The organism is Streptomyces sp. NBC_01283 (genome assembly GCF_041435335.1).
Lineage (GTDB): Bacteria > Actinomycetota > Actinomycetes > Streptomycetales > Streptomycetaceae > Streptomyces.
The window spans coordinates 1-56,559 of record NZ_CP108431.1 but is presented as its reverse complement, the minus strand read 5'-3'; the positions used below and the strand labels follow the sequence as shown (position 1 = coordinate 56,559).

Sequence of the window (56,559 nt, the reverse complement as noted above, 5' to 3'; positions counted from 1 at the left end):
CAGCCCAACGTCACCCCCGGCAAATGACCGCGTCGATCAGGGCCCGGAGCTCGGAGGGCGGGTCCTGGTCCGTCCAGGCTCGCCACCACTTCTTGAGGGTGACGGCGGTGGCGAGCCGGGGACGGATCGCCCGTAAAGCCCTGGGCCAGCAGGGTTGTTGATGCGGGTGGGACGCAGGCGGGCCCCTTTCTGGCCCAGGTGTAATCGATGATCTTCCGTCGCACACCGACAGCCGGGCGCCCACATTGCCGAGCATCGAGGCTTCGCGACCAAGAACGACCTCGCCCGGGCCATCATCTTGCGGGCCCGGTTGGGCCGGGGGGCGTGGTTGGGGCCTGATGCCGCTTCGCTAAGGCACAAACTTTCAACGCGTTCACCGATTCAACGTCGCCTTGCGTCTAGGAAACTCATGGCCTCGCTGCTGTCCTCAATTGGCGCCGGACCTCGACTTTCGATTCGTATGGCAGCCAGCCGCTGGCGCGGAGAGAGAGCCTTGAGCATGGGGATTCTCCGGGAGGAAGGCGCCCGGTTTCGGGAGCTGGCCGACCGGGGATTGACGATTGCCGAGCCGCGGCACCGCACCAGCGGCGTCTTCGGTGGTAAACGGTTGGAGATCGGCGCTCAGAAGGCCCGATCGCGTTCGCCGCGGATGAGAGCCTCCAGGAGCTCGGCCGCTGGCGCCGGTGATGTCGCTGAGGACGGCGGAGAGTTTCATCCCCGTGTCCTTGAGCTCCTTCTCCAGCCGCTGGGCTTCCCAGCCCACTGCCCGCACCAACTCGGTTCGGCGGTGGGTGAGATCACGAAGTTCGCGGATGCCGCGACCGGGACGAGGGAGGCCATCACCATGCCGGAAGCGCCGGCGCGGGCCAGGAAGGCCGCGTCGCTCGGATCGCTCTGGCGGCCCCGGACGCCCTTGAGGTGGGCGGGTTGACCCGCGTGAGGTTCAGGTGCGGCTGCAGCAAGTAGTACATGCTGCGCCAGTAGTCCGAGGCCGCCTCTATGACGACCTTTTCGACTCGATGCTAGAGCAGCCCGGCCAGCAGGTGCCGCACGTCGGCGTGGTGGTGCCGCTCTGTCTTCAACGGCCAGCGGCCGGCCTGTTGCGTGGCGGGAACGCGGACACAGGCCAGCAGGAACCGCTTGCCCAAGTCCACTCCCACGGACCGCAGATGGATGACCTCGTCTTTTGCGCCTGGAGCAGCCGGGCATCGTCTCCTCCCGCGTGGTGCCTCCGTGCTCGGCGGGTGCCGCGGAGGAGCCAAGGGGAGGTGGTGGAATCTGACCCGTGTGCTCCAGGTCGCAGGACCCGGGCGGGGCCCCGTCGCCGACTGTGCCGCAGTCTTTTCCGAACCTGCGCATCTCCCGTGGGGGCCGGGAGTTCACACGCTTGGTCCGGGTCTCTCGGCCTGTACAAGGGAGTGGACGGCAAGCACACAGCGGCAGCGGTGGTGGCGCCGCCACGGGTAGGCCACGCATGCAGGAGCCGCCCCCGGAGTGGCTGGGACTCTGGCGCCACGTCCGAAGGCAGCACGCCTAGCAGAGTAGCCATGGGCGTCACCAGCGACATGAACGGTAGCGGCGGTGGCAAACGGCGCCGTCCGCATCAGGTGGTGATGCTGGCAGGGCCCAAGGTCCATCGGCCTGCGAACCCGCAGGTCGAGGGACCGACTCCCCGAAAGTGCACTTGACTCTGCGTGAGCCGCAGCTCGGTCTCCCCGAACACGTCAGTACCGCCTGCGCGGCCACCGCCACGCCGCTCTGGTCGTCGCCTTGACCGAGCAGATCGCCGCGTTTGGGGAGCAGGCGACTACAGAGAACCCCTCCGGAGGTGACGATTTCGGCAGTTAACAAAGGATCTTGCACGTCAGGCTCCCTCTCCGCTCTCACGCCTTATCCGTGGGCTGTATGTGTTGGACGAGGTAGGGCAGTCAAGCGAAGCGCAACGGGCGGAGGTAAGCGTGTGCGACGGGCGTATACGGGACCTCGGTTCCCACCCCCGGTGTTCCGCGCACACCCCCGGTGAAGCTGCACACCGGGGCACGCGTCTGGCCCAGGGCCGCCTGAGGATCGTCTAGGTGGGGTGAGGGCGGCTCCTCCGTCACGGCTGCTGCAGCCCAAATGAATGGCGTGAACCGCTGATGGCCCTCACCCTGGAACACCGGTCAACTTGACGCGGCCCTTAAGGACCGGGCTTGGAGGTAGCGCCCAACTGGCTGCTGGGTTGGCTCCTCCGTTCAGACACCCCTATGGGGTGGCAGGGACGCGTGACTCACGCCCCGCATTCCACACGGTCTCGCCACGGGTGGCGATGTGTCGGGTAGGCCCGGCGCATTACTGCGCCGGGCCCCCCTCAGAACCGGACGTGCGACTCCCACCGCATCCGGCTCAAGCGGGCCTCTGGCCGCTCAGCGCTGGTGACCTTCTTTATCCCCGGCATGGATCTGCCGGTGGCAATGCGTGTGGATGACCTCCAGGTTACTGAGGTGATCACTACCACCCCTGCTGCGGTAGGTGAGGTGATGCACATGTACTCCCCGATAGTGGGCCGTGAACCACTTCGCCCAATCGTTGACGTCATCGGGGTCGAACCCCGCGCCCTCGATCAGATCCTGTCCGCACCTGGCGCATAGCCCCTTCTGCCGATGGGCCAGGAGGAGGATCTTCTTCGATTCCACCTCCGGCATCCGTTTCCGGGACCTGCTTCTCCAGTAGCTCTCCAACTCCGGGTCATCTGGGGACACGTCCCCTCTGACCATCGTGTGCCGGACGATCTTTGTCCAAGCGAACTTCGACAGGTATTTCTCGCTGGAGCCGAATACCCACTTGTCGCTCCGACCTTTTTCGAACCTCCCCCAATACCGTTCCCGAATCCATCGGGTGGTCTTGTTGGCGTGGCACCTGAGTGCCCACCTCTTCAAGGCCCAGTAAGTGAAGTGGTCGAGCTTGGCGAAGGTTTGGCTGGATACAGCGTGCCGGTAGTAGGTAGACCACCCTCGGACTAACGGTCCGAGGGAAGCCACCAGCCTCTCGGCTGGCTCCCCGCGATGCTCGCGGATGGTGGCCTTGATCTTCTTCTTGACACGTTGTACCGCTTCCTTACTCGGTTTGGTGATCGTCTTGTCGCCGAACCGCTTGATGTTGAATCCGAGGAAATCGAACCCTTCGCTGAGGTGGACGACGCGCGTCTTCTCCTCGTTGAAGGACAGACCTCTCGGATCAAGCCATTCCGCTAGCTTGACCTTCAGATCATGCGCTTCCTGCTCCGTCGCGCAAATGGCCACGAAGTCGTCTGCGTACCGAATAAGTGCCGGGGACGGAGCCTGCCACCTTGCTGTGGGCAAGTTGGCCCCGATCGCGTCCCCCATTCCATGTAGGGCTACGTTGAGCAGTAGTGGGCTGATGACGCCACCTTGCGGTGTTCCCTCTACTGTGTGCGCGTAGGTGCCTCTGTCCATGACTCCGGCCTTGAGCCACCCCTTGATCTGCCCCCGTCCGGGGAACAGTCCAATTGAGTTCATGAGGTGGTCGTGACTGATTCGGTCGAAGGCGGCAGAGAGGTCTGCATCAAGTACCCACAGCCTCTTTGCCCCCTTCTTTGCGGTCACGGTGAAGATGGCATCGTGGCATCCTCGACCTGGCCGGAATCCGTAGCTCCGCCCCTCGAACTGCGCTTCCCATTCCGGCTCTAGGGCGTTCTTTGCCCTGGCCTGGTTGACGCGGTCCCTGATGACAGGGATTCCGAGCGGGCGGGTCTTTCCGTTGGATTTTGGAATGTACACACGCTTGACGGGCTTCGCTGGGATCTCCGGTTCGGCCAGTGTGAGCCTCACCAACCGCCCTCTGTCCTTTGCGGTCAGGGCGACGGCTCCATCAATGCCCGCCGTCTTCTTGCCGGTGCTCTGCTGCGTCACCCGGCGGATACTTGTTACCGCATTCGCCTTCGACTGCAGCATCAGCTTTTGCAGGTTGCGCACCTGCTTGCGGTCACCATTCCTTGCTGCCCTGTAGATCCTCTGGCGCAGTCGCTTTACGGATTCCTCTTCCCCGTACCAGTCGATGCTGGCCCAGAGTTTGGCATCGTCCTCGGTTCCGTTCATCGGGCGGACCGTCGTGTCCGTGGACATGTTTCGTTCCCCCTCTGTCCAACTTGCGCCGAGGTGCAAGTTCCTACCCATCAGTTCTGCATGGCCTACCTGGTCCACGTCAGCGCTCTTTCGAGTCCAGTCATGCGACTGATATCCGCCGGGTTATGACCCGCGGGAGAGAGTTCCCGTTGCCCGGCTTTCCCCTGAGCTTTCGCTCTAGCGGCCTTTGCTTCTTGAACCATCCTGTTCCCGCACGGGAGTTCAGCCTTCGTTGCCTCCGGCTCACCGACACTCGCCGGACCCGTACGGGGTTCCCACGTTCCGCTACTGCCAGTTGCGTCCAGGTAGGGCGCCCTCTATGAGCCGACTCCCACGGTGACCTACGCGGCGGACCCGCAGGCCCATCGCTCCCCCACAAGGGAGCCGCGCCGTGTCGTGCTTCTCTGCACTAGGAGTTTCCACCGCCGGTTGCTCGCCATTGACGCGGTGCAATGCTGACGACCCGTAATCACAAGGGTTCACTCTCGTTCGCCCGATTGGACTTCCCCTTCGCCTGTTGCCCAGTGATGGCCCACCGGACTCTTGGACTTGACCACCTCGGCTCAGCACCCCGGCGTTACCGCCGACGCACCCGAGGCTGGGGACCGACCATTGGCCACTGGTCGGGAAACCACCTTCCTCTCTTTCGTTGGTTTCACTGAAACAGCAGCGACTTCGTGTCGCACTGCGGGAAGCATTCCGGTCGGCGTGGGCAACGACCCCGCACCCCCGGCAGATGAAAAGCCCCTGGTCGACACGGTTGCGCTTGTCGACATGGCCGCACTCGGCGCACGTCTGCGACGTATACGCAGGATCAATGAAGACCAAGGGCACCCCGGCCCGCTTGGCCTTGTAGACGATGAAGTCTCCGAGCTGGGCGAAGGCCCAGGAGTGGAGCGTGACCCGTTGGGGCTTGCGCAGCCGTACCCTCTGCCGGATTCCCTTGAGTTGTTCAAGGCAGAGCCCGGCCGAGGTGCGTTCAGCCTCGGTCACGATCGTCTTCGCGATGATGTGGTTGGTGTTCTTCACGTGCCGCTGTTCACGGCGAGAACGCTCCTTGAGCCTGCGCTTGGCGGACTTGGTGCGCTTCCTCTGGAGCTTGGCCCGCAGGGCAAGCTGACGCTTGCGGTACCGATTCAGGCCGCGCCCGGCAGCCATGTAGCCGGTGGAGGTGGTGGCGATGTTGACGATGCCGAGGTCCACGCCGATGAAGCCGCCCGGCTCGTAGGTCTGCGCTTGGGGAACGTCGCACGTGGCGATCAGATAGAAGTCGCCGTCGCGTTCGATCAGGTCGGACTCACCCTTGCGGTACTCGCGCAGTGTCTTGAACGCGTCGGCGGAGCAGACGAAGCGGACGTTCTTGATGCGTCCGGCGGTGGTCCAAATGCTGACGGTCTGTGCGTCGTACTGCCAAGACAGGCAGCGATCGTCATAGGGCTGCGCGGCAGCGGGACGAAACGTGATCGGCTTCGACTCGGCCCTGGTCCGGCGCTTCGACTTCGGCTTGCCCAGGTTACCGGCGCGAATGCTGGCGTGCAGCGTTGTGTACGCATCGCGCACCTTCTTGATTACGTGCTGTGCTGCCTGCGCCCCCAGCCCTGCGGCCTTCAGGCGCGGGTAGGTGTGCTTGCGCAGCTCGTACTCACGCGGCACACCGTTGGCGAACGCCACCTCGGACACCCAGCACGCCAGCTCATTGACCGTACGCAGCGTGGAGCGCAGCGCGGCGGCCTGGTCGGCCTCCGGCATCAGCTTCACCTGCGTCACGATCTTCATGCACTCACCGTTACTACCGCTGATCTATGTCACCCCGCTGGGAGCCAAACCCCATATTCGCAGGGGTCGTACGGTCGTCTACACCCTCCACGCCCATTTGGTCTTCACGCCCAAGTACCGGCGCGGACCGTTCACCGACGAGATCCTCACGCGCTGCGAAGAGATCATGCGGGCCGTGTGCGCGGACTTCGAAACCGAGTTGGTCGAGTTCAACGGCGAACGCGATCACGTCCACCTGCTGGTGCACTACCCGCCCAAGGCCGCCGTCTCCCCACTGGTCGGCTCCCTCAAGGGCGTCTCTGCCCGCATGCTGCGCCAGGAGTTCCCCGGCCACATTCGCAAGTACCTGTGGGGTGATCACTTCTGGTCCCCGTCCTACTTCGCAGCATCCTGCGGCGGAGCACCGCTGGCGATCATCAAGGAGTACATCGAGAACCAGAAACGTCCCGACTGAGGCCAACAGCGCAGCCCCATGCGCCTGTGCGGGTCACACCTATCTCGAGAAGCGATTCCTCCCGGGCGTCAACGCCCCGGGGCTCCTCGCTAGATCATGCTGAACTGTTGGACGCCGGCACCAGAACTCCGACAACCTTGCCCCTCGCCCCCAGGGGCCCGGTGGAGAGCCACGTTCGTCTCATTCAGCCAACTGGACAGAATGCTCACGCGACTTGGCGGGGAGAAACGTGGGGCGTCGACATACACAGGTCGGGTCTTGGCTGTCAGGACGTCCGACGGGACCCGTGCGCGCACTCACGGTCGCCGGCCCCTCTTTCTGTCCACCACCTACAGGAGTTCTGGGTTCCTCAAACGGTGTACGTATCTCGCCCCGCAGTTGGCAGATTGGTGGCGCTGACCGGTCCCAGATCCAGGGCGCGAAAGGGGAGTTGGTCTGGTCGGTTGCGAGAGGGCCTGGGCGATGTCGTTGCGGTTGGCGAACGACCGTCCGGCGAGGGCGGCCTTGCGGAAGATGCGCCACCAGCCTTCTTGTAGGTTGAGCCGGGCTGGCTCCGACGGGGATGAAGGCGTAGTGGATGCGGGGGTGGTCCTCCAGTCAGGTCCGGGTGGACAGGCTGCAGTGGCTGGAGAGGCTGTCGGTGACGATCCAGATCTCTCCCTGCGGATTGGCGTCCTCGATCTGTTGCAGGAACTGGTGGTAGAAGAGGCTGTTGCGGGAGGATGCGGGCATGGTGATCTGCTGGCCATCCCGGGCGCGTTAGGCTCCGTAGACCTAGATCTTCTCCGGTCCGCGGCTGTAGTCGATTCTCCGCATTGATCCGGTGCCCATCGGGTGACCAGGCGGGTCCGGGCGGGACGGTACGCGGGATCACCGGCCCCAGCTCGTCGGCGCAGACCACCGTCGGGTCGTCGGGTGGGTGGGTGTAGAGGCCGATGGGCCGGGCCCTTTTGAGACGAAGTCTGGATCCTTCGACCGCGTCCAGGAACGGGTACGGCGCCATTGCCCACCCTCGGCGAGCAAGATGCGCCTCACCTGCGAGCAGCCCACCTCGACCCCCGCGGCCCACGCCGCCCGCCCACCGCCCCACGCCCGACGGCGAGTTGACGCGCCCCCTTCAGCGGCGTGCCATGCAGCCACCGGCTCCACACCCAGGCCCCTCGCCAGCCCCGCCCAGGACCACGTCCCCAGCGACCCGTCAGGAGAACGGAATGACCAGCATCCGCTGTCCTCATCCCCGCCCCGCAGCTGGACGCCGTCGTGGTCGGGGCGGGCTTCTCCGGCCTGTACTGCCCGATGGATCATTACCCCACCCGCACGTCGACACCTGGGCTCGGGGGCAGTCCGTCCATCTGCGCAGCAAAGGTCTGCTGCAGACTGGCAGGGCGGTCAAAGCGCTATCTCCCAGCCGGGAGAAGCACCACATCCGGGCGCCAATCCTGATGCACCATCGCGTCCGGGCAACAGTGTGCACTGCTTCCCGTTCGACGCCTACCGTTCCACGTGCATCCCATGGCTGCTGCCGTCCATCACGCCTGATGTACGGGGTGAAGTCACGCACGTGATGGCCTGACGCGCTCCTGACAGAGCCTGTTCCTCCGTGGCAGGCTGCCTCACGCACGTCGATCCGCACCGTTCTCATCCCCACCTGCCCCGGCACCATCCCGGCCGGGCACGGCTGAAGGAGACATGCGTGAGACGCCATCGCACTGCCGCAGGCATTCTGTTGACCCTGGGAGCCCTGCTCACGGGCGGGCTGTCGGCCGCCACCGCGGCCAACGGGGCCGCCCCCGCACCCGTTTCGGCTCACAGCCCCTCGGCCGCCGAGCGGCAGAAGGCTGGCACCTTCTGGACCGCGGACCGGATGCGCGGCGCCACCCCGCTCGATCTGCTGCTCACTCCGAACGCGACAAAGAGCCTCAAGGCCCCGAAGTCCGGCGGGAAGGCTACGACCGTCGCCCCCACCGCGTTCCCGCAGGCCGGTGGCCCCTGGACCAGTGGCGGCGCCGTCGTGAAGACCTCCGGCCGGGTGTTCTTCACCTTCCAGGGCCGTACGGCGTCCTGTTCTGGCAACGCCGTGACCAGCCAGAACTCCAGCACGGTCATCACGGCCGGGCATTGCGTCAAGTACCAGGGCAGCTGGCACACCAACTGGGTCTTCGTGCCCGCGTACGACAACGGCCAGGCACCGTACGGCCGGTGGAGCGCGTCCAAGACGCTCACCACACCGCAGTGGGAGGCGAGCGAGGACATCAACTACGACGTCGGCGCGGCGGTCGTCGCTCCGCTGAACGGCCAGAAGCTGACGTCGGTGACGGGCGGACAGGGCATCCAGTTCAACGGCGGCTACAACAAGCAGATGTATGCCTTCGGCTTCCCGGCGGCGTCGCCGTACGACGGCACGAAGCTGATCTACTGCAGCGGCAACAGTTCGAAGGACTTCCTGTTCTCGAAGGACCACAGCCTGGGCTGCAACATGACGGGTGGTTCCAGTGGCGGTCCCTGGTTCACCGGGTTCAGCGAGACGGCCGGCACCGGCCTGCAGGTCTCGGTGAACAGCTTCGGCTACACCTTCCTACCGAACCGGATGTTCGGCCCCTACTTCGGCGACCAGGCGAAAGCGCTGTACGACAAGGCACAGGTTTCCTGACGGCACAGGCGCACGGCGGCAGGTGTGCCCTGACTCAGGGCACCTTGCTTCCACAGGGCGCGCCACGGGGCCATCGGCCCGCCAGACCTCGTCGAGGCCTTCACCATGTCTCCTTCGTGGAGGCCCCCTCCTTTAGGGCAAGGCCGTGAAGTTAAGGGCTGATCGGGTTGGTCGAGATGTTGATGGTGAGGGTGGCGTGGTAGGTCCGGCGGTCGACTTTCAGGCTTTTGTGTGCGTAGCGGGATAGGGGGCGTTTGACTGCGCGAGGGCTGAGTCGGGGTCGTCGGGTGGGCAGGAGCGCGCTGAGTACGGCGGTACCGATCGCGCCGACCAGGTCGATTACGGTGTCGGCGAGCACGTTGGCGGCCTGGACGACCTGGTCGCGGGCTGCGTGCAGGGCTGTGGTGAAGGCGCATCGGTCCGGGTCGGTCTTGGTGGAGTGGGCGGCGTCTGAGATCGCGATCCGGATCAGTTGATACGTGCTGAGCAGGGCATAGATTTCCTGGGCGATGCCCGGCCAGGAGCGGGAGCGCAATCAAGCGGTGGGGCAGGCATCCACCCGCCCTGTGTAACCCGCAGTTGGCTGCGGGGCCTCTGTGCGAGCCGATGGCTCCCGCGCGGCTACGCCCCGGCGCGGACAACGCGTCGCCACGCCCACCAGGACAGCCGCGGCGCGGTGGCCGCGTTGACGGCCCTGCCGAACGCCTCCATCGCGGCCTCCAAACGCACGCTGTTCTTCCACGTCGGCCAGGCCGCGCAGCAGCTGCTCGGTGGCGACGGCGGCGTCGGAGCAGCGCATGAGCGGGGCGGCCGCGGTGGCGGCCCGAGCGTGCGGCTCCCGCACGGCGGCCGTGCTCTGCTTGCTGGCCGCCCTCTCCCGGCTCAGCTGCCTGACCGAAGTCCACGAGCCCGCTCTGTACATCCATGCCGCCAGCGATCCGGGCCCGGGCGGCGCCGCCCGCGAAGGCGAGCACCGTCAGCAGGAACGTCCGCCCGCGCTCGGCCGGCCCCTCCCACAGCAGACGATTGGTGGCGGCCGCGCCCTGTAGTTCCGCCACCGCCACCGTCATCGCGTCGGCCTGCACATGCAGGGCGCCGATCTCCGACTGCTGCTCTTGATGGTTACGGGCGGACAAAAGTTGATCGTGTCTGGGACTTAAGTACTGCTTCTGCGTGGACACGCCGCTGACAGTTTCTACTCACTCATTCCTTATGTCAGGGTCTCGATCAAGGTCATCCCGGTGCAGGCGGCTTCTTCCCGTTGCTGCCTGCACCGGGGTGACTTCGCTATTGATAGGGGAGGGTTCATGCCTGTTCTTCACCGCACATCTGCCAGTTCCATAGCCGCCGTAGCCGTCGGCGCGCTCATCCTTAGCATCGCGCCCACGGCGGTCGCGGCTGATGAGCAGTCGACGGCCGAACGGACTGCGGCAGCCGTAGAGAGGATTGCCGGCACAAAGGACATCGCCGGCAGCGCCCTGCAGTCGGATGGGAGCCTGAAGTCCGTGACGGCAACCGGAGCCGGGCAGCCCATCACCGTCACCACCCCGGCAACCGCCAGCGGCACGATCAGCGCCACCGCCAACGGCGCGACAGTCGGCATCGGTCTGTCCAATGCCGGGCAGGCCAAGGGGATCAAGTCACCGAACGGCACGGTCGTCTACCCCAACGTGGCCAAGGATGCCGATCTTGCCGTGCAACCGACAGTTGCGGGTGGCGTTCGTGCACTGATCACCGTCAACAACGCCGACGCCGCCAAGGAATACCGTTTCGATCTCGCCCTTCCGGCTGGCGCCGCCACCGAGCAGTTGGAGGACGGCAGGGTTCTTGTCCTGACCGGAACTGACGAGGACGCTGACATCCTCGGCTCGTTCGATGCCCCGTGGGCCAAGGACGCCGACGGCAATGCGGTACCGACCTCCTACCGCGTGCAGGATGGATCTCTCATCCAGAGCATCGACTTCGACAAGAACACCGCTTTCCCCGTTGTTGCCGACCCCTTCTGGAGCAGCGCGTGGAGGTGGACCAAGTGTGCCGCCTCTGTCGTCGTCGCGTTCTTCCCGGCAGCCAAGGCCTACAAGGCGATCAAGGCGCTCGGCGGTGCCAAGGCAACGGCACGGCTCCTGTGGGGAGCGCGCACCAAGGGCGACTTCATCCGGCACGCCAAGAAGGCAGGCAAGAACGGCGCTGTCCAGATCCTCGGCATCGCTGGGGTGCAGAGTTACTGCTTCGGCTGACAAGCAGCCCCGCCAGCAGACCCCACACCGCCTAGATGGGAGTACACCTCGTGGTCAGCAAGAACAAGCCGCCCATTGTTGTCCTGCATGATTTGGAAGATGTCCGATCGGAGATCAATGCCGCGCTGGAGACAGCCGGCGACAACCGGCGGCCCGGACTCCAAGCAGCACTGAACATCCTGAACCGCCATACCACTGCTACCGACGACCAGCGCATCCGACAATGGGTGCGCAGGACCCTCTCCGAAGCCGGCGTGGAACCAGACGAGCATGTGCGCGCCGTGAAGGCCCTGCGCGATGCGGTCCCTGGACTCGGACTCATCGCCGCAAACGACCTGGTGAAGTCGGCGCTCCTACACTGACCCACCACGCGCCCGCGCGGACGAAGGGACCCGATGTGGGCTCGTCGGTGGACCGTTCGGTTGCCTGAGTGCGTGCCTGTTGAGAACGGTCGCGCGACTGCCCCACCCGCTGGCGCGACGCGCGGAATGTCCTGAAGGACTGGCCGCTGTCCCGGAAGCGCATGGAGGGCCCGCACCGCACTTGGTGTGCGGGCCCTCGCCTTCCCTGTGGTCGCCGACCTGCGGATCGTCTTCGGCTGGGGGGCTACCTCAATATGCGCGGTCATGAACTGAAAGCCGCGGCAGCAGCGGTCGGCTTTGGCACCGAAGTCTCCCTCGCCTATCTCTGCGGCAAGCTGAAGCTCCTGATGGGGACGGTCTGCGGCCTGGCCATCGGGGGGAAGATATTGTTCCCTCTGCTCAAGGACTCCAAGAAGTTTGCGACGAAGTCCTGTGAACATTCGGATAGGCACTGCAGCTTTGCCGACCCGTCAGGTGGTCACGAAGGAAACGCTCGGCTGGGAATTTCCAGCCGAGCGCCTGCCAAGAATACTCGCCGCTGACCAACTCTGCCCCGTGCAGCGGCGACTCTTGGAATCCGCGTACAGCGTTTACCTCACAGGAGGATCCGACGGGCTGCTAGCCGGTCCGACGGCAGCGGGCTCAGGTCCTGTTGGCCAGTTGCCGAGCGAAGCCGTCGCGCTGTACCAGAATGCAGCACCTGCCACCGCAGTCACCCAGCCAGCTGCCTTAGCGACAGGCAAGCTGTCGGCGAACTGGGCGCTCGCAAGCAGGAGTAGTGCGAGGAAGAGAAGCCCGTACGTGCCTCGCAGGAACGGGCTCTCGGCTCTTGTGCCTACGACCAGGCTCAGGGCCAGGAGTGCGAACAGGGCCAGGAAAAGGCCCGCCGCGTTTGCTGCGACCTTGCTGTCTATGCTTGTCCAGGCGAACCAGAAGGCGCCCAGGCCCGCGAAGGCCGTGCCGTTGAACGGGGAACCTTCGTGGAACGCCAGAACGCCCGAAACAAAAAGGGCGATGCCACCGACGTAGGTGGCGATAGTGATCGCATCGGCTGCCGTGACGCCGTTGATTACGCGAGTGGTTCCCAGGCCGAAGGCCAACAGAGTGAGTCCAAGTGCGAGATGGCCGAGAGCAGATGTGGTGGTACCCCTCGCCGAGCCGTCGTAGTGCATGGTCGAGTCCCTTCATTCCTATTCGTGGAACATCTCAATTAATCTTTACGTACCCTTTGTTCGCCTTTCGTATCCTTGTTAGGGATTGCGGGCGATCCCGGCGATTCCTGTACCGAGCAGGCGACGTCTTGCGGTCGAGGGCGGAGCTGTCGGAGGCCCCCCTGCGAACCGGGTATTCAGATCGCGGCTTTTCGGACACCCCTCAGGCGAGGGTGGCGCGGCCGCGGTAATGGGGGCGGGGAGGGCGAGTTGGCCGTCGCCGATAAGCGTTCCATGCCTGGCCCTCTGCACGGCCTTCCTCCTCCAGCTCGCTTCCCCGTGGGCTGCTCACTGCCGAGGAGTCCTGCCTCATCCTCCGGGACGGGGCCCAGTAGTCCCGCGCCTTACCCGTGATCTCCTCCTTTTGTTCAATGCCTGCCCGCACGGTTCCCTCGGAGATTGCGCACCATATCGGCACGACATTGCTGCCATCCCAGGCAACGGTGGCAGGCAGCCGCAACCCAAGGTGGATATGGCATAAGCGTCCATACTGGGCATTAGATGACCAAAAACTGACAAGTATACGCAAGGCGTGGCCTTTTCTGTGATCCCCTTCTCCCGTTTCGGTTCCTCAGCTTCTACTCTTGGTATAGGTGCATCCCCTGCCGGTTGCCCTCGCCCCGACGCTGGCGCCGCCGGGAGTCACGAAAGCGGCACTGTCTCAGGGATGCTGACGCGAAAAGTTGAGCCAGTGCTGTCAGGCCGTTCGTGGTGATGGGTTGTCAAACGCTACGCCTGCGCCGATCGACCCGAGCGCATGCTCTACGTCCCCAAGTACCGCGCCAGCCTCGTCGATCCCTACCGCGAGCCCCTGCGCAGAGGCTGAGCTGCGGACGCAACACTGACGCGCTGACGAGCTGGATCGCCCGGGTTCGAGCAGCCGATCTTCCCTATCTGCATGCCTTCACCCGGGGCGTGGACCGAGACATCGGCGGCGCGATCACCGGGATTACGCTTCCGTACCGCAACGGCCCCCACCGAGGGCGTCAACACCAAGACCAAACGGATCGCACGCCAGATGCACGGACGAGCAGGCTTCATGCTCCTTCGGCACCGCACCCTCCTCGGATAGCAGCACGCTCCGCCACCACCGAAAGTGAGACAGGGCCGTCTATGGGAGCCGCCTCGTCGGGGAATCAGGTTGCGAGGCATCGTCATAGGGCGGACGCGATCTAAGAAGGCCGCACCTCCGCCCGGTGAGTGCGCCAGGCGCCGGTCCAGCTCGACATCCAGATCCTGCTGCCCGTCGGCGCTGCACGTGCCCGGCCCAGCTCCACTATCCGGCTTGACCAGCCACGACCACCCCTTATCAGAGGACTTTCCGACATCCCTGCCCGAGGGGGTGCGCGCCGTGGGTGACTTAGAACGGGCCGAGGAAATCGACCGGTAAGCAGGAACACAACTGCTCCTCCTGGCTCACCGCTCCCAGTGCTCATGGAATCGAGCCCGGCTGATTGCGAGGTTAGACAATGACGAGTACCAACGAGAACAGCAGCGCAGGCGAAGTGGTGGGACAGGAAGCTGGTCCTGACACGTACCCGCCGACCGTCACCTGCCCGTCCGACGACTGCTACCAGTCCATCACCGACCCCGCCATGGCCGGGTCCATCGCGTTCGACGGGAAAGGCAATGCCTACGTCAGCACCTTCGACGGGAACTTGTTCAAGCTGGACCTGGCGCTTGGCAGGCGGGAGAACGAGCCGCCTGAGCCGCCCGAGCTGATCGCCTCCGGCCTGAATGGCGACAGTCAGCACACCTGCATGGGTCTGGCGTTGGACGGGAAGGGCAACGCCTACGTCGTAAATGGCGCCCGGCAGTTGTGGCGGGTGCCGCTGGACGAGCAGCCCCCGGAGCTGATGGCCACCGGCCTTGATGCGCAGGGCAGCCCGTCAGACGTGGCGGTGGACTGGGCAGGCGAGTACGCCTACGTCATCACCCGCGACGGTGTGCTGTGGCGGGTGCCCCTGCACGACGGGGGACAGAGGAAGCCGGTGGCCACCAGCCTCGGCACTGCGGACGGTGTGGTGCTGGACGGGGACGGTCGCAACGCCTACGTCGTGAACCGGGCCGGTGTGCTGTGGCGGGTGCCCCTACCCGCCCTGGACAGTGATCAACTGGCGGTGCCGGAGCAGGTGGGCACGAAGATTCCCGGAGGCGGCCTGGGTGTGACGCTGGACTGGGCCGGCCAGAACGCCTACGTCGTAGGTCGCGGTGGCGCGTTGATCCGGGTGCCGTTGGACGGTGGGCCCCAGCAGCAGGCGGCCACCGGTCTCGGCCATCATTTCCGACCGTGGCGTTGGACCAGAAGGGCAACGCCTACGTCGTCCGAAGTGACCAGCGAGCCATCGCTCTTGCATGTGGCGGATTGACGGTGTCGCGTTGGCGGCGCCGGTACCATCGTTGTCGACACCGGCGCCGGGTGCGCATACGGGGCAGACCGTGAAGTTCAGCGGTTATGCCCCGGGAGCCACCGGGATCCTCGTGCAGGACCTCCACGGCACTCCCGTGGGTTCCCAGACCGTGCGCGCAGACACCGGCTACTGGGCCTGGGCCCTGGGCGAGAACCTCCTGAACGTCGATCTGGCCGGAGGCAGGTCGGACCGGTCTCCCGCCGGGGCCTGCCCTGGGATCCGGGCGCGCACACCCTCCAGTTCGTGGCCATCAACGACATCGGCGTCACCGCCCCGACCGCGATCACCTTCATCGTCCGATAACTGAACCGGCGGATTCCATCGGTGATTGCGAGTCACCTGGTCAATGGGCTTGTGAGGCATTTTCGCTTGGCCTCGGATGGGGTCCTGTCGCCAAGGACGAGGCGAGGGCGCTGGTTGAGCTGACGGGCGATTTCGCGAAGGTCGTGTGCGGAGTGGGCAGACAGGTCGGTGCCCTTGGGAAGGTACTGCCGCAGCAGGCCGTTCATGTGCTCGTTGGTGCCGCGCTGCCAGGGCGGGTGGGACTCGCAGAAGTAGATCCGGAAGCCTGTCAGCGCCTCGATGTCCTCGTGCAGGATCAGTTCGCGGCCTTGGCCCCAGGTGAGGGTCTTCTTCAGCTGGGGCGGAATGTGCGCGGTCTGCGTGATGAGCGCGTTGCGGACCTGCGGGGCCTTCCAGCCATGGGGCAGGTGGATCAGGTGAACGTAGCGGGTGGTGCGCTCGATGAGAGTGCCGATCGCCGAGCCCTGTCCACGGCCGATGATGAGTTCGCCCCCCAATGCCCGTCAATTGTGCGGGTGTTGACATCGCCCGGACGGTCGTGGATGAGCGTCATGTTCTTGATCTTGTTGAGGGTGGGGCAGCGCGGCGCTGCTTCTTGCGGCGGGTGCGTCCGGTGCGGAGTTTGGCGTCGCGGCGGCCCAGGAGGCCGAGTTCGCGCACGGCCACATACGGCCCCGCGAAACCGATACCCGCGCTCACCACCGCGCCGGCGACCACCACACCGGTCCGCACCCGCTGCATCCTGCGGGCCCTATGGCCAGGCCCCGATTCACATGCGGACGGCGGAGTGGCTGTCGTGCAGGGCGAGGGCATCCGGCGGGGGCCACACCTATACCAGGACACGACGGGAGGTTGGAGGGACCAATCGGTGAAGGAGAGCGCTGCTGAGCCACCATTCTTCCCCCTTCCTCACCGGGTGAGGGCTTCACGGCGGTCTGTGCCGGCCCATGCACCGGGCGGGAGCGGCCCGATGATGCCTTGCACCATTTCTGACCGGAAGGAACAGCGCCATGACCACCTACGATGCGGCATTCTCCGCGCCGGCAGTCCAGTCCCCTTGGGACAGCGGAGGCCCTTACCCGGCCAGCCTGTACTGCATCTCCGGTAACTCCTACGACCGCTACTCCTGGACCGGCACCAACCGTCCCTGGTTCGGCGACGCGCCCGACAGTCCCAGAGGAATGCTCCTGGGGAATGTAACCGGTAACCAGACCACGAACGGCCTGTTGGGCCACTGGAACCCCTGGACCTCCGTCGACGCCGCCCTCTGCGTGGACGTGAACAACGTCTTCCTGTTCAAAGGAAACGAATGCATCATCCTGCCCCTCAACCAAGCAGGCAACTACAAAGACACCGACCCCACGCCTGAAACACACACCGCCGTCACCGACCCCGTCCCCATCGCCACACAGTTCGGATACACGGGAACACAGGACACGGCAACCTTCCCCCTCACCAAAGTCGATGCAGCCTTCCTCACCGCAGGCGGCACCAACATCTGGTTCTTCGGCGGCGACCAGTGCTACTGCATCGACGCCCTCACCCACACCCCCGAAGACCACTTCAGCAGCGGTGGAGCCCCCATCACCCTCCCCATCCGCCAACAATGGCAAAACCTCCCCGACGACCTCAAAAACGGCCTCAACTGGGCCGCACCCACCCTCAACAGCGACGGTGTCGTCCAAGACAGCGCATGGCTCGTCAACAACAACGACAGCGTCACCAACTGGTGCAACGTCATTCCCAGCAAATTCACCAGCGCCCCTGTATCCGGCGGCAGCCAGTGCAGCCAACCCGGCGACCCCACCTTCACCGTCCCCTCCGGCGTCACACAGGTCACTGTCGAACTCTGGGGGCCCGGCGGCAGCGGCGGTGGGAATGGGGACTACGGCGGCAAGGGCGGCCAGGGGGGTGCTGGCGCCTACCTCAAGGATGTCATGACGGGGAACATTCCAAGCCAACTCACCTTCCACATTGGTGCCCCAAATGACCATACCCGCAACGCCGCTACGGTCAGCGCCGCCAACCTCATCGCCGCCGGAGGCGGCCACGGAGGTGGCGGCGGCCGCAGCATTGACGGCGGCCGTGGAGGCGCCGGCGCTGGGTACGCCGGCGCTGGGTACGCTGACGACCCACACCTGCGCGGTGGCGCCCCCGGCGATGCGGGTCAGGGGGCTGGGGGCTCAGGCGGAGGCGGCGGCGACGGCATCACCGGTGGGGCTGGAGGCATGGCGTACCAAAGCACTGCCGCACCGGGCGGCAACGGCTGGGGGAGCAGTGGCACTAGCCCCAGCTCCGGTGGTGGCGGCGGCAGCGGCCCCGGAGCCGGAAGCGGCGCCGACGGCCAGTTCGCCGGTGGCGGAGGCGGGGCGCGAGGTGGAATCGGTCACGGCGACGGCAGGGGAGGGGGAGGCAACGGCGGAGGTAGTACAGGAGGCAGCACCAACGACACCGGCGGAGGTGGTGGAGCCGGAGGCAACGGCTGGGGTGGAAACGGCGCCGGTGGCGGCGGTGGTGGTGGTGCCGGTGGTGGTGGTGGCAGTCAAGGCTGGAGCTACCTACGAGACCCCGACAACACCCACTACGACGGAGGTAATGGCACCAAACCTGCTGGAAACCCTCCCGGCGAAGGGACATCTGTCGGTGGACAGAGCGGAGGCCCTGGGGGCAACGGCGCCGCTCGCATCACCTGGTAACCCTTGCAGGGCCGAGGGTCGCCCAGACTGCAAGCCTACAGGCCGGAAGGTCTCCTCCCCGGACGGCCAGGGGCACTGTTCCTCCGGTGGCGTTTGCGGGCCCACGGCCAGCGGCACCGCCGCACGACCCCGTCGATCTTCACGGAGACATCCTTGGACGGGTCCTTGCGGACGGTCGGGGCGGCCCCGTTTCCAGGCGTCCGTATGTCAGTTCACTCTCCTCCGTGTCGGCAATCCGGGAGCCCCGTTGCGGGACTACGAAAACGGTAATTGTGATAGTTCAACTGCGGCCCGGGTTGGGCTGCTGCCAGGCTCGGCGTTGGCGTTCCGGCATGACCCGCATGGTAATTGGCGGCTCGTCAGAGCCTGCCGTTCCCCCGAGATGTCTGCCGGACGTCGGCGTCGGCCTGGCCCACCTCGTTGGCTTGATCAGCAGCTTGTCCGCCATTTCGACGTGACTCATCACAGTTATGCCGCGCGGTGACTCCACCCAGGCCGGCGCCGACCACGATCGTCCAGCCGCAAGGAGAACAACCGCATGACCATGCTTGCAGAACGAGTCGACGGCGTCATCGGCGTCGACACTCACCGAGACACCCTGGCCGCTGCGGTCGTCAGCCCCATCGGCGCTGTCCTGGCCACCACGGATTCGCCTGCCAACGCCCGCGGCTACCGCCGCTTGCTGGACTTTGCACGCCAGCACATCCCCGGCCGCCGGTGCTGGGCGCTGGAAGGCGTCGGCAGCTTCGGCGCCGGCCTGGCCACATTTCTGGACCAGGCCGGGGAACAGGTCGTCGAAGTCCTGCGCCCGAAACGGGCCCCTGACCGGGGCGGACGCAAGACCGACATGATCGACGCCATTCGCGCGGCGAAGGACGCGCTCGCCGCCGAACACCTCATCCAGCCTCGAGTGCGAGGCGAACGCGAGGCCCTGCGCGTGCTGTTGGTGACCCGCCAGGGGGCAGTCCTGGCTTCCACCGCCGCGATCAACCAGCTGAAGAACCTCATCGTGTCCGCGCCCGATGACCTCCGTGCTGAACTGCGCAAACTCAAGCGTCCGGCCCAGATCAGCCGTTGTGCTCAACTCCGGGATCGCCCGGCGCAGTGCATCGAGCGGCGCATGACGGTCCGGGCCCTGCGCTCTACCGCCCAGCGGATCAAGGCTCTCCAGGCCGAGGCCAAAGAGCTTGAAGGCGAGATCCTCGGCATCGTGCAGCAGTTGGCCCCCGAACTGCTTGCTCTGCTGGGAGTCGGGCCCATCACAGCTGCTCAGATCCTGGTCAGCTGGTCGCACTCCGGACGTTTCCGCTCCGAAGCCGCATTCGCTGCCTTCGCCGGTGTCGCACCGATCCCTGCGTCGTCCGGACTGACCAACCGGCACCGGATCAACCGCAGCGGCGACCGGCAGCTGAATCGCGCACTACACACCATCACGCTGATCAGGATGCGACTGGACCCTGCGACCAAGACCTACGTCACCCGCCGCTCGGCCGAGGGCAAGACCTCCCGAGACGCACAGCGGTGCCTCAAGCGGACCATCTGCCGTCAGATCTTCAAGCTCCTCGAACACTCGCACCGGAAGACCTCCACAGGCTTAGAGATCTCCCCTCAACAGCTTGACGCGATATAGCAGCCTCTGTGACGTTGTTCAGCGGCCCCGGCGGGACGGTTCTGAGCGACCCCATTTGGTGGGTCGCTCGGGTGCATTGAGGGGTGGTGGGGTGACCGGCGCAGTGGCTCCACCCCGCCACGGGCTCTTGCGGTGAGACGTTTCCTGTGGCTACCGGCAGGGGCGGTGCTGTGGGTGTCTTTGTCCGGGCAAGAGCCGCCTGGTCCGCGACCGGCGAGGGATCGGACCCATGGCTATTTCCTGCTGTCGGTGTTGGACCGCTCGGCACTTGAGGGGCCGCTCCGGTATCCGAAGTCGGGGCGGCGGTCTTCATGAGCGCTTCTTGCCCAGATTGTGCGCAAACGATGGCGGCGGGCGGCTGGGTGCTTGGGGGCTGTTGTGCTGGAGGCATGAACAGCACGCACAAGTCCCGTTCCCGTTCTCCTCACCGCCCGGCCCGCTATGCCCTGAGCGCGGTTGCCGCAGTCGCCGCGCTCGGCCTCACCCTGGTCGGCTGCGGCGGGAAGGGCTCCGGCGCCACGGACGAGGGGAAGAACCAGACGCCGAAGAGCATCGGCACGAAGGTCCTCTGGCTGGGCGATTCCATCGCGGGTGCCGAGGCTCCCGCCCTGGGCGCGGCCCTGAAGGCCAGTGGTGTGGAGTTCAAGGATTCCTCTTCGGACGGTGGGGGCACGATCGTCGACGGCGGTGAGGAGATCACGCGGATGATCTCCGGCGACACCTGGAAGCAACTGACCAAGGACATCGAGGCGTTCCGTCCCACCGTGGTCGCCTACCAAGTCACGACATACGACTGGGGAAGCCAGGACCAGCAGCGGGCTGCCTACAGGAAGGTCGTCGACACGGCCAAGGGCGCCGGAGCCAAGGTGGTGTTCGTTTCGTCCCCGCCCATCAAGATCGACGGGTTCTACAAGCAGCACGAGGCGCAGTTGCGTACCGCTTCCAAGGTGGCCTCGGAAGTCGCCGGGAGGAGCGGTGGCACGGCGGCGTTCTTCGATGCCTCCCAGGTGTGGGGCACTGATGCCTCGGCGGGGAAGGCGCAGCGCGCCGCGGACGGGGTACACAACTGCCAGCAGGGGGCCGCCGCCTTCGCCAAGTGGTTCGCCGGGAAACTCGGCGCGCAGGAGCGCTTCAAACCAGCGTCGGTGGACACCTGGGCCCAGAAGTCCTGGACCGGCAACGAGCGCTACAGCAAGCTCCGCTGTGCCGCGTGACGAAGCGGCCGACTTGATGCCTCCGCATCTCCCGTCACCTGTGCCTGTGCCTGTGCCTGTGGCTGCGCCTGCGCGCGGCCCGACGCCGGCCCGGCACCGCGAGGCGCGCCCCGGCGGCGTGAGCCGTGCGCATATAGCCGCCCTCGACGGGCTGCGCGGGTTCGCGGTCGCGGCCGTGCTGCTCTTCCACGCCGGGCATCTGCCCGGCGGGTTTCTCGGGGTCGACCTGTTCTTCGCGCTCTCCGGGTTCCTGATCACCGGGCTGCTGCTCGGCGAGGCGACTGCGCGCGGCCAGATCGCCCTGGCCGCGTTCTGGAGCCGCCGTGCCCGCCGCCTGCTGCCCGCTCTCAGCTGTGTGGTGGTCGTGACCGTGGTGGCCACGTGGGCGTGGGGGAGCACGGAGCAACTGCGTTTCGCGCTCGACGACATGCCCTGGGTCGGGACGCAGACGGTCAACTGGCATTACATCACCGAGCAGATCGGCTACTGGAACGCCTCCGATACCCGCGTCTTCGCCCACCTGTGGAGCATCGGCGTGGAGTGGCAGTTCTACCTGGCCTGGCCACTGGTGGTGGCGGTGGCCGCCCGGTGGCGGTGCGGTGAGCGGATCGTGGCCTCACTGGCCGGGGTGGGTGCCCTCATTTCCCTCGCCCTGACCGTCTCGCTCGGTGCCGCGGTGGACACCACTCGCGCCTACGAGGGCACTGATACCCGGTGTGCCGCCCTGCTGCTCGGGGCGCTCGTGGCCACCGCGCCGGTGCGCAACCTCGTACGCCGGGTGCCGCGCCGCGCCGCCGACCTGGTGTGCCTTGCCCTGGGCTGTGGGCTGGCGGTGGCGTGGGCGGTGACTGAGGGTGAGAAGGCGCCGCTGCTCTTCCAGGGCGGGCTCTTCCTGCACTCTGCGACCGCGGCCGCGTTGATCGTCCTGATGGCCCAGGTGCCGGACACCTGGGCGGCACGGGTTGCGGGCAGCCGCCTGCCGCGTGGCCTGGGGATACTGTCATACAGCCTGTATCTGTGGCACTGGCCGGTGTACCTGCTGTTGTTGCCGCGACTGTCGGTGCTCGGGGACTGGGGCGGGACCGTCCTCGCGATCGGGGTTTCACTGGCCGCCGCCGCGATGACGAAGCGGTTCGTCGAGGATCCGGTGCGGTGCCGGGCGGGGTGGGCGCGTGGCAGGCGCGGTGTGATCGCGGTAATCGCGGTAGCCCTGGCGGGAGCCGTCCTGTGGGCGGCGGTGCCCGAGCCGGTGCCGGGGGCAGGCACGGTCGATGTCAACCAGTTGAGGTGACCCCAGAACACGCCGTGCACGCCACACCCCCGCGCGCCCGTAAAGTGGGCAATCCATCTCATAGCTCACATAATGCAGGAATAACATGCGCACCGTGGAAAGGGCCCTTACATGCCCCGTGTCTTGCTGATCGAGGACGATCCGGCCGTGCGCCGCGGTGTCGTCTTGGGCTTATCCCGCAACGGGCACGAGGCCGAGGCGGTCGGCACCGGCGAGGACGGTCTTGAGGCCCTGGTCGCCATCAAGCCCGACCTCGTACTCCTCGATCTGATGCTCCCCGGCATGAGCGGCCTGGAAGTATGCGGCCGCATCCGCGAGACCAGCCGGGTTCCCATCGTGATCCTGTCCGCGCGCGGCGACGACCTCGACGTCGTGATCGGCCTTGAGGCGGGCGCCGACGACTACGTCGTCAAACCCGCAGGCGCCGCGGTCATCGAGGCCCGGCTGCGGGCGGTGCTGCGCCGCGTGGCCCCCGCCCAGGCTGCCACAGGCGCCGGGCAGACCCAGGTGGGCGATCTGGAGATCGACCGCGGAGCACTCATCGTCCGCAAGCGCGGCCAGGAACTCCCTCTCGCCCCTTCCGAGTTGAAGCTGCTGCTCTTTCTCAGCGCCGCACCGGGGCGGACCTTCAGCCGCCAGCAGTTACTCGAGGACGTCTGGGAACACAGCTACTACGGGGACGCCCGCCTGGTCGACGCCTGCGTGATGAGGCTGCGCGCCAGGATCGAAGAGGACCCGCGCCGCCCGGTGTACGTCCAGACCGTACGCGGCTTCGGCTACCGCTTCGGCCCACTGCCCGCATGAAGCTCGCACCGCGCCGCGGCCTGAGCCCGCGCCTGGTCTTCGCCTTCGTCCTGGTCGCCGCGCTCAGCGCGCTGATCACCGCCGCGCTGACCTTCCGGCAGGCCCGCAGCGCGATCTTGGACCGCACCCAGAACGGCGCCGTCCACGATCTGCGCCTCCAGATCGACTCGCTCGCTCCCAACCTTCCTGCCGACCCCACCGAAACGGACCTGCGCGCCTTCGCGCGCCAGCTGGACCGTGCCTCGGGCTCGCACGGCTGGCACACGGCCGTCTCCCGCGATGGCGGCCCGCTCATCGGCACCGCGCGTCACGTCAGCAGGTCCCTGCGCGACGCGACAAAGAGCGGCGACACCACCTTCTACGAGCGTGCGGAGCACACCGCCGGCCCCCGACTGCTGATCGGCATGCCGATCAGCTACACCGACCGGCGCAAAGAAGCGGAAGAACCGTCGGGTCTTGCCGCCTTCGCCGTTCTGTCGCTGGACGGCGAACGGGCCGACATCTCCGCCCTGATCACCGCGGCCTGGGCAGGCGCCGTCCCCGTGCTCGCCTTCGCCGTCGTGCCCGCCTTGTTCGCGGCCCGCCGGGTGCTGCGGCCCGTACGGCAGCTGCGTACGGCCGCCGAGAAGATCACCTCAGGCGCCCTGGACACCCGCCTGGACGTCGTCGGCAAGGACGAACTCGCCGCGCTGACCGGCACGTTCAACACCATGGTGGCCGCCCTGGAGCGCAACGACGCCGAGCTGCGGCACATGGAGGCCAACGCCCGCCGGTTCGCCGCAGACGTCTCGCACGAACTGCGGACCCCTCTCGCCGCGATGGCCGCCGTCACCGACGCCCTCGACGAGGACGCCCGCTCCGGCACGCTGCCTCCGGACACAGCCGACGCGGTCCTCCTCATCAGCGACGAGACCCGCAAGCTGACCGGCATGGTCGAGGAGTTGATAGAGATCTCCCGCTTCGACGCGGGAGCGGCGGTGTTGCACCTGGACGACGTGAGTCTGCGCACCATCATCCACAAAACGCTTCACCTGCGCGGCTGGCGCGAGCCGGACGAGGTGATCACCGAGCTTGCCGAGGACGACCTGCGCATCCGGGTCGACGCGCGGCGCGTCGACGTCGTCCTCGCCAACCTGATCGGCAACGCCCTGCGCCATGGCGCCGCCCCCGTCACGGTCCGGGCGAGGGCCACGCAGGAGTCCCTGGTGATCGATGTCGCCGACGACGGCCCCGGCATCCCCGACGAGGCCCTGCCGCATATCTTCGACCGCTTCTACAAGGCGGACGCCGCGCGGGCCCGCTCCGCAGGCAGCGGCCTCGGACTTGCCATCGCGATGGCGAACGTACGACTGCACCACGGCACCCTCACCGCTGCCAACGCCCCCGATGGCGGCGCGGTGTTCACCATCACGCTCCCGCGCACACTCCGGCTGGAGGACCAGTCATGAAGCGCCAGATCACCCTCGTAGCCGTGCTGGGTGTACTTTCGGCAGGCTGCAGCATTGGTTCCACTGGCCCAGTCCGAGCCGGTGTCCCGGCGTCCGGCCTTCGCGAGCCGGGATCCGCGACCCACCATGCCCAGCTTTACTTCGTCAGCCCGCACGGCATCCAAGCCGTCACCCGCGAGGTCGATACATCCGCAACCCCCCAACAGGCACTCGACCTGCTCCTCGAAGGCCCCGACGCCGCCGAACGCGCCCGTGGCCTGATCACCGAGGTGCCCCCGATACACGGGCGGCTGGTCGCGCAGACCACCGACGATGCCGTGGATCTGCACCTTCCGACGGGGGTGGCACACATGACCGACGGCAGCCTCGGGCTCAGCCAGATCATCTGCACCGCAGCCTCCGCCCAGGCAACTCACGGCACACAACTCCCCGACGTAGACGTACGGGTCTACGAGCAGGGCTACGGGACGCCGTGGACCGTTCGCTGCAACGCGGCGGGAAACGTCGTTCCCGTGCCCGAACCTGACCTGAACCGGCTCTGACCCGAGTTCCGGACTCTAACTCGAAAATGAAGGATGAGCTCAGGTCAGCGAGTGGCTGGCGGTGGGGTTTCATGCGGCCGCGATGGGTTCGAAGCGGACGGTGAGGCCGAGTCGGTTGGCTTTTTTGGTCATCCGGCGCATGGCGCGTTCGGGGTCGCGGCGGGTGAAGTAGGCGGTGCTGAGGTCTTGGTAGCGGGTCTTGTTGCGCAGGATGTGCCAGATGGCGACGGCGAGGTTGTGCATCACCGCGACCAGGGCCCGCTGCCTGCCGCGGCGGGCAGCGATCCGCCGGTAGTAGGCGCTGAGGTAGCCGTCCTTGCTGCGGCTCACCGACACCGCGGCGATGCCCAGCAGCGGTTTGAGGTTGCTGTTGCCGGGGCGGGTGTGGCCGGACTTGGTCACGGCCGGCGGATTCGTGGTGGCCGGGGCAGACCCCGATCCAGGAGGCAAGGTGCCAGGCGGTGGCGAACTGGGCCATGTTCCCGCCGGTCTCGGCGATGATGATCTGAGCGGCTGCGGGGCCGATGCCCGGGATGGAGTCGAGGTTCTCCACATCCGTGTTCCGTTCCAGGCGGGCCAGCAGCGTGGTGATCCGCGCATCCAACTGGCCGACCGCGGTGGTGAGGTGGTCGAGCGCGCGAGAGGCGCGTGCATGGCGAAGGAGACCAGCAAGTCAGTAGGGGACGTACTGGAAGGTCAGGAGGCTGTCGCCGGTGAACACCGACGAACTTGACTCCGTTCCGTTCGGAGCGGAGCGCAGGGTACTGAAGATCCAGACCAAGCTGCACTGTTGGGCCCGTGATGACCCTCGCAGGTTCGGTGATCTGTTCAACCTCGTCGCCGATCCCGCGTTCCTTCTGGTCGCGTGGGACCGGGTGCGGGACAACAAGGGAGCCCGCACGGCCGGAGTGGACGGGCGCACGGCCCTGCTCGGTCGCGGTGAAGTCGCGGCCGATCAGGTCCGGGGCTTTCGTGGCGGCCGGGTCGGCGATGGTGGTGCGGTGCCGGCGCCGCAGGCGGACTCCTTCGAGGCCGATGGTCCGCATGATCCTCGCGATGCGCTTGTGGTTGACCGCCTGGCCGTCCTCGTCACGGAGCTCGGCGGTGATCCTCGGGACGCCGTAGGTGCCGTCAGACTCCTTGTGTGCCTTGCGTATCCGGGCCGCGAGCCGGTCGTCAGCGGCCTGGCGGGCCAGGCGGGCGGGGGCGGTGCGGCGCCAGTAGTAGAAGCTTGAGCGGGCGATGCCCAGGATGTCGCAGAGCCGCTTCACGCCGTATGGGCGCTGGTGATCCTCAACGAACTGGCAGCGGTTCACCAGCGCGTCTCCGTCGCGAAATACCGGGCCGCCTTGTGGAGGATGTCGCGTTCTCCTCCAGCTCGCGGATCCTTTTGCGTGCGGCGGCCAGCTCCGCCTGAACCGCGTCACCGCCAGGCTGGGGCGCGGCCGCCGGGGTCGCCGAGTGGGCGCCCGGACGCCGCCCGTCGGCGGCCCTGATCCAGTTCCGCAGCGTCTCGGTATTCACTCCGAGGTCGGCGGCAACCGACTTGATCGTCGCTCCCGGACGCGACCGGTACAACGCGACCGCATCCGCCTTGAACTCGGCGGGGTAGTGCTTCATCCCCACAGGGACTCCGTTCTCTTGGACCATCAAGATCCAAGTCTCTCCGGCGTCCAAACTCTAGGATCAGGCCCCCCGTTCGACGCGGTCGATGCCGTGCGCGGTGAAGAAGGCGTTGGCCCGGCGGAGGAATCCGGCGCAGGTGGCGGCCTTCTCATCGCCGTGGATCTCGCTGTAGGCGAGGCGGGTGTGGTCGTCGACGGCGGAGTGGATGTAGTCGAATCCCATGCCACTGCGGGTGGCTCGGCCGGCTTGTCGGCCCAGGACCTTGTGGTCGGCGCCGTTGGGGATGCGGCCGAGTTTCTTGACGTCAACGTGGATGAGTTCGCCGGGCCTCTCGCGTTCGTAGCGGCGGATGACCTGCCCGGTGGGCCGGTCCAGGAAGGCCAGGCGGTTGAGGCCGTGCCGGGTCAGGATCCGGTGGGTGGTCGAGGCGGGCAGGCCCAGGATCGGGCCGAGACGTGCGGGCCCGAGCTTGCGGTCCTGGCGCAGGCGGCACACCCGGGCCTCGGTCGCTGCCGGGCTGCGGTGCGGCGTGGTGCGGGGACGGCTGGAGCGGTCGTACAGCCCTGGCTCGCCTTCGGCCCTCCAGCGGCGAACCCACTTGTGGGCTGTGACGCGCGAGATTCCCATCTCGGCTGCGACGTGCGCGACCCTCGGTCCGCCACGTGACCATTTTGTGGCCGTCGAACTTGGGCTCGTACCACCAGCCAGCTCCTCTGGGCAGCTTGGCCACGGGCGCGGCGAGGGCGACGTCGACGGGATACTCCACGGCACAAGCCTCCGGCCGCTCGCGAGGGTGCGCGCGGCGGACTGCTCGGGGGGTGCGCCGCGCGCTGCGCCTGCCGGTCGGTAGCCGACTGCTGCGCACCCGAACCAACCCACGGGTGCTACCACCCTGCTACCTTTTGAGTATGACTTCCGCGAAGAGGCAGACGCAGGTGCGGCTGGAGCCCGACGTGCTCGCCGCCGGCAAGGACGCCGCGGCCGCCCGCGGCCTGGACTTCAACAGGTACGTCGAGCGCCTCATCATCGAGGACACCACCGGCGCCCGCGCCGCCGGCATGGCCGCCGCACAGTCCTTCATCGACCACCACGGCGCCTACCTCGACGACCTCGAGCAACAACTCGACGCACCAGATGAACGGCTGCAGCCGGGCGCCGCGGCGTGATCCTGCACATCGACGAGTCCTGGATCCTCGAAGTCGCCGAGCGAGCCGGCAGCCGCGACCCGGGTGTGGACGACTACGGGGTGCCCGTCGCCGCCGTCGCCCGGCACCGCGGCGAGCTCCTGGACCACCCCGTCTACGACGGCCCGTACGCCCGAGCAGCTGCCCTGGTCCACACCCTGGGCCGCTGCCGGTGGCTGGAACGCTCCAACCTGACCGTCGCCTGCGCGACCGCCGTCATGTACCTGGGAGCCAGCAACATCCCCGTCAACCCCACGCGCGAACAGCTCACCGCGCTCGCCCACGAACTGAGCAACTCACGCTGCACCACCGCGCGGATCGCCGCCTTCCTACGCACCTGGAAGCCCTGATCCGCCCGTCTCTCAATCTGCGGACAGACCGGGGCTGAACTTGATGTCGCGTGGGCGATCCGGCAAAGGGTCTGGCCTGGCAGCAGATCCGCTCCCATCAGGATGTTCCCCTCGGACAGGCAATCGAAGATGCGCCGGCGCTCATCTTTCATCGCTTGCGTGTCACGGCGTTCCGGGACGGGCTGCGGCGGGCAGGGCGTGCGCGGCGGCCTCCTTCGCGGCGATCAGTGCTGTGGTGTCGTGTCGGTGAAGGCCACGCCACCAGACCAATGCCCGGTGGCAGCGGCCGGAGTTCTGCTGCTCGCTCGGGGTCATTCTCGTGCGCAGCGTGTTCTTGGCCGGGCGCGCGCAACGGTTGTGCGGCCGGGGGATTGTCAGTCGCGACGATCATGATGGCCCGTATGGCGATCACGATGACGAATTCGCACTGACGTGGACCGACCCAGAGGGCAAGCGGCACGGGTCAGCCGTCGGCTACGACGAGGCGAGCGCGCAGGACGAGCAGCAGCGCCTCAAGGCGGTTGGCTGCACCGACATCTTCGGGTGCCGAGTTTGCGCAGGTAGAGCACGGTGGCCAGGACTCTATCGGCCGTGGTCAGCTTGTCCTTGGCACCTGCGCCGCGAGCCCGGACGCGCTCGCCTCCTCGCTGCTGTCGCCGCCCTTGCTCACGTAGCTCGTCCAGTTCCCGGTCGAGTTGGTTGACGAGTTCGGCCAGCTCCGATTCGGGCTCCCCGGTCAGCTCCGGGTTGCGCAGGAACCCGGAGCAGGACTGCGGGGACAGGCCGCCGACTGATTGCGGGGTCTTGGCTGTGGCGGTGTCTCGACGTGAGGGGTGAAGGATGTAGTTCCAGTCGCCGTGGAAGCGGTGCCGGTGCATGGACAGGGCACCGATGTCGCTTTCGGTGACCTTGATGCCGGTGTCGTAGGTGTCCGGGTCGAGTTCGGCGTGGACAGTGAGCCCGGTGTGGGTAGTGGTCGCCGCGATGCTCTTCACGATGACGTCATGGCTGGTCAGAGGACGGCCGCGCCAGTTCATAGAGATGTGGGAGAACAGCCGGTGCCTGATTTTGTTCCACTTCGAGGTGCCCGGCCAATGCCGTTGTTTGAGCTACTGAAGCATTGCCGGGCTGAGGGTGATCACCTTGGCGGGGACCCGCCGGGTGGGGCCGTGCTGCTGCTTCTTGACCGAGGGCGAGTATTTCGAGTCCGGGCGTTTGAGGACCCGTGGCGCACTACGGCCGCGGCGAGGCCCCGGTGTCGAGCTTGCGGCGGATCTTGACCTCCAGCATCGCCAGGAATGCCCCGACGGCCGAGACGGCGTCCTTGGTTTGCCGGATCACGCTGCGCCGTATGTGCTTGAGAACCTTGACGAAGGAGATCCGGTGCGGGTCGATCCGCTCGCCGTCGGCGACCCTCATGATGATCCCGCTCAGGCAGTGGTGCACCACCAGATGCGCCCAGACCTCCTGGTGCACCAGCGTCGGAGTGGCCGAGCGCAACACCTGCGCGGGTCCACGCTGGAACGTCTTGACCTGCCGGTAGGCCGATTCCGCCTCCCAGCGATCACGGTAGAGCGAGGCCAACTCCGCTGCTGGGTAGGCATTGACATCAAGCAGATCGCTCAAGAGTCTGATCAGCTCGCCGCCGTCGACCCGGTACTCGACGACCCGGACCGTCACCCCGCCCGGATGCGGGGCCCGCTGCCCACCCAGGCTCACCCGCCCCAGGTAGCTCCCGTCCGGCAGCACCTCAAGCGGCCGGGAGGCGACCGTCGCCCGGGCCCGCAGTAGCAGGTGCGCCCCGCCGCAGGTGAACGCTTTCCACAGCTCAACCCCGGGGAAGTTGCGGTCCATGATGACCAGTATCCCGACCGCAGAGGAGGCCAGCTGCACTGCCAACTCCCGCTCGCCGCCGTTGAAACCGCCGATCCCGGCATCGATCGAGGCGCGCGTGCCGGTCTCGGTCAGCGTCACCACCCGCACTTGCGGGAAGCTGGCCGGCGCGCCGCGCGCGTCGCTCGGCCCGCCGAAGAACTCCCGGTTGTCCTTGTTGTCCGGCAGGTCCAGTACGAAGCCGTCGACGGCGGCCAACCGCATCCCGCGCCAGAACGCCGTGCCCACCCGGGCAGGGGCCACCCGTCCGCACACCCGACGGAACACCGCCTCCAACACCTCTGGCCCCGGGCGCTGCCGGGCGCGGGTGAACGAGGCCCGGTTCGGGATCGTCTCGTCCATTCCCTCCAGCGCCCCGGACCAGGTTCTCCGCGACATCGTCGTGGGAGTCCTGCGCGAACAGCGCCAACGCGAGCGTGAAGTAGACCATGAACCTCGGCGAGAGAGCACCCGGCCTCACCCCACCGCGGCCCCACTTGGCCAACACACCGTCCACCAACTCCGGCGTCACCCACGCGGTGAGCGCACCCAGCCGCACGTCATCGGATCGCCCCCATCCCACGGATGCATGACGTGTCAACGCCTGGCGAGCCGAATACCTCCCGCCCACCGTGAACTGATGACTGGTCAAACAACGGCACTGGGTGCCCGGCGGCATGTGGCAGACCGTGATGTTCAGGCCCGTCTCGGTGGCCAGGGCGGCTAGGGCCTGTGTGATGTCGTGATCAATCGGCGGTTTTCACCAGGTCGTCGATCCAGATCATGGCGGCGCGGAGGTGAAGGCCGGCGAGGTAGCTGTCTGGGTTTTGTCGTAGCGGGTGGCGATGCCTCGCCAGGCCTTCAGCTTGTTGATCAGGCGTTCGACGGTGTTCCGTTCCTTGTAGAGGTCGGCGTCGTGACCGACTGGCCGGCCGCCTCGTGATGCCTTCTTCTTCCGGTTGGCGGCCTGGTCCTTCTTCTCTGGGATGACCGCTTTGATGTTGCGTCTGCGCAGGTAGGAGCGGTTGCCGTGGGATGAGTAGGCTTTGTCGCCGGTGACCGCGCCGGGTTTGGTGCGGGGGCGGCCAGCGGGCAGGCGGACTCTCACCTTCGCGAGCACGTGCTTCTGTGCTGTACGTGGTGCGGGCTCCGGCCGGGGTGAGGGGGAACGCCTCACGTTCCAGAGCTGTGGTCACGGTCTTCTCCATTCGGTTGTGGTAACCGGCCCGCCACCTCACGCAGGGGCGGGTCACACGCGTGACCTCGTTGCCCGCCGAACGGTTGGCAGGCCGTGGACCTCGACGACGACACCACCGCCGAAGACTCAGGGATGCAGAGTGAGCCGACCCCTTGACCCAAAGGTTGATACTGCAGTAGACCTTTGATCGCATGCTTGAAATGGGCAACTACCTTTATTTGAGCAAGATCTGAGGCGGAATCATGGCCTCCATCACAGCTTTCAAGATCTCTCCCTGTTTGGGTTGATCTCGACCACATGGGCACGCAAGCCCCCTCCCCGCCCAAGCGGGCAGGGCAGTTCAGTGCGCCCGAATTTCCAGATGCTCGAGATACGGGGACATATGTCTATCGGCACGATCAACAGAACCCGCTCCGCCCGGAGCGCCATGCTCATCTCTGCTCTAACCGCAGGCGTAATCTTCGCGGCCGCCTCTGGGGCACAAGCCCAGACCCCGGCACCACAGGACCGCCCCGTCACCGTCGCCGTACAGCTCGACGAGGGTGGCTTCACCCAGCAGGAGCAGGAGCAGGAGCAGGAGCAGGAGCAGGAGCAGGAGCAGGAGCAGGCCAGGGCCTTGGCGGGGGCCATGGACGAACTCGGCGTGAGCGAGGCACAGTTCGCCGACATTCTGGACGTCGTCGTCAACGGCGCCGCGCAGGCCGATGGCCTGCCCAATCGCCTGGCAGCCCTGCCCAGTGCGCCGACTGCCGCGCAGACGGTAGAGGCCGTCTACCCCGGCAACACCCAGGCGCAGAAGGCCATGCTGCCGCTCCTCGCCAATGACGAGGTCCGCTACACGGCGCTTCGCGGTCTGGCCGGACGGTCGGGAGAGCAGAGCCCGGCGGTGGCCTTCGGGTGGTGGGACGAGACGAAGTTCTACGTCACGTGCGGCGCCGCCATCGCAGGCGTGTTCATCTCGTTCGTTCCTGCCGGCTCCAGCATCAAGGTCGCGCGTGCGGTGGCACTGTTCAAGAGATACGGCCCGAAGAAGACCGCGAACATCATCTGGCGGTTTGTCCACGGCAAGCACGTCGGCTCCAGGGAGCGCGAGGCCGTGAAGGCGTTCATCGGCATCACGGCCATTAGCAACGCATGCTCCCGCTAATCGTGTTCAAGGTGGTCCAATGACGATCGAATACATTGCCTACATCGTTCTGGCGGCCGAGGTCATCCTCATGGTGTGGTCGCGGTTCGGCACAGAGCGGCGGCACTGGAAGCACCACAAGAAGGAAGGGCCGGCCCCGGACGAGCGGGATGACCAGAGCCTGGTGCCGCTGGTGACCTATGCCGTCGCGGCGTTGGCGCTGGCCCTCGGCGTGGCATTGAAGCCTGTGGAGTGGAGCCTGCCGACGGTCGGCACGTTCGCGCTCTGCGGCATTCTCATTCCCGCATTTGCCGCAAACTCGATCATGGTGATGGCCACACGAGGGCACACGCGGACGCTCGCGGTGTGGCAGCAGGCGCTCGGGTATGCCGTCGCGGCAGTGGGGGGAGCCGCCTCCGTCGGGCTCGTGTAAGCCAGACAAGAAGGCCTGCCGGCCCGCTCCCCACCAGGGGCGGGCCGTCACGATACTGCGATGATGGGCGTGGATGCGGGAGACGCGACACTCGTCGGCGCGGACCGTCGTGCAGCCTCGTAGTGGTGCGCGCGCCCTCCACGCCACTTCACCCACGCCGGGTCGTCGAGGAGCCCCTCCGCATCCGGCAGCCCGGCACGGCGCAGGAACTCGATCACGTCCGCGTCCGAGTGCGCGAGGCCGAGGATCCGCCCCCGCACGACCACCCGCCGGCCGCCGCTACCGAGCGGCGGGTGCACGACTATCGGAGCGCTCGCCATGTCTCCAGAGTGCGCCGCAGTGGTCACTCCAGCACCCCGAGGTCGGTGTCCGGTCGGCAGTGCGGGCACGCCTTGATCTGGTCCACCGTGAGTCCACGCCACGCCTGCTCGCGTGTGACACCGCGCGACCGCTTCCCCGCCATGTGGCAGACGCCGACGTGGACGTACACCGGGGCGCGTCCGTCGAGGCCCTGCTCGATGAGCCAATCCGGGGCAGCGGCCGGGCCCGCTCGCCGCGGATCCGTTCGGCCTGGCGCCGTTCCGCGTCCGAGATTGTGATCTAAAACTCACGATCATCGTTGACACCTGGGTCTCCGATCACTAGGAGATCCACATGTCGAAGACGCCCTCTCTGACCGTGAGGCGAAGCGGCGCCTGGCCGCCATACGTCATGTCGAAGAGGTCAGCGGCAACGTCGCCCTGTCCTGCCGGTACTTCGGGATCAGCCGGCAGACGTACTACCGCTGGCACCGCCGCTACAAGCCCGAGGGCATCGAGGCTTGCGCACCCGCTCGAGGGCACCGAAGCACAGCCCCAATGCCACCCACGTCAAGGCCGTCGGGAAGATCATCTACCTGCGACAGAACTACCACTTCGGGCCCGAGAAGATCGCGATGTACCTCAAGCGCCACCACGATGTCACGATCAGCAAGTCGGGGGTGTGGCGGATCCTCGACCGCCTCGCCATGGGCCGGCTGCCGACCTCTCAGCGGTACAAGCGCCACGACCGCAGAGGGAAGCGGTACGAGAAGCAACTGCCCGGCCCCCGCGTCCAGATCGACGTGAAGTTAATCGAACCACTCGCCTCGATGGCCCCGGGGATGCCGCGGCGGCCAGACTCCCTACGAACGCCTCAAGCAGCAGACCGCGCCCCAGGCGTAATCGAAGATCTTCAGTCGCACACCACAGCGGGTCAGGGAACAGGACACATGGGCCAAGGGCGTCTTCCCGGCAGCGCACGACCGCGTCCAGCAGGCGGCCGCCGCGATCGAGCCGGACGCGCCTGCCCAGCCGTTCATCGACGCGCTGAGCGAACTGGTCCAGGCCCAGGCCGAGCACTGGCTTCGTCGTCCTGCACTGGTGGACAGAGATCCTGGAGCGGCACTTCCCGCCCCAACTCCCCGATCCCGACCACACCACCGAGTAGCCCCGACCACGCCCGGCCCTGGTACCGGCGTAGGTACCAGCGTGATTGCCGGCGTGATCGGGTAACCGACAGCGTTCTTGCAGGTCAGTGCACATTGGAAGGGTGTGAAGGCCGCTGGCACCTCTCTTCTTCCTTGTGAAGAAGAGAATTCTCTTGAAGCCGCCGCCGGGGTCGTCGCCAAAGGAGACCGAAGAGGACTGGCCGACCCGGAGTCGGACACACCACGGGCCCCGGGGGATCAGCCATGACACCAGGGGCCCGGCTCTATGGGTGCGCTGTCCAACGACGGTGCGACTCCGCCGTTACGTCGTCGCCAGCTCCGGTACTTCGAGAGCTTCGGCCACCTTGCGGGCCATCGCGGCCACCTGCGGCGGCAGGTAGCTGTCCAGCGAGTCGACGTCGTCGCACAGCCGCGCCTTCAGCCCGTGCAGGCATGCCACGGTGAACAGCTTCTGCGGGTCGTCCTCGGGCTGCTGCGCCTGCTCTGCCTGGCGCTGGCCCCGGTGGTACCGCATCCGGTTCGTCGACGCCCGCATCGCCTCATATGAGAGGGCCTCTCCCAGCAGGCCCGCCACGTGCGAACGGTCTTCCTCGTCCGTGCCGTGAGCCCGGATCGCCTGCTGTCCGACCTGGAGGTAGCTGTCCAACGTGTGAGCTGCCATGCCGGTGCGCTCGCAGTACGCGGCGATCAGCATGGCCACCATGTTCATGGTGTCCGCCGCGTCCGTGGCCCGGTACAGCGTCATCCGCTTCCAGGTGTGCGCCTGGTCGGCTCGGTGTACCGCAGCACCAGGTGGTGGATCGCCCGGCGCAGCGGCTCGGGCATCGGGGTGGAGTCCATGGTCGCAGGCTAGAGGGGCCGCGCGCCCTGAATCTGGAGTCGTGGCCCCTGATCACCCGGACGGACCGGAAGCTGTCACGCCGCGGCGCCCTCGCCGAAGCCGATGGCCGCCCGTCGGCACCGTTGGACGGTACCGCCCGCGGGGCCCGGGCGCGGGTGTGGCGCTGCCTTCAGTCGGGAGTCAGGCGGAGCACAATACGGGTCGTGCACACCAAGCCCTCTGAAGGCCTCTGCGATCAGGAACTCACCGAACTGGGCCGATACTTGACGCCTGGCGAGGTCGCCCGCGCCCGCGCTCTGGCTACGCGGCTCGGCACGTTCCTCCTGCACCAGCACGCCAAACGCCTCCGCAAGCTCAGCGCGCGATTCAGCGACCGCCCCCGCAAAGCGGCGGCATTGAAAATCTGGCTGGCCGCCCTTTCAAGGGAGAGACAGGGCAGCTTCGCCGAACTCGCGGCCTTCGAAGCCGCCGCCCTGGCCCTTCCCGCGAGCGTCGACAGCGCCCACTGGTACAGCGGGTGGAAGATTCTCCAGGACTATCCGGGCTCGACACCCGACAGCCTGCGTACCCAGGCCGGTGAACTGGAGTGCCTGTACGCCCAGGCGGTGCTGCGCCGCAGCAAGGGAGCACAGACTCGTGAACAGGCCCTGGGGAGCGAGGCGCCGGTGACGGCCAGGATGCCGGGGCGCCGGGGTCCGCGTTCGGCCTCCAGGCCCGTCACGACGCTCGCTGCTTCCTGAGCTGTCTGCTCCGCCGCCAGATCGCCGACGGTGCGCTGGGTGAAGTGCCGATCGTGCGGGGTCTCACCTCGGTGCTGGCGGGCGCCTCGGCAGAACCCGTGGGCTGGCCTTGATTAGCGCTGGTCGATGAGGTCTACGCGGTGTCTCCGGCCTCCACGGGCCTCACGCGGTCCAGCGGTGGGTCCCATTCGATGCCGCCGCCTTCCGGCACCATGAACGCCTGCCTGCTGACCAGGTTGCCCGGCGTCTTGAGCCGCTCCTCGAGGACGCCGGTGAGCAGACCGGTGCGCTCCGAGAGCGTGTCCCGAACGAGGGTGCCGCGGGGATAGGGCAGTTCGCCGTGGCTGAGGGTTGTGGCCGGCTTCTCGGTTCCGTTTACGTGCGGACTCCTGTCTGGATCGTTTGGGCGAGGCGGGCGGCGATGTCGGAGCGCACCCGCCCGAGGTCTACGGGCCGTAGTGCGGGCGAGGCGGTGTCGAGGACCAGGGCGTCGGTGTCCGGGGGCGGCTGCTGGGTCATGCGCACCCTCGGCGCAGCGTGTCGGCGAGCTTTAGTGCCACGTCGGCCCGGATGTTCCCCTGAGTGACGAGGCCCAGGTAGGGCGATGCGCCGTCGGTGCCCAGGGACGGGAGCACGATGCCGGCCGTCGTGAGCGCCTCGCGCAGGGTCTCGGTCGCGGTGTACGGGTCGATCACATCGCGGTCGTGTCCAGGAGCCATGAATTCGACGCTACGGACGGCAGGTTGAGGCGTACCAGGGGAGTTTCTCGGAGTTTCTTGACCCCCTGACGGAGTTGCGCGATGTTATCCACGGAGGCCTGCCAAGGTCCGTACGCAAGTGCACTGGCCTCGGTGATGCTGGATGGATCAGTCCTCGACGAAAGGAACTGATCATGGCGCGACGGCTGCGCTTCAACGGCACGGGAAGTGGTGGCGGTTCCTGCCCCGCAGTGCATGAGGACTTGGACACGGGCGAGATCATCGTGCACGGGCCGCGCCTCACCGACCCTGAGGCCCTCGCCCAGCTGCAGCACATCGACGAAGACGAGATCCCGGTCGTCATCCCGCGCGACACCCTGATCGACTTCGGACCGAAGGATCGCGAGGAAGAGCCGCGCATCCTCACCCCCGAAGAGTTTGCGCGGATGTTCGAGAACTTCCGGCACAGCGCATGGCACCTGGAGATGGCCCGCGGCTACGCCGTCGACAGGGAGACCAGCACCTACCAGCAGTTCGTGCGGGGCGAGAGGCCGACGTGGGACATGGCCTCACCGTGGGCGCGCACCATCAGCGCCAAGACCGCAGACGGCGTGAGCGTCGCGCGTGTGCGCATCGATAACCCGCCGACCGAGGGACAGCGCTATCTCCCCGCGCACGCCGAACACAACGCCCAGCTGGGCGAAGAGGTACGGAACATGAGGCGCGAGGACGCGGAGCGCCACAACCTGCCCGACGAAGACTTCTGGATCTTCGACTCACACATCGTGGCCCTGTGCCTCTCTGGGACGAGGCGGAAGACCTGACGGGTGTGGAGCTGATCTCGGAGCCCGCACGGGTCAACCAGTACAACCGGTGGCGTGATGCCGCCATGCACTATGCCGTCCCCTACCCGGAGTTCGTGGCACGGATGGCAGCGGGGGAGTAGAGCAGGTGAGTACCGGTGAGCACGGACTATCAGCAGGCGCGTGAGGATCTCGGAATTCGGCTCCGGGAACTGCGGCTCTCCGCCCCTGAGGGTCGGCTCACCGGTACGCAGCTCGCGACCCGCCTCGGCCCGGGGTGGTCCAAGGTCAAGGTCAGCAAGCTGGAAAACGGCCGGCAAACCGCGACCTCCGAGGATCTCCGGGCGTGGGCGCAGGGGACCGGGCAGCCCGAGACGTACGACGAACTCCTGGCCCGGCTCAGAGGATTCGAGTCGCACATCCGCTCATGGCGCCGCCAACTGTCGGCAGGGCACAAGACGGTGCAGGACGCGGCAGCGGCGGAGGGGGAGCGGACGGAGGTCCTCACCATCTGGGAGAACTGTCTCATCCCCGGAATGCTGCAGATCCCGGACTACGCCCGCCACGTCTTCGCCCGCCACTCCGAACTCATGCGCTCCCCACGCGACACCGAGGACGCAGTACGTGCCCGGATCCAGCGCCAGGAGGGTCTATACCAGCGCGGCTGGAAGTATCGGATCATGATGTGGGAGGGGGCGCTGCGCTCGCTGGTCTGCCCCCCGTCCGTACTGGCCTCGCAGCTCCATCATCTGGCGGGGGCCATCGGCCTGGACACCGTCGAACTCGGGGTCATCCCGTTCAGCGCCTCGCTGAAGATCTTCCCCGGCAACAGCTTCTGGGTCTACGACGAACGCCTGGCCATCGTCGAAGACTGGCACGCAGAGCTCTGGATCGACGACGCGGACAGCGTCTCCACCTACCTGCGCGTCTGGAACACCCTGCAGGAATCCGCCGTGTACGGGGCCGACGCCCACAACGTCATCAACGTGGCCAGGCGCGCCCTGATCCCGCGCTGATACGGCGGCGGACCGCAGCTTCGAACGCCCGCCCGTCACCCGTCGGTGCGTCGCGCCAAGCGCCCGCGCCCGCGCTGCCGCCAAGGAGATGTCCGCCGCGCTCGACGACGACCAGGAGCATGAGTCCGAGGAGCCCCTGGGGTGGCAGCCGATCTGGAAGCGCCCCCGGAAGCCCGAAGTCGAAGGCGGCGAAGAAGAAGGAGCTGCGGGCAGCGGCGGAAGCTCCAGAACGCCGGGAAGCGCAGCCTCGCCGCCGCGCAGTCGCGCCGGCCCCGGTCCCGGCAGAACCGGATCGGTAACGCGGCCGCGCGCCGCGACGCCCGCGCCCTGTCCCCTGTCCCGGGTGCGGCACTCCAACGCCTGGTTGTGGTGACGATGCCGGGCATCGCCACCATGGAGCCCGCCCGATGTCGTGCATCGCCACGCCATCATCGGCCGCCCTTGACAGCGGCGGAGTCCACTCGATGTTCTGCATCCAGTGATTCGGGGTTAGGCTCGAAATGCCTGCCGGAGGAGCTCGCCGAACTCGGCGGGGTGCGTGGTCAGGCCGGTGTGCCCGCCGGGGAAGTGCCGGAGTTCCGTGCCAAGATGCTCGGCCAGGAAGGCGGCCGGACGGTAGATCAGCTCGCCGCGTGAGTCCTGGCCACAGGCGAGCACGAATCGGTCCGACAGTGCCTCCAGCCGGTGGATGTCCGGAGCGTAGGACATGAAGCTGGGCACGATGCGCCCGACGAAGTAGGGCAGGTTGGCCATCGTCCGCTCGGCCCGTGCCGCCGCCTGCGGTGGCAGCTTGACTTCGGCCTTCGGCTCGGCGGTGTCGCCGTCCTTCTTCATGCCGGCGGCGAACACGGCCATCGCTGGCATGAGCCCCTCGGAGCGGAAGGCCTCCTGCACGCGTGCGATGAGCGCGCGATGTTCGGGGGCGTCCGGCAGGATTTCCACCAGCGGCGGTTCGTGCGCCACGAGGCGCTCGACGCGTTCGGGGCGAACGGTGAGCAGGTGCAGCGCGGTGATCGCGCCCGAGCTGGAGCCGAACACCCGGGCGGGCTCACCGGGCGACAGCAGGTCCATTATCCGCAACGCGTCGTCGGCGTGCTCGGCCACGCGTTGCTCGGCTTCGGGGTCGTCCAGCGCGCTTCGGGACATGCCGCGCGGGTCGTAGGTCGCGACGGTGTATTCGACGGCCAGGTCGTCGGCGATGCCGTCGAAGGAGGCCGCGCCCCCCGCCCCTCCGGGGATCAGCAGCAGGAGCGGGCCCTGGCCACGCACTTCGTAGTGCAGGGTCGCGCCGTTCACGCGCAGGCTGCCGATGGTTGGATCGGTCATGAAGAGTCTCCTTCTTGGGACGGGGGCCAGTGCTCCAGGAGGGAGTGCAGGGCGTCGAGTGCGCGGATCCAGGAGTGCTGCGGCGAACGCTCGTGTGCGAACGCGCCCGCGGCCTCCAAGGCGACGAATCCGTGGAACGTGCTGCGCAGCAACCGGACCGCGTCGGTCAGGTCGGGTTCGACCAGTCCGTAGCCGCGCAATATGCCGTAGGTCAGCTCGCCTGCGCGCTGCGGTCCGGGCGCCTTTGCGGCCAGCTCAGGGTCGATCTGGATCGGGGTCTGCGTCGCCGCGTAGCGCCCCGGATGCTCGTGGGCGTACTCCCGCCAGGCGTTGGCAAACGCGACCAGCGCGTCCTTGCCCGCCCGCCCGGAGGTCGCCTCCGCGATACGGATGGTCTTCTCGTCCGCCGCCAGCAGTGCGATTCGTCCGCGCAGATCCTCCAGGCCGCGGACGTGCGTGTAGAGGCTCGCATCCTTCACGCCGAGCCGCCGAGCCAACTGCGACATGGTCACCTGGTCGAGTCCGACCTCGTCCGCCAACTCGGCGCCCGCGATCGTCACCCGCTCTGCCGTCAGCCCTGCCCGCGCCATGCACCCTCCTCATTGCCTAGGGGTCCTAGGTTTAACCTAGAAGCCCTAGGGATGGCAAGCAGGAGACATCACCGCGCATGGCCACATACGGCCCCGCGATACCGATACCCGCGCTCACCACCGCGCCGGCGACCACCACACCGGTCCGGAGCCGCTGCATCCTGCGGGCCCTATGGCCAGGCCCCGATTCGCATGCGGACGGCGGAGTGGCTGTCGTGCAGGGCGAGGGCATCCGGCGGGGGCCACACCTATACCAGGACAGGACGGGAGGTTGGAGCGGCCCATCAGCGAAGGGAACCGCTAATGATCCACTCTTCCCCCTTCCTCACCGGGTGAGGGCTTGGCCGCTGTCTGTGCTGCAGCCCCATACACCATGCGGGAGCGGTCCGACGCCCGCACCATCTCCGACCGGAAGGAACAGCGCCATGACCACCTACGATGCGGCATTCTCCGCGCCGGCAGTCCAGTCCCCCTGGGACAGCGGAGGCCCTTACCCGCCCAGCCTGTACTGCATCTCCGGTAACTCCTACGACCGCTACTCCTGGACCGGCACCAACCGCCCCATGTTCGGCGACACGCCCGACAGTCCCAGAGGAACGCTCCTGGGGAATAAAACCCCCGGAGGCCAGACCACGAACGGCCTGTTGGGCCACTGGAACCCGTGGACCTCCGTCGACGCCGCCCTCTGCGTGGACGTGAACAACGTCTTCCTGTTCAAGGGAAACGAATGCATCATCCTGCCCCTCAACGAAGCAGGCAACTACAAAGACACCGACCCCACGCCTGAAACACACACCGCCGTCACCGACCCCGTCCCCATCGCCTCACAGTTCGGATACACGGGAACACAGGACACGGCAACCTTCCCCCTCACCAAAGTCGATGCAGCCTTCCTCACCGCAGGCGGCACCAACATCTGGTTCTTCGGCGGCGACCAGTGCTACTGCATCGACGCCCTCACCCACACCCCCATAGACCACTTCAGCAGCGGTGGAGCCCCCATCACCCTCCCCATCCGCCAACAATGGCAAAACCTCCCCGACGACCTCAAAAACGGCCTCACCTGGGCCGCACCCACCCTCAACAGCGACGGTGTCGTCCAAGACAGCGCACACCTGGTCACCGACACCACCTGGTGCCCCGTCATCCCCAGCACCCAGAAGTCCTTCCCCTACATCACTGACCCCAACGAGCCGCCCATCAACATCCCCGACAACGTAGAGCAGATCACCCTCGAGCTCTGGGGACCTGGAGGAAACGGCAGCAGCAGCGCCAACGGCGGTGCGGGGGCTTACATCGCGCAAATCATCAGCCACGCGCCCACTGGCTCAGTGAACATCCACCTCGGTACCCCCGGCGACTACACCTCCTATCCTGCCCAGAGCCCCACACACATCGCCGGTGGAGGCGGCGGCGCCGGCGGCAGTGGCGCGAATGGCGCCAGCGGCCGAGGCGGCGGCCGAGGCGGCTCCGGCGGAGGCGGCAGCGGTGGCAAAGGCGAGGACGGCAACAGCTTCGGCGGTCCTGGAGGCGACACCTCGACCCACGAAAGCGGCACCGGAGGCGACGGCGACGGCGGCTTCGGCGGCCGTGCCGGCAGCGCCGGGCAGGCCGGCGGCCCAGGCGGTTTCGGTAGCCGCGGCGGCGCAGGCGGCGGTGGAGGAGGAGGGGGTGGCCGCGGTGTCGGTGGTTTTGGTGGCGGCGGAACAGGAGGCCGCGACGGCGGTTCTGGCGGCGGGGGCGGCGGCGGAGGCGCCCAGGGGCCCAGTTTGTATCCGTCAGGAGCCCGGTGCGAACCCTGCGCCGACAGAAACCCGAGCACCCCCTTCATGAGCCTTGACGGCAAAGCAGGGTTCGGCGGCACCCCCAGCAAACCCAGCGGAGGCAACGGCGCCGCTCGCATCAGCTGGTAACCCTTGCAGGGCCAACGGTCGCCCAGACTGCAAGCCCACAGGCCGGAAGGTCTCCTCCCCGGACGGCCAGGGGCCTCGTCGATCTTCACGGAGACCTCCTTGGACGGGTCCTTGCGGACGGTCGGGGCAGCCCCGTTTCCAGGCGTCCGTATGTGTGCACTGTGCATGCAAGCCAGCGAAGGCAAGCGCGGTGCGCTGAGTGCCCCATTCGGCGTTGGTTGTCGGTGTACTACCTCATCTGCAGAGCAAAGTACGGGCTGCTCAAATGCAGAGGTGTGTACAGAGTTTTGGCCGGGTCGAGCGCGTCGGCCCTCGACCCGGCCGTGCGGGGTGAAGCCGCAGATTCAGGCGGTCGCGGTGGTTTGTTACCTGTAGTTCGTTAAATCCGGCGGTATAGGTCAATGCCGTGTCCGGTGGTGACTGCGTCGATCAGGGCCTGGAGCTCGGAGGGCGGGTCCTTGTCCGTCCAGGCTCGCCACCAGTGGTTGAGGGCGATGGCGGGGGCGAGCCAGGAACGGATCGCCCGTAACGCCCTGGGCCAGCAGGGCGGTTGGGTCCGGTGGGGCTCGGTTGGGCCCCCTCTCTGGCCCCTGGCTGGGACACGGGTCCGGCGCGGTGGCGTCCACGGGGCCGGGCGGGGCGAACCATTGGTCCCAGCAGAAGGAGAAGGCGCAGTTGACCCGGGTCTGGTGGCGGCGGATGGCACGGTCGGAGCGGACTTGGAAGTCGGCCCAGCCGAGTTCGTCCTTGATCTGCTTGTAGCTCTGCTCGATCCAGGGGCGCAGGCCGTAGAGGCGGATGATCTCGGTGAGGTCGGCCGGCGGGTGCAGACTGGTGGCGGCGCAGACCGCGTCGGGGTGGGGCAGGTTGGTGGCCAGGTACCAGGTGGCCTTCTCCGGCAGGGTGGCTGGATCGGTGATGGCCACCACCAGGCGGCACGGGGAGTCGGGGCCATAACCGCCCAGCCGGGCGTCGGCGGCCCACCCGGTCTGGGTGTGTCCGTCGCGGAAACGGCGCTCTACCGGTGTCCAGTCGCCGGGATGGCCGGTGAACGTAGGGCAGGCCAGCCTCGCGTAGTGCGAGATACCAGTCGTCGCTGACGGAGGAGGCGCAGTCGGCGACCCCCGCCCGGCAGCCGAAGCCCGCCTCCTTGCCCCGGACCGTGAGAGCGGCGGAGATCTGCGGTTTGGTGCGGAAGGTCGGGTCGGACCGGCCGCGGGTGAAGTGGTGGGCGGGCGGGCGTGTACGGCTGTGCGTGCAGCGGATAGTAGACACGCCCGTCGGTCCATACCGTGGTCACTGTGACGATGCCGTTGTCGGTTTTCCCCAGGCGGCCCAGCCACTGCCGGCCCACGTTGGCGGTGGCCGTGCCGTCCTTGCGGTCCCCGGAGTCGTCGATCACGATGACCCCGCCGTCGTGCGGAGCCGTCGCCGATTGCTCGCGAAGCAGATCAAGCCGCCGTTTGTTGACCTTCCGGCCTCCCATGGGGACTCAGACAGGAAGAACTGCAGCCGCTGCACCCCCGGCATCCCCGCGCCGGCCACCGGCTCCGCGCCTGCCAGACAGGTGATCGTCTTGTTCCGGTCCCGCGGCGCGAGCAGCCCCGTCAGGTACTCACGAAACCCCCGCCGCTGTGCCAGGCTGAAGAAGAGGTCATCGAACCGGGCCGCGTACTCCTCCAAAGGCCCCGGCGCAGGCGGACACGGACGGCGAGCAGTCATCTTCGGCTCCCAGCAGAGCAGTTGACTCCTACTACCGGCCTACGGCCCACCTGCACCACCGTCAACCCATACGACCACCGGATTTAACGAACTACCGGTAACTCCGCGACCACGGCCTTGACTTGCCTGGTCATACGGGTGGTACGCCGCTGGTATCGGTCCAGCACCCCGGGCACCTGCTCGCGGAAGGTATGCAGGCAGCCGCGCGTGGGACACACCAGACGCCGCACCCGCACACGGACCACCACCCGTCGGCCGCCGACCGGAACGTCGGCCGCCGTCCGCCAGTGAGAGCCGTGCACCCGGCCCGACGAGGCCCCGCGCACCGGGCAGACCGCGGTGTCCAGCGGCGTCCGGGCCCGCACCACGATCCGCTCGCCCTCGTCGGCCACCTCCTCCATGACCAGCGGGGACAGACCCGAAAACATTGCCTGCACGAGCTCGTTGACACCCATGACAAGAAGGTCAACGACCCTCACAACTCTCCGCAACCACCGAATGGATGCTGTTGGTGATCTTCGGTCGGCAGTGTGAAGCCGCGCGGAGTCTTGTCGCTCGGTTGTGGGGTGTGCTGCGCTGGTAGCGCGGGGCGGATCCGGCGGTCGGAGGGGTGACCGCGATGTCGATGGGTGTGGGTTCGGGGCAGTCGATTCCGGCGTTGACGGTGCGGGTGGCCCGGGCGAGTAATCCGCGGGGCACGGCGGCGATGTGGGTGCGGGACCGGTTGGACGAGCTGTTCACGGACGAGGATTTCGCCGACTGGTTCCCGGCCGACGGGCGGCGGGGTCTGTCGCCGGCCCGGCTGGCGATGGTGCCGGTGCTGCAGTATGCGGAAAATCTGACCGACCGGCAGGCCGCCGAGGCGGTCCGCTGCCGACTGGACTGGAAGTACTGCCTCGGGATGGATCTTGACGATTCGGGATTCGACTACTCCGTGCTCAGCGAGTTCCGAGACCGGATGGCCCAGGGAGACCGGGCTGACCGGCTGCTGGCCGTGATGGTGGACCACCTTGTGGCGGCCGGGCTGGTCAAGCGACGCGGTGGCCGGATCCGGACGGACTCGACCCACGTGCTGGGCGCAGTGCGGACGCTGAACCGGATCGAGCTCGTCACCGAGACCCTGCGATCCGCGCTGGAGCAACTCGCCCTCGAGTATGAGGAATGGCTGGCACCGTTGATCCTGCCGGGTTGGGCAGAACGTTACGGGCGACCGGCCTTCTACCACCGGCTTCCCAAGGGCAAGGCGGCCCTGGAGGAGTACGCGCTGCAGGTCGGCAGGGACGGCCTCTGGTTGCTGAGGGCCGTGTTCGATGACGGTGCCCCACCACGGATACGGACGCTGACGCAGGTCGAGACGCTGCGTCTGGTGTGGGTCCAGCAGTACTGGCACGATGCCGAGGGCCAACTGAGGTGGCGGGCCCCGAAGTCCACCAAAGACCGGCTGAGCCGGCGCAGCATGCCCCGCCGGGCAGACCTTCCTCCATCGACGGACGGACGGCCCGATCCGGCCACGGCCTGTGTCCCATGGGCCAGCACCGAGATCGTCTCCCCTCACGACCCTCAAGCCCGCTACAGCCGCAAGCTCACCGCGGCCGGGACGAAGAACTGGATCGGCTACCGCGATCACCAGAGCGAGAGCTGTACCGAGAGCGGCCCGAGTGTCATCGTGACCGTGGTGACCAGGCCCGCTCCCGAGCAGGACATCGATGCGCTCGAGGCCATCCACCAGAGTCTGGCCCGGCAGCAGTTCACGGGTCTGGAGCACTTCGTCGATGCCGGATATATCTCGCCCGAGTCCATCGAGCAGGCCGCCCGCGTTCATGGAATCACCCTGACTGGGCCGGTCCGTGCTGACCCCCGGGCTCAGGATCATCCCGGCTTCACGAAAGCCGACTTCATCCCCGACTGGCAGGCCCGCACCCTGACCTGTCCCCGCGGAATCACCAGCCACCCGTGGAAGCCCACCCTGAGCGACCAGCATGAGCGGCTGTCCGTGCTGTTCCCCAAGCCCGCCTGCCGGGCCTGCGAAGACCGGCTCGCCTGCACCGGAAATATCGACGGCCGAGCTCGCCACATCACTCTCCTGCCCCAGCGCCTGCAGGAGATCCAGACCCGGGTCCGGCGCGAGCAGGACACCGAGCCATGGCAGCGGCACTATGCGATCCGCACCGGCTGCGAGGCCACCGTCTCTGAAACTGTCCACGCCCACGGCCTGCGCCGCTGCCGCTACCGCGGGATCACGAAGACGCACGTCCAACACGTCCTCACGGCCGCCGGAGCCAACATCCTCAGGCTCAGCCAATCCGGCCCGCCCAGCAGCGAACTGCCGGCCCGAACCAAGCCAGTCAGCAGATTCCGGCAACTCTGCCGAGTCTTGCCCACCTAGAGATCACCAACAGCATCCCGAAAGTGAGACAGGGCCGTTAAATTGCTACACCCCGTCCATAATGCGGAACGGCCAACGTGCATCCGCCAATGAGCGAAGTGGCCGCCACGGTGGACGGTGTGCAGGGTCAGGACATCTTGCGCCTTCTTCGTGCAGCGAAGAGTCGTGCTGTGAGCGCACAAATGAAGGCCAACGGTATGAAGAAGGATGGCCGAACCTGAGATCAGCCGCCGGCCCCCTGCGATGTGCTGCGCGTTCCGATGGGCTCCGGTCCAGATGCCGAGGATGTCGCGAGTGCCCTCAACGGTCACGGCCATCGCCACGTAGACGGGGGTGCCGTCGGCGTCGTTCGGCCCGTCCGGAGCCACTGCACACCGGCGGTTCTCGGAGTGGTCCAAGGCCCGGGTTATCTGGCCCAGGAACCTTCTTCCGAGTTCCTCCCGGCGGAACCGGGGATTACGGTAGGCGGGCTGTCTCCGGTAGTGACGCACTGGCCGACGCCAACGGGCAGGCCGTCCGAGTGCCCGCCATCGACGATGCGGGCGCCGCAGCCGACCGCCCGGGCGGCCAGCAGGGTCTCGCCGTCGGGGCTGGGGGCGGTGGAGCGCCGCGTGACTGGGGCTCCGTGGCCGGGACCTCCCAGTTGGCGTGGGGCGGACCTTGCAGGCGGGAACCGAGTACAGGTTCGCGTCGAAGGTGACCAGGGAGCCCTTGCCAACGTGGCGCAGACGCCGCTGGGCGACCAAAGAACTCCGCGACCTTGCTCTGCCGCATCCCTTGTTCGAATAGACCGGCCGCCTGCAGACACCGCCACTCGGCCTCTTAACAGGGCAGGCGCCTTGGCAACCCAACATCATGCGGGGCTCCCTGCGACGCCGTAGGTGCCGTCAGAATCTTCGAATGACTTGGTGATCAGCAGTTTCAGATCCTCCCGTCGCCGGGCCGTCGCCGAAATCGGTCGGCGCCGCCATTCGTAGAATCCGGAGCGGGACACTTCCAGCCAGTCACACATCTTCGCGACCGGTGATATCTCTGCCATGTTCGTGGTGGATGTCGCGTACTCGGCATCGATGAACTCGAACTTGTCGCTCACCGAGGATCCTTGGCAAAGTACGCTGCGACTTTTTCCAGGAAGGCGACCTTTTGCCGCAGTTCCCTCAGTTCGCGTTCCTGCTCGCGGAGCCGTGCCCGCTCATCCACCGTGAGGGGCGGCTTCTCTCCGGCGTGCTCACGGCGATATGTGTTGACCAAATTCCCGAGCGTGCCTTCAACAAGGCCGAGTTCCCGGGCGACCTGGGCGACCGGACGCGACGTCTCGATCACCATCTTCACGGCCTCTTCCCGATACTCGGGAGTGAACTTCCTGCGTTTCTGCGACAACCGACTTCCCTTTCCCAACAGACCCACCTTAGTGGGACCACTACCCGGAAAGTTCGGGGCGCCCCAAAGGGAACGTTAGGCCCGTGGTGATCCTCATCGCAGGTTCGATGGCCTCGGCGGCCGTCAGACCCCCGAGGCCGTGGTGAACGTAGTGGCGTCGCCTTCGTCAAGCCTTCAGCATCACTCAACAACGAGCACCATCATCGATCACCAGACGAGCTGGGCGGCGCCGGTGCCGCCGGTGCCGCCGGTGCCGCCGCTGTCGATGCCGGTATTGTCGCCGTAGGGGCCGTCAGTACCGTCCAAGTTCGCGCGGCCGCCGCATCCGCCCAGTGGCTACGCCCTTAGGCGGGTTGCCGTCGGGCGTGGCGCCAGAGCCCCAGCCGACCTGGGTGCTGGACTGCACGCGTGGCTTGCCCGCGGCGCCGCCACCACCGGGGCCCGTGCGGCGCCACCCCCGCCCCCGCCACCGCCACCGCCACCGTGGCCGCCGTCATGCCGGCGCCGCCACCGCCGCCACCGCCACCGGAATTGACGCCGCCACCGTGGCCGCCGCCGCCGACGCCGCCGCCGTCCGCGCCTCTGACCGAGCCCTGGCCGCCGCCGCCACCGCCGCCGCTGCCGCCATTGCTACCGCCGCCGTTGCCGCCGACGTTGGTGCTGCCGTCACCGCCGCGGTACGGCGCCCAGCCGGCGCCGTAGGCGCCCCCGCCGTCAGTGCTCCCGCCGCCGCCGCCGTCGGCGCCGCCGTTGCCGCCGTTGCCGTCGGCGCCGCTGCTGCCGCCACCGCGCCGCCAGCGCCCGCGACGCCGTTGCTGCCGCCGCCACCACCACCGCCGCCGCCAGGGGCGATGAGGATGGTGTTCGTGTTGACGCTGACGCTGGTGTAGTCGCCCTGTTGGCCGACGTGGCAAGCAACTTCCTCGCCTGAGTCGACGGTGAGGGTGTCGAAGAGGTATACACCGCTGCCACCGTTGCCGCCGGCGCCGCCGTCGCCGGTGACGCCGTGGTGTCCATAGCCGCCGGTGCCGCCGGCGCCGCCGGGTCCCCAGAGGTACACCTTGACGGTGTCTACGCCAGCGGGGACGGTGAAGGGAGGGTGGTTGCCGGGGTCGGTAAAGAGTTGCATGCCGTAGGCGCCGCTTGCGGTTGTGTTGTTGGTGCTGACGGTGACTGTGGCCCAAATGCTTCCGGTGTCACGGTTTGCGCTGTCGCGGGTGACCAGAGCTGCGCTGTCCTGAACGACACCGTCTGAGTTGAGGGTGGGGGCGGCCCAGGTGAGGCCGTTTTTGAGGTCGTCGGGGAGGTTTTGCCATTGGTCGCGGATGGGGAGGGTGATGGGGACTCCACCGCTGCTGAAGTGGTCTATGGGGGTGTGGGTGGTGGCGTCGATGCAGTAGCACTGGTCGCCGCCGAAGAACCAGATGTTGGTGCCGCCTGCGGTGAGGAAGGCTGCGTCGACTTTGGGGAGGGGAAAGGTTGCCGTGTCCTGTGTTCCCGTGTATCCGAACTGTGTGGCGATGGGGACGGGGTCGGTGACGGCGGTGTGTGTTTCAGGCGTGGGGTCGGTGTCTTTGTAGTTGCCTGCTTGGTTGAGGGGCAGGATGATGCATTCGTTTCCCTTGAACAGGAAGACGTTGTTCACGTCCACGCAGAGGGCGGCGTCGACGGAGGTCCAGGGGTTCCAGTGGCCCAGCAGGCCGTTCGTGGTCTGGCCTCCGGGGGTTTTATTCCCCAGGAGCATTCCTCTGGGACTGTCGGGCGCGTCGCCGAACCAGGGGCGGTTGGTGCCGGTCCAGGAGTAGCGGTCGTAGGAGTTACCGGAGATGCAGTACAGGCTGGGCGGGTAAGGGCCTCCGCTGTCCCAAGGGGTCTGGACTGCCGGCGCGGAGAATGCCGCATCGTATTGGGTTGTCATGGTGGTGTTACCTTCCGGGTGGGGTCGGTGGGATTCCGCACACGCCCTCAGGACGCGTCGGGCTAGCGCACAGGCAACGGCGAAGCCCTCACCGTGTGGGGGGAGAGAGAAGCAAGGGCGGTTTAACAACGCTTCCTTCCGCCGATTCCCTGCTCCAATTTCCTGTCCCGTTCAATTCCTCGCTCTGGTATAGGTGCGCCACCCGTCGTTTCCCCTCGCCTGCACGAGGGGTGTTCCCCCCTGAAAGCTGGAAACCGTAAACACTGGATCTTGAGGGTCTGGGAGAACGGAATCCCTGTGGGGCTGAAGCACTACTCAGGTTGAATCCGTGATGTCCGGGCGGGGGTGACGGGTCGTGATCCCTGCGGTACGACGTCCTCATGCGGTACGCGCAAGGGGGCGGGTTGACGCCTGTTGAGCAGGTGAAGCGGGAGACCGTGCGGCTGGAGGCCGCCAAATCGTTCGAGGCCGGGGCTGCCACGGCGCAGATCGCGATCGAGTTGCGGGTGACGGAGCGGTCGGTGCGCCGGTGGCGGGCGGCCTGGCGGCAGGGCGGTGTCACAGCCCGGGCGTCGGCGGGGCCGATGGCGGTGGAGAAACTCTCCCCGTGGCAGTGGCAGCGGCTGGAGTCGGAGTTGAAGAGAGGGCCGCTGGCGCACGGCTTCGACGACGAGGAGCAGGGCTGGACGCTGAAGTGTGGCGGCTGCTCAAGCGGCACGGCTGGAGCTGCCAGGTGCCGGTCCGGCGGGCGCTGGAACGAGACGAGGCGGCGATCGAGGTGTGGAAGGCCGAGCTGTGGCCGCGGGTAAAAGTACCGCGCACGACCGGGGCGCCCACATCTGCTTTGCGGACGAAAGCGGCCAGTCGCTGATCCCGCCGAGGGGCCGGACCTGGGCGCCCCGCGGGGCCAGACCGGTGGTGCGGGTGGCTGGCCGTCGCGGCGGCCGGGTCAACATCGTCGGCGCGGTGTGCTTCAAGCCCGGCCACCGGCCGCGGATGTTCTTCAAGCTGCACGTCCACCGCGGCCGCAAGGGCGAGCCTAACTGACCGTTTCAGAATGACATTCGTTGTGGGGCTTGGCAGTTGAGTGTTGTCTCGGCAGGATTGGTTGGGTGGCTGCTGAACTTGTGCCTGATGACTTGTGGGAACGTGTGGCCCCGCTCTTACCTGCTCGGCCGCCTCGGCGGCATCGGTATCCGGGGCGGTTGCCGGCGGATGACCGGGCTGCACTGCGAGGCATCGTCTACGTGCTGTGCAAAGGTGTGAGCTGGCGGGACGTTCCCGCGGAACAGATCGGCTGCAGTGGCGTGACGGCCTGGCGGCGACTGCGGGACTGGACCCGAGGCCGGTGTCTGGCCACAACTGCACGAGGTACTGCTGACCGAACTGCGTGCCGCGGGTCTGCTGGACATGAACGACGCCGCGATCGACGGCTCGCACGTGAGAGCTCTGAAAGGGGGGCTCACACCGGACCTTCGCCGGTCGACCGGGCCCGGCCCGGCAGCAAGCACCACCTGATCGTCGACCGGCACGGCACTCCGCTGGTCGTCTCGCTGACCAGCGGGAACCGCCACGATGTCACACAGCTGATGCCCCTGCTGGATGCGATGCCCCGCATCCGTGGTCTCCGTGGGCGGCCGCGCCACAGGCCAGGGCGGCTGTTCGCGGACCGTGGCTACGACTACGACAAGTACCGCCGTCTTCTGCGGGCTCGCGGCATCACACCCAAGTTCGCGAGAAAAGGCACCCCACACGGCTCCGGCCTGGGAAAGATCCGCTGGGTCGTGGAGCGCACATTTGCCTGGCTTCACCAGTTCAAACGGCTGCGGATCCGCTACGAGAAACGCGCAGACCTCCACCTGGGTCTCCTCCAACTTGCCTGCAGCATCATCTGCTTGAGACGACTCCGAACCTCATTCTGAAACCATCAGTAAGACCTTCGCCTGGCACGACTACCGGGACTTCATCCGCATGGTGCACCTGCAGCTCGGTACCCCCGTCGTGTGGGTCTGGGACAAGTGCGCCGTGAGGCGCTTCGTTGTATCCCCGACTCACTCGGGAGGAATTTGGAGGAACATTCCTGGGTCACTGGACTTACCTGGAGGCGAAAGCTGAGGGGGACAACAGCATGTCCGGAAAGCGGTGGCCGCCCGGAGGCGTCCGAGGCGGCGCATTGCAAGGCCCGCGCGATATGGCCAAAGCTGGATTGCCTGAAGCCCAATCTTCTGTGGTGTAAAGATCCACCCGTCGGAATGATGCCTGATACCGACGCCGCACCGTGCCCGACCTTGATTGTCCCGGTCGGGCAGCCTCCACGGTGTTGGACGCCGTCCAGCGAGGGCGGCCAAGGAGATGAGTGGGCGGCCTACGTCGCGCTCGATACGTACAGCGAAGACGTACCACGGGATCGCCTAAAGGGCGCGAGCCCCAAGGTGACGGAGTGCCCGTAGTAGTCGCAGGAGTAACGACCTGTCAGGGAGGCCGGGAAAACCGGACCACAGGGCGAAGGGGCACAGGCTGATTGTGATGTCCGTGCTGGGAGGTCTGCGAAATGCAGGACGCTGAAACAGTCCTGGGCGTCATCCGGGAACGCGGCAGGCGTGGCCTACCGCTGGAGAGGTTGTATCGACAGCTGTTCAACTCGCAGTTGTTCCTGATGGCCTACGGACGCATCTACGCCAACAAGGGTGCGATGACGCCCGGGACCACCAGGGAGACCGTGGACGGCAGGTCCCTGGCCAAAATCGACACGATCATCAGCGCATTGCGCTCGGAATCGTATCGGTGGTCACCGGCCAGACGTGTCTATATCCCGAAGAAGAATGGGAAGTTGCGTCCGCTGGGCGTGACGTCCTGGTCGGACAAGCTGGTCGCCGAGGTGGTCCGCCTGCTGCTTGAGGCGTACTACGACGTCCAGTTCTCCGACCGGTCCCACGGTTTCCGGCCGGACCGGGGCTGCCACACCGCGCTGCGCGAGGTGGCCACGGCCTGGACCGGAACGCACTGGTTCATCGAAGGTGACATCTCCGACTGCTTCGGCTCCCTCGACCACAAGATCATGGTTGGGGTGCTTGCGGAGAAGATCCACGATGGCCGGTTCCTGCTGCTGATCGAGCGCATGCTGCAAGCCGGGTATTTGGAGGACTGGAAATGGAACGCCACGCTCAGTGGCGCCCCACAGGGCGGCACGGCGTCCCCGATCTTGTCGAATATCTACCTGGATCGCCTCGACCAGTTCGTTGAACAAGACCTGCTGCCCGAATACAACCGGGGCAGCCCCCGTCGCAAGAACCCGGCCTACGTGGCCAACAAGTCCCAGATCGAGAAGGCCGAACGGCGTGGTGACCTGGATACGGTGAAGCTGCTGAAACAGCAGCGCCGCAGGCTGCCGAGCGGCGACCCGAAAGACCCGGGGTTTCGACGGCTGAAGTACGTGCGGTATTGCGACGACTGGCTGCTCGGCTTCGCTGGTCCCAAACACGAGGCCAAGGAGATCAAGTCGCGGATCCAGAAGTTCCTGCACGATGAACTTAAGCTGGAACTCTCGGAGTCCAAGACACTGATTACCCATGCCGCCAGCCAGGCGGCACGGTTCCTCGGCTATGAAATACGGGTCCAGCACGAGGACACGAAACTCACTCGCGGCCGCCGTGCAGTCAACGGCGTCATGGGTTTGTATGTGCCCAACGCGGTGACTCGTGAACGATGCGCCCGCTACATGAGAAACGGGAAGCCTGCGGCACGCGGACAGCTCTTCCACGACAGCGATTTCACCATCGTCGGGAAGTACGGTGCCGAATACCGAGGGTTCGTCCAGTACTACCTGCTCGCACAGGATGTATTCCGCCTGAGCACGCTGCGTTGGGTCATGGAGACATCAATGCTCAAGACCCTGGCCGCGAAGCACCGATCCACCGTTCCGGTGATGGCCCGCGCTTTCAAGGCGACCATCAGCACCCCGGTCGGACCCCGGATCTGCTTTGAGGCCGTGGTGCAGCGCGAGGCGGGAAGGAACCCACTAGTCGCCCGCTTCGGCGGGAACCCGCTCATTCGCAAGCGCACCGCCGTCCTGACCGACCGACGACCGACCATGGCCAGCCCTGGTAACGAGTTGATCCATAGGCTCCTCGCCGGGAAATGCGAGATCTGCGGCGCAGGAAAGGGACTTCAAGTCCACCACCTGCGGAAACTCGCCGATCTCAACAGGCCCGGTCGGCCAGATCGGCCGCCATGGATGACCCTGATGGCAGCACGGCGACGCAAGACCCTGGTGGTCTGCTCAGCCTGCCACCACAACATCCATGCAGGACGGGGCTCACCTCTTCCCCGGAAGTGATCACTGGAGAGCCGTGTGCGGTCAAAGCCGCCTGCACGGTTCGGGAGGGGGCCGACGGAAAAGGACCCGATCCACGGGCACCTCGCCGGCGGCCTACCTCACCCTGAACGTGCACCGTGATGCTCGGCTCCGCACCTTCATTGCCTCATGTGACTGGATCGTCTCCTTCCAACTGCCGCCGTATGCACTCAACTACATCAGAAGGCATCTGGTCACTGGTCCGCCGCGCAGGCCAGGAGCAGCATCGCCTTCACCGACCCGAGCCACCTGATGTGCGTCCTGCGGCGGACTCTCCGAGCAACCCAATACCGCAGCGACGTCATCGACGGATGCCTCGGCGCAACCGGACTCACCTTGACGACACCCAGACCGAAAGCTCAGTAGAGGTGGTGTGGTGCCGCGCCACCGCGCAATCACTGGATGCATGAAGTCAAGAAGGGCCCTCGCCGCGGTCGTCCCTCAGTGACCCGCATCGGTGTAAGTGGCCGCTTCGTGATCAGGGGGAATCTGAATTTGCGGGCTCAGCTATCTTGACGCTGAAATAGCGCTCGTGAAGCTCGTTCTGATGGGGCCTTAAGTGGCTGGTCGTGCAGGTCGCGCTGGTCGGTAGGGGCAGTTTCCGAGGTCTGGCGTTGCGGAAATTTGCTGAAAATCAGGCTCGTTGCGCCGTTGGCGGCGGGGGTGCTGCCAGATGCGTCTTGGCGGGCTGGCCGGCAGCCGGGCGGAGTGCGGGTTCAATAGGTGGTCCGTAGAGGCTTGAGCCGGATGCCGCCTTGCTTGCCCGTCGTCACTATCGAACGCATCTGGCAGGCTCGGCGCGGTCGCACCTATCGGTTCCTCTGTGGTTTGTCAAGGATGGTGCGGCCCGGTCTGTAGAATTCCCACGGCAGGACGAAGCGGTCGGCGCAGCGGCAGTGCGGCCGGATGGGAGGGCGTGTGGCCACCATTTTCCGGGTAGTGACCATGGACGACGAGGACGGCAGCGAACTCGGTGCGCAGTACTTCGACGAGGCGTGGAACGAGGTTCCTACCCCGGTGGCGGTATGCACGGGGCGTCTGCCGGCGCAGGCTCGCGATGTCCGGGCCGACGGGGTGCCGGGCGAGAATCACCCAAAGCGGGCGCCGCGTCCAGTGGTGGCGTCGCCGCCCCCGCGGCTGACCGAGGAGAACTGGGCGGCGCTGCTGGGCTGCGAGGCGGTGTTCCTGCCAGGCGATCCGTCGCGCTGCGGGCAGATGGCCTTTCACGCGTCGGGGGCCGCGAGGTTTCCGGTGGGACTTCCCGCAGGCGCCGTCCAGGATGTCGAGATCGTGGTGGCGCATGGGCGGGCCGCGCGCCGCCGCGCGGTCCCGGCCGTGGCCCGGCCGCTGGCCGAGGTGCTTCCCCGCCTGTTGGTGGCGCGGGGCGAGGATGGCGCGTCGCCTCTTGCTTCCACTGGCTCGTCGGGTGGGGGAGGCCCCCGGCGCAGCGACAGTGCCGAGGCGTGGCGGCACGCCGCCCTGTATGCCCTGCATATGGCGGGGCGCGGGCTGCTGCTGCCCGGTGTGAGCGGCGGCGGGCACGACGTCTGGCGGCTCGGGCCCTTCACACGGGAGGATGCGGCATGGGTGCGGGCGCTCGCCTCGGCGCTGCCGGTCGCCGCGTACGGGGTCCCGCTGGAGCCGGCGGGAGCGCGGGGTGCACGGGGCCGCCCGCTGCTGCCGGAGCCGTACCCGCGGCTGCGGACGTTCCTGGACGCCGTCGCCGACCTGCTGCCGCGCACCGCGGCGGCGGCCGCGGCGGCAGGCGTACGGCCGTTCGCCGCATCGGAACCGCAGCAGGTGCCTCAGCTGCGGGCCTGGGCCGCCCGGATCGCCGAGGGGTGCGACAGGGGGGTGCGTATCTCGCTCCGGGTGGAACTGCCGGGGCGTGCGGGGTACGGCCGGGGAGTTGGCGAGGAGGCGTCGTACGGCGAGGAGCCGTACGAGGAGGCCTGGTCCGCAAGCCCGGTGGGCGGGGAGCACGCGGGCTTTGGCGGCGACGATCCGGACGGGGACCCCCGCGGTGAGCGGCCGGGCGACGGTACCAGTGCGGGCGATGCGGATGGCCTGCCGGTGGTGCGGGCCGTGGTGCAGGTGCACTCGCTGGCCGATCCGCTGCTGCTCGCGGACGCCGCCGAGGTGTGGAGTGGTGCGGTGGACTGTTTCGGGTCGAGGGCGCGCGAGAAGGTGGGCGACCAGCTGCGGCGGGCGGCCCGGGCATGGCCGCCGCTCGCCCGGATCCTGTGCCAGCCGGTGCCGGACGTACTGCCGCTGGACGACGACGAGTTCCTGGACCTTCTCGATAGCGGTGGTGCGCTCGCGCTGGCGGACGCCGGGATCGCGGTGCATCTGCCCCGGGAGCTGGCACGGGATCTGACGGCCTCTGCGGTCGTCGAGCCGAACGCCCTGTCGGAGCGGGACCCGGACACCGAGGTCCCCTCGTTCTTCTCCTTTGAGCAATA

Annotated in this window: 49 protein-coding genes and 13 pseudogenes; 32 read left to right on the top strand and 30 right to left on the bottom strand. The window is 67.1% G+C overall.

The window, feature by feature from the left end; genetic code table 11:
* Positions 1-1,022: 1,022 nt before the first annotated feature.
* The 3 genes and pseudogenes from OG302_RS42785 to OG302_RS42775 all read right to left on the bottom strand — a co-directional run.
* Entirely contained in the window at positions 1,023-1,160 is a 138-nt protein-coding gene (locus OG302_RS42785) for a hypothetical protein (RefSeq protein WP_371750451.1), read from the bottom strand.
* Between the two features lie 1,245 nt (positions 1,161-2,405).
* Complete coding sequence (ltrA, locus tag OG302_RS42780; protein ID WP_371750450.1) at positions 2,406-4,124, bottom strand: group II intron reverse transcriptase/maturase; 1,719 nt, start codon at positions 4,122-4,124, stop codon at positions 2,406-2,408.
* Positions 4,125-4,799: 675 nt separating this feature from the next.
* Positions 4,800-5,900 (bottom strand): annotated as a pseudogene (locus OG302_RS42775) (RNA-guided endonuclease InsQ/TnpB family protein); the annotation flags it as partial.
* Between OG302_RS42775 and tnpA the strand changes: the two are divergent.
* On the top strand, positions 5,899-6,354 hold the full coding sequence (gene tnpA / locus OG302_RS42770; RefSeq protein ID WP_371750449.1) for an IS200/IS605 family transposase: 456 nt from the start codon (positions 5,899-5,901) through the stop codon (positions 6,352-6,354). The pseudogene OG302_RS42775 and the gene tnpA overlap by 2 nt on opposite strands.
* Before the next feature lie 597 nt (positions 6,355-6,951).
* Here the strand turns inward: tnpA and OG302_RS42765 are convergent.
* Complete coding sequence (locus OG302_RS42765; RefSeq protein ID WP_371750448.1) at positions 6,952-7,086, bottom strand: hypothetical protein; 135 nt, start codon at positions 7,084-7,086, stop codon at positions 6,952-6,954.
* Positions 7,087-8,047: 961 nt separating this feature from the next.
* Between OG302_RS42765 and OG302_RS42760 the strand changes: the two genes are divergently transcribed.
* Positions 8,048-9,004: a serine protease gene (locus tag OG302_RS42760; RefSeq protein WP_371750447.1), complete on the top strand. Its 957-nt coding sequence runs from the start codon at positions 8,048-8,050 to the stop codon at positions 9,002-9,004.
* Positions 9,005-9,155: 151 nt separating this feature from the next.
* Here the strand turns inward: OG302_RS42760 and OG302_RS42755 are convergent, their stop codons facing one another.
* Complete coding sequence (locus tag OG302_RS42755) at positions 9,156-9,539, bottom strand: hypothetical protein (protein WP_371750446.1); 384 nt, start codon at positions 9,537-9,539, stop codon at positions 9,156-9,158.
* A 262-nt stretch (positions 9,540-9,801) separates the two neighbouring features.
* Between OG302_RS42755 and OG302_RS42750 the strand changes: the two genes are divergently transcribed.
* The 3 genes from OG302_RS42750 (at position 9,802) to OG302_RS42740 (ending at position 11,603) form a co-directional block, all read left to right on the top strand.
* Positions 9,802-10,053 (top strand): hypothetical protein, encoded by a 252-nt coding sequence (locus OG302_RS42750; RefSeq protein ID WP_371750445.1) that lies wholly within the window; start codon positions 9,802-9,804, stop codon positions 10,051-10,053.
* 258 nt (positions 10,054-10,311) lie between these two features.
* Positions 10,312-11,241 carry a hypothetical protein gene (locus tag OG302_RS42745; RefSeq protein ID WP_371750444.1) on the top strand — a complete coding sequence of 310 codons (930 nt, stop codon included), beginning with the start codon at positions 10,312-10,314 and terminating at the stop codon, positions 11,239-11,241.
* Between the two features lie 50 nt (positions 11,242-11,291).
* Positions 11,292-11,603: a hypothetical protein gene (locus OG302_RS42740; RefSeq protein ID WP_371750443.1), complete on the top strand. Its 312-nt coding sequence runs from the start codon at positions 11,292-11,294 to the stop codon at positions 11,601-11,603.
* A 590-nt stretch (positions 11,604-12,193) separates the two neighbouring features.
* On the opposite strand, the gene OG302_RS42735 is transcribed toward OG302_RS42740, so the two are convergent.
* Positions 12,194-12,775: a GPR1/FUN34/YaaH family transporter gene (locus OG302_RS42735; protein ID WP_371750442.1), complete on the bottom strand. Its 582-nt coding sequence runs from the start codon at positions 12,773-12,775 to the stop codon at positions 12,194-12,196.
* 760 nt (positions 12,776-13,535) lie between these two features.
* Between OG302_RS42735 and OG302_RS42730 the strand changes: the two are divergent.
* Both OG302_RS42730 and OG302_RS42725 read left to right on the top strand, forming a co-directional pair.
* Positions 13,536-13,886: pseudogene (locus OG302_RS42730) on the top strand (transposase); the annotation flags it as partial.
* Between the two features lie 397 nt (positions 13,887-14,283).
* Entirely contained in the window at positions 14,284-15,183 is a 900-nt protein-coding gene (locus OG302_RS42725) for a hypothetical protein (protein ID WP_371750441.1), read from the top strand.
* A 377-nt stretch (positions 15,184-15,560) separates the two neighbouring features.
* Here the strand turns inward: OG302_RS42725 and OG302_RS42720 are convergent, their stop codons facing one another.
* The gene (locus OG302_RS42720; protein WP_371750440.1) at positions 15,561-16,025 is read right to left on the bottom strand and encodes an IS30 family transposase; all 465 of its coding nucleotides are present in this window, start codon (positions 16,023-16,025) and stop codon (positions 15,561-15,563) included.
* A gap of 52 nt (positions 16,026-16,077) precedes the next feature.
* Positions 16,078-16,269 (bottom strand): hypothetical protein, encoded by a 192-nt coding sequence (locus OG302_RS42715; protein ID WP_371750439.1) that lies wholly within the window; start codon positions 16,267-16,269, stop codon positions 16,078-16,080.
* A 269-nt stretch (positions 16,270-16,538) separates the two neighbouring features.
* On the opposite strand from OG302_RS42715, the gene OG302_RS42710 reads away from it, so the two are divergent.
* The 7 genes from OG302_RS42710 (at position 16,539) to OG302_RS42680 (ending at position 25,153) form a co-directional block, all read left to right on the top strand.
* Positions 16,539-18,224: a hypothetical protein gene (locus tag OG302_RS42710; protein ID WP_371750438.1), complete on the top strand. Its 1,686-nt coding sequence runs from the start codon at positions 16,539-16,541 to the stop codon at positions 18,222-18,224.
* A gap of 538 nt (positions 18,225-18,762) precedes the next feature.
* Positions 18,763-19,854, top strand: a complete 1,092-nt coding sequence (locus tag OG302_RS42705) for an IS110 family transposase (RefSeq protein WP_371750437.1) — start codon at positions 18,763-18,765, stop codon at positions 19,852-19,854.
* 389 nt (positions 19,855-20,243) lie between these two features.
* On the top strand, positions 20,244-21,068 hold the full coding sequence (locus OG302_RS42700; protein ID WP_371750436.1) for an SGNH/GDSL hydrolase family protein: 825 nt from the start codon (positions 20,244-20,246) through the stop codon (positions 21,066-21,068).
* A gap of 133 nt (positions 21,069-21,201) precedes the next feature.
* Positions 21,202-22,359, top strand: a complete 1,158-nt coding sequence (locus OG302_RS42695; protein ID WP_371750466.1) for an acyltransferase family protein — start codon at positions 21,202-21,204, stop codon at positions 22,357-22,359.
* 111 nt (positions 22,360-22,470) lie between these two features.
* Positions 22,471-23,163 carry a response regulator transcription factor gene (locus tag OG302_RS42690; protein ID WP_371750435.1) on the top strand — a complete coding sequence of 231 codons (693 nt, stop codon included), beginning with the start codon at positions 22,471-22,473 and terminating at the stop codon, positions 23,161-23,163.
* Positions 23,160-24,611, top strand: coding sequence for a sensor histidine kinase (locus OG302_RS42685; protein ID WP_371750434.1), 1,452 nt, complete (start codon positions 23,160-23,162; stop codon positions 24,609-24,611). Before OG302_RS42690 ends, OG302_RS42685 begins: the two co-directional genes overlap by 4 nt.
* Positions 24,608-25,153, top strand: a complete 546-nt coding sequence (locus OG302_RS42680; RefSeq protein ID WP_371750433.1) for a hypothetical protein — start codon at positions 24,608-24,610, stop codon at positions 25,151-25,153. The genes OG302_RS42685 and OG302_RS42680 overlap by 4 nt, the downstream gene beginning before the upstream one ends.
* A gap of 69 nt (positions 25,154-25,222) precedes the next feature.
* Here OG302_RS42680 and OG302_RS42675 read toward each other — a convergent pair whose 3' ends face one another.
* The 5 genes and pseudogenes from OG302_RS42675 to OG302_RS42655 form a co-directional block, all read right to left on the bottom strand.
* Positions 25,223-25,555 (bottom strand): hypothetical protein, encoded by a 333-nt coding sequence (locus tag OG302_RS42675; RefSeq protein ID WP_371750432.1) that lies wholly within the window; start codon positions 25,553-25,555, stop codon positions 25,223-25,225.
* 46 nt (positions 25,556-25,601) lie between these two features.
* Positions 25,602-25,706, bottom strand: a pseudogene (locus tag OG302_RS42670) (transposase); the annotation flags it as partial.
* Positions 25,707-26,217: 511 nt separating this feature from the next.
* Positions 26,218-26,424 (bottom strand): annotated as a pseudogene (locus tag OG302_RS42665) (IS3 family transposase); the annotation flags it as partial.
* Positions 26,425-26,446: 22 nt separating this feature from the next.
* Entirely contained in the window at positions 26,447-26,773 is a 327-nt protein-coding gene (locus OG302_RS42660) for a transposase (RefSeq protein WP_371750431.1), read from the bottom strand.
* Positions 26,774-26,848: 75 nt separating this feature from the next.
* Positions 26,849-27,487 (bottom strand): annotated as a pseudogene (locus tag OG302_RS42655) (helix-turn-helix domain-containing protein); the annotation flags it as partial.
* Positions 27,488-27,687: 200 nt separating this feature from the next.
* Here OG302_RS42655 and OG302_RS42650 point away from each other — a divergent pair.
* Together OG302_RS42650 and OG302_RS42645 are read left to right on the top strand one after the other, a co-directional pair.
* Positions 27,688-27,945, top strand: coding sequence for a hypothetical protein (locus OG302_RS42650; protein ID WP_371750430.1), 258 nt, complete (start codon positions 27,688-27,690; stop codon positions 27,943-27,945).
* Positions 27,942-28,313 carry a fic family toxin-antitoxin system, toxin component gene (locus tag OG302_RS42645; RefSeq protein WP_371750429.1) on the top strand — a complete coding sequence of 124 codons (372 nt, stop codon included), beginning with the start codon at positions 27,942-27,944 and terminating at the stop codon, positions 28,311-28,313. Before OG302_RS42650 ends, OG302_RS42645 begins: the two co-directional genes overlap by 4 nt.
* A gap of 512 nt (positions 28,314-28,825) precedes the next feature.
* Here the strand turns inward: OG302_RS42645 and OG302_RS42640 are convergent.
* From OG302_RS42640 to OG302_RS42625, 4 genes and pseudogenes are all read right to left on the bottom strand, one after another.
* A pseudogene (locus OG302_RS42640) lies at positions 28,826-29,404 on the bottom strand (ISAzo13 family transposase); the annotation flags it as partial.
* Between the two features lie 142 nt (positions 29,405-29,546).
* Positions 29,547-30,548 carry an IS4 family transposase gene (locus tag OG302_RS42635; RefSeq protein WP_371750428.1) on the bottom strand — a complete coding sequence of 334 codons (1,002 nt, stop codon included), beginning with the start codon at positions 30,546-30,548 and terminating at the stop codon, positions 29,547-29,549.
* Between the two features lie 58 nt (positions 30,549-30,606).
* A pseudogene (locus OG302_RS42630) lies at positions 30,607-30,864 on the bottom strand (transposase domain-containing protein); the annotation flags it as partial.
* Between the two features lie 67 nt (positions 30,865-30,931).
* Positions 30,932-31,305 (bottom strand): annotated as a pseudogene (locus OG302_RS42625) (transposase); the annotation flags it as partial.
* Positions 31,306-31,744: 439 nt separating this feature from the next.
* Here OG302_RS42625 and OG302_RS42620 point away from each other — a divergent pair.
* Together OG302_RS42620 and OG302_RS42615 are read left to right on the top strand one after the other, a co-directional pair.
* The gene (locus OG302_RS42620) at positions 31,745-32,530 is read left to right on the top strand and encodes a hypothetical protein (protein WP_371750427.1); all 786 of its coding nucleotides are present in this window, start codon (positions 31,745-31,747) and stop codon (positions 32,528-32,530) included.
* Positions 32,531-32,549: 19 nt separating this feature from the next.
* Positions 32,550-32,942, top strand: a complete 393-nt coding sequence (locus tag OG302_RS42615) for a hypothetical protein (RefSeq protein WP_371750426.1) — start codon at positions 32,550-32,552, stop codon at positions 32,940-32,942.
* A gap of 47 nt (positions 32,943-32,989) precedes the next feature.
* On the opposite strand, the gene OG302_RS42610 is transcribed toward OG302_RS42615, so the two are convergent.
* Complete coding sequence (locus tag OG302_RS42610) at positions 32,990-33,262, bottom strand: hypothetical protein (RefSeq protein WP_371750425.1); 273 nt, start codon at positions 33,260-33,262, stop codon at positions 32,990-32,992.
* 23 nt (positions 33,263-33,285) lie between these two features.
* Positions 33,286-33,432 (bottom strand): DUF6233 domain-containing protein, encoded by a 147-nt coding sequence (locus tag OG302_RS42605; protein WP_371750424.1) that lies wholly within the window; start codon positions 33,430-33,432, stop codon positions 33,286-33,288.
* Positions 33,433-33,568: 136 nt separating this feature from the next.
* Between OG302_RS42605 and OG302_RS42600 the strand changes: the two genes are divergently transcribed.
* Positions 33,569-34,048: a helix-turn-helix domain-containing protein gene (locus OG302_RS42600; protein ID WP_371750465.1), complete on the top strand. Its 480-nt coding sequence runs from the start codon at positions 33,569-33,571 to the stop codon at positions 34,046-34,048.
* A 663-nt stretch (positions 34,049-34,711) separates the two neighbouring features.
* Here OG302_RS42600 and OG302_RS42595 read toward each other — a convergent pair.
* A complete protein-coding gene (locus tag OG302_RS42595; protein WP_371750423.1) occupies positions 34,712-35,155 on the bottom strand; it encodes a hypothetical protein in 444 nt (147 codons plus the stop codon).
* Between the two features lie 299 nt (positions 35,156-35,454).
* Here OG302_RS42595 and OG302_RS42590 point away from each other — a divergent pair, with 299 nt between their 5' ends.
* Positions 35,455-35,991, top strand: coding sequence for a hypothetical protein (locus tag OG302_RS42590; protein WP_371750422.1), 537 nt, complete (start codon positions 35,455-35,457; stop codon positions 35,989-35,991).
* 375 nt (positions 35,992-36,366) lie between these two features.
* On the opposite strand, the gene OG302_RS42585 is transcribed toward OG302_RS42590, so the two are convergent.
* Together OG302_RS42585 and OG302_RS42580 are read right to left on the bottom strand one after the other, a co-directional pair.
* A complete protein-coding gene (locus OG302_RS42585; RefSeq protein ID WP_371750421.1) occupies positions 36,367-36,510 on the bottom strand; it encodes a hypothetical protein in 144 nt (47 codons plus the stop codon).
* Positions 36,507-36,710, bottom strand: a complete 204-nt coding sequence (locus tag OG302_RS42580; protein ID WP_371750420.1) for a hypothetical protein — start codon at positions 36,708-36,710, stop codon at positions 36,507-36,509. The genes OG302_RS42585 and OG302_RS42580 overlap by 4 nt, the downstream gene beginning before the upstream one ends.
* A gap of 173 nt (positions 36,711-36,883) precedes the next feature.
* Between OG302_RS42580 and OG302_RS42575 the strand changes: the two genes are divergently transcribed.
* From OG302_RS42575 to OG302_RS42560, 4 genes and pseudogenes are all read left to right on the top strand, one after another.
* Entirely contained in the window at positions 36,884-37,513 is a 630-nt protein-coding gene (locus OG302_RS42575; RefSeq protein ID WP_371750419.1) for a DUF6879 family protein, read from the top strand.
* Positions 37,483-37,635 carry a DUF6879 family protein gene (locus OG302_RS42570; protein ID WP_371750418.1) on the top strand — a complete coding sequence of 51 codons (153 nt, stop codon included), beginning with the start codon at positions 37,483-37,485 and terminating at the stop codon, positions 37,633-37,635. The genes OG302_RS42575 and OG302_RS42570 overlap by 31 nt, the downstream gene beginning before the upstream one ends.
* A 15-nt stretch (positions 37,636-37,650) precedes the next feature.
* Positions 37,651-38,508 carry a helix-turn-helix domain-containing protein gene (locus OG302_RS42565; protein WP_371750417.1) on the top strand — a complete coding sequence of 286 codons (858 nt, stop codon included), beginning with the start codon at positions 37,651-37,653 and terminating at the stop codon, positions 38,506-38,508.
* A 45-nt stretch (positions 38,509-38,553) separates the two neighbouring features.
* A pseudogene (locus tag OG302_RS42560) lies at positions 38,554-38,881 on the top strand (hypothetical protein).
* 116 nt (positions 38,882-38,997) lie between these two features.
* On the opposite strand, the gene OG302_RS42555 reads toward OG302_RS42560, so the two are convergent.
* Complete coding sequence (locus OG302_RS42555; protein WP_371750416.1) at positions 38,998-39,834, bottom strand: alpha/beta fold hydrolase; 837 nt, start codon at positions 39,832-39,834, stop codon at positions 38,998-39,000.
* The gene (locus OG302_RS42550) at positions 39,831-40,424 is read right to left on the bottom strand and encodes a TetR/AcrR family transcriptional regulator (protein ID WP_371750415.1); all 594 of its coding nucleotides are present in this window, start codon (positions 40,422-40,424) and stop codon (positions 39,831-39,833) included. The genes OG302_RS42555 and OG302_RS42550 overlap by 4 nt, the downstream gene beginning before the upstream one ends.
* 425 nt (positions 40,425-40,849) lie before the next feature.
* Between OG302_RS42550 and OG302_RS42545 the strand changes: the two genes are divergently transcribed.
* A complete protein-coding gene (locus OG302_RS42545; RefSeq protein ID WP_371750414.1) occupies positions 40,850-42,337 on the top strand; it encodes a hypothetical protein in 1,488 nt (495 codons plus the stop codon).
* A gap of 398 nt (positions 42,338-42,735) precedes the next feature.
* Here OG302_RS42545 and OG302_RS42540 read toward each other — a convergent pair whose 3' ends face one another.
* The 3 genes and pseudogenes from OG302_RS42540 to OG302_RS42530 all read right to left on the bottom strand — a co-directional run.
* Complete coding sequence (locus OG302_RS42540; protein ID WP_371750413.1) at positions 42,736-43,263, bottom strand: hypothetical protein; 528 nt, start codon at positions 43,261-43,263, stop codon at positions 42,736-42,738.
* 92 nt (positions 43,264-43,355) lie between these two features.
* Entirely contained in the window at positions 43,356-43,823 is a 468-nt protein-coding gene (locus OG302_RS42535; RefSeq protein ID WP_371750412.1) for a transposase, read from the bottom strand.
* 334 nt (positions 43,824-44,157) lie between these two features.
* Positions 44,158-44,487: pseudogene (locus OG302_RS42530) on the bottom strand (transposase family protein); the annotation flags it as partial.
* A 191-nt stretch (positions 44,488-44,678) separates the two neighbouring features.
* On the opposite strand from OG302_RS42530, the gene OG302_RS42525 reads away from it, so the two are divergent.
* Positions 44,679-46,445, top strand: a complete 1,767-nt coding sequence (locus OG302_RS42525; protein WP_371750411.1) for an IS1182 family transposase — start codon at positions 44,679-44,681, stop codon at positions 46,443-46,445.
* An 853-nt stretch (positions 46,446-47,298) separates the two neighbouring features.
* Here OG302_RS42525 and OG302_RS42520 read toward each other — a convergent pair.
* The 3 genes from OG302_RS42520 to OG302_RS42510 all read right to left on the bottom strand — a co-directional run bounded on the left by OG302_RS42520 (position 47,299) and on the right by OG302_RS42510 (position 49,569).
* Entirely contained in the window at positions 47,299-47,538 is a 240-nt protein-coding gene (locus OG302_RS42520) for a hypothetical protein (protein WP_371750410.1), read from the bottom strand.
* Complete coding sequence (locus tag OG302_RS42515; RefSeq protein WP_371750409.1) at positions 47,535-47,852, bottom strand: transposase; 318 nt, start codon at positions 47,850-47,852, stop codon at positions 47,535-47,537. Before OG302_RS42515 ends, OG302_RS42520 begins: the two co-directional genes overlap by 4 nt.
* Before the next feature lie 466 nt (positions 47,853-48,318).
* On the bottom strand, positions 48,319-49,569 hold the full coding sequence (locus OG302_RS42510) for a hypothetical protein (RefSeq protein WP_371750408.1): 1,251 nt from the start codon (positions 49,567-49,569) through the stop codon (positions 48,319-48,321).
* Positions 49,570-50,123: 554 nt separating this feature from the next.
* On the opposite strand from OG302_RS42510, the pseudogene OG302_RS42505 reads away from it, so the two are divergent.
* The 6 genes and pseudogenes from OG302_RS42505 to OG302_RS42480 all read left to right on the top strand — a co-directional run.
* Positions 50,124-50,246, top strand: a pseudogene (locus OG302_RS42505) (transposase); the annotation flags it as partial.
* Between the two features lie 26 nt (positions 50,247-50,272).
* Positions 50,273-50,614 carry a winged helix-turn-helix domain-containing protein gene (locus OG302_RS42500; RefSeq protein WP_371750464.1) on the top strand — a complete coding sequence of 114 codons (342 nt, stop codon included), beginning with the start codon at positions 50,273-50,275 and terminating at the stop codon, positions 50,612-50,614.
* Complete coding sequence (locus OG302_RS42495) at positions 50,524-50,790, top strand: transposase (RefSeq protein ID WP_371750407.1); 267 nt, start codon at positions 50,524-50,526, stop codon at positions 50,788-50,790. Before OG302_RS42500 ends, OG302_RS42495 begins: the two co-directional genes overlap by 91 nt.
* 65 nt (positions 50,791-50,855) lie before the next feature.
* Positions 50,856-51,632: pseudogene (locus OG302_RS42490) on the top strand (IS5 family transposase); the annotation flags it as partial.
* A 662-nt stretch (positions 51,633-52,294) separates the two neighbouring features.
* Positions 52,295-54,079: a reverse transcriptase domain-containing protein gene (locus OG302_RS42485; RefSeq protein WP_371750406.1), complete on the top strand. Its 1,785-nt coding sequence runs from the start codon at positions 52,295-52,297 to the stop codon at positions 54,077-54,079.
* A 936-nt stretch (positions 54,080-55,015) separates the two neighbouring features.
* A pseudogene (locus tag OG302_RS42480) lies at positions 55,016-56,559 on the top strand (hypothetical protein); the annotation flags it as partial.

Bases quoted from the DNA above. Each gene is read 5' to 3' on its own strand.
- OG302_RS42535 (WP_371750412.1), bottom strand. From the start codon at position 43,823: ATGGGAGGCCGGAAGGTCAACAAACGGCGGCTTGATCTGCTTCGCGAG.
- tnpA (WP_371750449.1), top strand. From the start codon at position 5,899: ATGCACTCACCGTTACTACCGCTGATCTATGTCACCCCGCTGGGAGCC.
- OG302_RS42750 (WP_371750445.1), top strand. From the start codon at position 9,802: ATGAGCGGGGCGGCCGCGGTGGCGGCCCGAGCGTGCGGCTCCCGCACG.
- OG302_RS42510 (WP_371750408.1), bottom strand. From the start codon at position 49,569: ATGCTCCTGGGGAATAAAACCCCCGGAGGCCAGACCACGAACGGCCTG.
- OG302_RS42650 (WP_371750430.1), top strand. From the start codon at position 27,688: ATGACTTCCGCGAAGAGGCAGACGCAGGTGCGGCTGGAGCCCGACGTG.
- OG302_RS42705 (WP_371750437.1), top strand. From the start codon at position 18,763: ATGACCATGCTTGCAGAACGAGTCGACGGCGTCATCGGCGTCGACACT.
- OG302_RS42525 (WP_371750411.1), top strand. From the start codon at position 44,679: ATGTCGATGGGTGTGGGTTCGGGGCAGTCGATTCCGGCGTTGACGGTG.
- OG302_RS42575 (WP_371750419.1), top strand. From the start codon at position 36,884: ATGGCGCGACGGCTGCGCTTCAACGGCACGGGAAGTGGTGGCGGTTCC.
- OG302_RS42660 (WP_371750431.1), bottom strand. From the start codon at position 26,773: ATGAAGCACTACCCCGCCGAGTTCAAGGCGGATGCGGTCGCGTTGTAC.
- OG302_RS42620 (WP_371750427.1), top strand. From the start codon at position 31,745: ATGCTCGAGATACGGGGACATATGTCTATCGGCACGATCAACAGAACC.
- ltrA (WP_371750450.1), bottom strand. From the start codon at position 4,124: ATGTCCACGGACACGACGGTCCGCCCGATGAACGGAACCGAGGACGAT.
- OG302_RS42485 (WP_371750406.1), top strand. From the start codon at position 52,295: ATGCAGGACGCTGAAACAGTCCTGGGCGTCATCCGGGAACGCGGCAGG.
- OG302_RS42595 (WP_371750423.1), bottom strand. From the start codon at position 35,155: ATGACGCTGTACCGGGCCACGGACGCGGCGGACACCATGAACATGGTG.
- OG302_RS42685 (WP_371750434.1), top strand. From the start codon at position 23,160: ATGAAGCTCGCACCGCGCCGCGGCCTGAGCCCGCGCCTGGTCTTCGCC.
- OG302_RS42615 (WP_371750426.1), top strand. From the start codon at position 32,550: ATGACGATCGAATACATTGCCTACATCGTTCTGGCGGCCGAGGTCATC.
- OG302_RS42635 (WP_371750428.1), bottom strand. From the start codon at position 30,548: ATGGACGAGACGATCCCGAACCGGGCCTCGTTCACCCGCGCCCGGCAG.
- OG302_RS42715 (WP_371750439.1), bottom strand. From the start codon at position 16,269: ATGCAGCGGGTGCGGACCGGTGTGGTGGTCGCCGGCGCGGTGGTGAGC.
- OG302_RS42745 (WP_371750444.1), top strand. From the start codon at position 10,312: ATGCCTGTTCTTCACCGCACATCTGCCAGTTCCATAGCCGCCGTAGCC.
- OG302_RS42610 (WP_371750425.1), bottom strand. From the start codon at position 33,262: ATGGCGAGCGCTCCGATAGTCGTGCACCCGCCGCTCGGTAGCGGCGGC.
- OG302_RS42690 (WP_371750435.1), top strand. From the start codon at position 22,471: ATGCCCCGTGTCTTGCTGATCGAGGACGATCCGGCCGTGCGCCGCGGT.
- OG302_RS42580 (WP_371750420.1), bottom strand. From the start codon at position 36,710: ATGGCTCCTGGACACGACCGCGATGTGATCGACCCGTACACCGCGACC.
- OG302_RS42765 (WP_371750448.1), bottom strand. From the start codon at position 7,086: ATGCCCGCATCCTCCCGCAACAGCCTCTTCTACCACCAGTTCCTGCAA.
- OG302_RS42700 (WP_371750436.1), top strand. From the start codon at position 20,244: ATGAACAGCACGCACAAGTCCCGTTCCCGTTCTCCTCACCGCCCGGCC.
- OG302_RS42725 (WP_371750441.1), top strand. From the start codon at position 14,284: ATGACGAGTACCAACGAGAACAGCAGCGCAGGCGAAGTGGTGGGACAG.
- OG302_RS42550 (WP_371750415.1), bottom strand. From the start codon at position 40,424: ATGGCGCGGGCAGGGCTGACGGCAGAGCGGGTGACGATCGCGGGCGCC.
- OG302_RS42555 (WP_371750416.1), bottom strand. From the start codon at position 39,834: ATGACCGATCCAACCATCGGCAGCCTGCGCGTGAACGGCGCGACCCTG.
- OG302_RS42710 (WP_371750438.1), top strand. From the start codon at position 16,539: ATGACCACCTACGATGCGGCATTCTCCGCGCCGGCAGTCCAGTCCCCT.
- OG302_RS42585 (WP_371750421.1), bottom strand. From the start codon at position 36,510: ATGACCCAGCAGCCGCCCCCGGACACCGACGCCCTGGTCCTCGACACC.
- OG302_RS42680 (WP_371750433.1), top strand. From the start codon at position 24,608: ATGAAGCGCCAGATCACCCTCGTAGCCGTGCTGGGTGTACTTTCGGCA.
- OG302_RS42545 (WP_371750414.1), top strand. From the start codon at position 40,850: ATGACCACCTACGATGCGGCATTCTCCGCGCCGGCAGTCCAGTCCCCC.
- OG302_RS42735 (WP_371750442.1), bottom strand. From the start codon at position 12,775: ATGCACTACGACGGCTCGGCGAGGGGTACCACCACATCTGCTCTCGGC.